Source organism: Pseudoxanthomonas sp. JC1303 (assembly GCF_058448525.1).
In genome coordinates this window covers 3,060,647-3,118,317 of sequence record NZ_CP185958.1, presented here as the reverse complement: position 1 = coordinate 3,118,317, position 57,671 = coordinate 3,060,647, and the positions used below count along the sequence as shown (strand labels likewise).

Genomic DNA, 57,671 nt, shown 5'->3' with positions numbered 1-57,671 from the left:
TGCGGCACATCCTCACGCTGCATCCGGACATCATCAAGATGGACATCAGCCTGACCCGGAGCATCGACAGCGACCCCTCGCGCAAGGCGCTGGCCGCGGCGATGATCGGCTTCGGCCACCAGACCGGGAGTCACGTCGTGGCCGAAGGCGTGGAAACCGCCCAGGAGCTGGCCGCCCTGGAAGTGCTGGGCGTGGACGAGGTCCAGGGCTATCACCTTTCCCAGCCACTATCGCGCGATGCGCTCTTCCAGGCCCTGCGAGCCAGCAAGTCGCTGAACTAGCGCGTTTCATCAAACTGCCACGCCCCTGCAATGCAGGGTGCACGACCGCAGCCCACGCTATGCCAAACGTGGGAGACGCTCATGCGCTACACCATCGTCACAGAGACCTATCCGCCCGAAATCAATGGCGTTGCATTGACCGTGCAGGGTCTGGAGGAAGGGCTGCGGCAGCGCGGCCACGCGGTGGCGCTGGTGCGCCCGCGACAGCCCGCCGATGAAGACGCACCGCCCTGCCCCGACACGCTACTGGTCCGCGGCGGCCGCCTGCCGCGCTATCCCGGGCTGCGCTTCGGCCTGCCCGCACCGCAGGCACTGCGGGCCCATTTCGCACGTCACGCGCCGGATGCCATCTACGTGGCCACGGAAGGCCCCCTGGGCTGGTCGGCCCTGCGCGCGGCGCGGCAGCTGGGGATTCCAGCGGCCACGGGTTTCCATACCCGTTTCGATCACTACATGGACGATTACGGAATGCCCTGGCTGCGGCCGACCGCCCTGCGCTGGATGCGCCGCTTCCACAATGGTGGCGATGCCACGCTGGTGCCGACGCTGGAACTGGGCCAGTGGCTGGAGGAACAGGGCTTCCATCACGTGCGCCGCCTGGCGCGTGCAGTGGACACCCGCCAGTTCCATCCCGACTTCCGCGATGAGGCGCTACGGACCCAGTGGAACGCCCATCCCGAAGCACCGGTGGTGCTCTCGGTCGGCCGGATCGCCGCGGAGAAGAACCTGGAACTGGCGGTGCGCAGCTTCCGTTCCCTGCAGCGCGATCGCCCGCAGGCGCGGATGGTGTGGGTCGGCGATGGCCCGGAGCGCGCGGCGCTGCAGGCCGCGCACCCGGATTTCATCTTCGCGGGCATGCAGCGCGGAGAGGCCCTGGCCCGGCACTACGCCAGCGCCGACCTGTTCGTGTTCCCCAGCCGCAGCGAGACCTTCGGCAACGTGACCCTGGAAGCGATGGCCAGCGGCCTGACCACAGTGGCCTTCGACTCGGGCGCGGCGCGCGAGCACCTGCGCAGCGGCCTGCACGGCGCGGCGGTGGGCGATGACGATGCCTTCGTGGCGGCTGTCTGCGCGCTGGGCGCACAGCCCGCACGCTGGAAAGCCATGGGCGCGGCCGCGCACCAGGCGGTCCAGGCCCTGCAACCGGCCCAGGTGGCCGCCGATTTCGATGTCCTGCTATCCCGTCTGGCGCGTCAACGGAGGCCCCATGCGCACGTCGTCCCCGCGTGAGTTGAACCTCCCCCGCGAAGCAGGCGTGTGCCTGTTCGCCAACCGTTTTGGCCGGCGCCAGGACGTGCGCCGCTTCTTCGCCCTCATCAGCCGCCTGGGCGATGGGGTGTTCTGGTATGTGCTGATGGGCGCGCTGATCGTGTTCGACGGCTGGCACGGCCTGGCTGCCGCCGCGCACCTGGCGGCCACCGGCGCGGTCGCGCTGCTGCTCTACAAGGGCCTGAAGCGCTGGACCCGGCGCCCACGGCCATTCGCCTCGGACGTGCGCATCCAGGCCTGGGTGGCGCCGCTGGACGAATTCTCCTTCCCGTCCGGGCATACGCTGCATGCGGTGGCCTTCACCCTGGTGGCGCTGGCGCACTATCCGGCGCTGGCGCCGCTGCTCGTGCCATTCACCGCCTGCGTGGCGACCTCGCGCGTGGTGCTGGGCCTGCACTTTCCCAGCGACGTGCTGGCTGCTTCCATCATCGGCACCTCGCTGGCGGCCCTGGCGATCTGGGCGGTGCCCGGCGTCAGCCTGCTGGGCTGAAACAAGCGCATCGTCGTAGAGAGGGGCTCGCTCCGCTGCGCTTGGTTCGGTCAGCGGGAAAGCCCTAGCGGAGCGAGCTCCGCTCTACAGAGCGTTGAAGACCTGCACTTTCTCAGCGACACGCTGGCTGCCTCGATCATCGGCACCTCGCTGGCCGCCCTGGCGATCTGGGCTGTGCCGGGCGTCAGCCTGCTGGGCTGAAACAAGCGCATCGCCGTAGAGCGGAGCTTGCTCCGCTGCGCTTGGTTCGTTTCGTGAGGAAAGCCCCAGCGGAGCAAGCTCCGCTCTACGGAGGCGTCAGTCCTCCAGCACGTCCTTGCGCGGGAGCTTGTCATCGCGCATGGCGGCCTGGTAGACGAAGGTCGCCACGATGGCCGCGGCTTGCTGCAGATCGGCGATGGAGGCGTGGTCGTACGTGTCCAGGTCGCTGTGATGCACCTGAGTGCCGTAGTCCAGCCGGTCCTGCACGAACTGGAAGCCCGGCAGGCCGACGCGGTCGAACGCGATGTGGTCGGTGCTGCCGGTGTTGCGGCTGGTGACGATGGTCGCGCCCACGTCGTTGAATGGCTTCAGCCAAGCCTCGAAGATCGGCATCACCGCCTGGTTCTCCTGCGCATAGACGCCACGGATCTTGCCCGAGCCGTTGTCCAGGTTGAAGTACGCCGAGAGCGTGTTCCACTCCTTGGTCTTCTGCAGCGCGCCGGTGGGCTCGCGGTAGTAGGCCGGCAGTTCCTTCTGCGCCGGATCGGTCGGCTCCGGGTAACGGGCGAAGTGGCGCGCCACGTAATCCATCGAACCGACCAGGCCCTGCTCCTCGCCACTCCACAGCGCCACGCGGATGGTGCGCTTGGGCCGAGCGCCGACCGCCTTGAGGATGCGCATGGCCTCCATCATCACCGCCACGCCGGCGCCATTGTCCGAAGCGCCCGTGCCGGCGTGCCAGGAATCCATGTGCGCGCCCAGCATCACCACCTCGTCGGCCTTGCCGCTGCCCTTGAGCTCGGCGATGGTGTTGTAGCCGGGGTCGTTGGCGTCGCTGGTGAAGCGCGCATCGGAGTTCACCCGCAGGCGCACGGTCTGCTTGCGGTCCAGGGCGCGCAACAGTGGGTTGTAGTGCTCGGCGGCGACCACCAGTTCGGGCACGCCGACCGACTCGCCGGCCTTGCGCGAACCGCCGCCACCGACGCGCAGGATGCCGTCGTCCCAACCGCTGATGCTCAATGCGGCGACAGCGCCCTCATCGATCAGGAACTGGTTGGTGGCCTTGGTCAGTTCGGTGCGTTCCAGATAGTCCTTCAGGCGCTTGTCGCGGGCGGCCGGGTCCTTGGGTGCGGGGATGGCGAAATCCAGCAGTTCGGTCAGGCCGGCTTCGTCGTAGCGCTTGGAGGCCGCCTCGGTATCCGGCTTGTAGTCGCGCGCCTGGCTCAGCAGCACGATCTTGCCGCGCAGCTTGCCCTTGTACTGGTCCAGGTCGCCCTTGGCCTTGATCTTGAGCGCGATGGCCTCGCCTTCGACCGGGCCGTTGGTGCCCGGCGTCCAGGCCTTGGGCACGGCATGCAGCGGTGCCGTGCGCGGGCTGAGCAGTTCGACGCTGGCGTTGGCAAACTCCCAGCCACGGCCGAAGTCGGCGAAGGCCTCGTCGTGGACGTTGCTCAATCCCCACTCGGTGAACTTCTGCTTGGTCCACGTATTGGCCTTGGCCATGTTGGGCGAGTTGGTCAGCCGCGGACCGATCTGCTCGGTCAGGTGCTCCAGCGTGTCGCCCACCTGCGAGCGATGAAAGGCCTCCTGCCGGATCTTGCCGACCATCGCCAGGTCGACCGCTTCCTCGGCCTGCGCCGATAGCGCCAGGCCCAATCCCATTACCAGCGCACCCCACTGCATCCGCGTCATGTCCTGCTTCCCCGTTGTGGTTGATCAACCGGACGAGTCTGCCAGTGCGGCGCGGGGATTGCCGCCGGCCATCGGTCATGGCCGGACATGACGCTTGCGTCAGGCCAACGGCACGACCCGCGCACGGCGCAGCGCGGGGGCGTCCTGCCCGTCCCAGTCGCGATCGTTGGCCACCTGGGCGCTGGCGCGGCTGGCCTCCAGTGCCTCGAAATCCAGCTCGCCGACGGCCCAGACCTGCTCGCCGCTCGTTTGCGCGACCACGCCATCGGCCGGCAAGCCGACGTCCATTGGCGCGAACAGCGCGGCCTCGCCGGTGTTCTCGTCCAGCGCCGGGCTCCAGCGCGCGATGCCGGCGGTCACCGACTGGGCGACGAACACGCGATTCTCCAGGGCGCGTGCCAAACAGCCGACCTTGACCCGGGTGGCGCCGGCCTGGGTATCGGTGCAGCTGGGCACCAGCAGCAGGCGCGCGCCGGCCTGCTGCTGGGCGCGCACCGGCAGCGGGAATTCGGCGTCGTAGCAGATCGCGATGCCGGCGCGGATGGCGTCGGCCTCGAACACCCGCACCTCCTCCCCGCCCTCGATCACCCGCGCGGCTTTCTCGAAGCCGGTCAGCTGCAGCTTGTCTTGCCAGCCACTGCGCCCATCCGGGGTGAACCAGTGCGCGCGGTTGCGATAACGCCCGTTGCCGGCGGCGGTGAGGAAGCTGCCGGCGATCACGTGCAGGCCCATGCGCTGGGCCAGGGTGGCGTACAGATGCAGGAAGTCCTCGGCGTGTTGCTGGGTCGCTTCCAGCGAGGCCAGCAGCTCGGCACTGACGGCGACCGGAAAGGTCGCGGCCAGTTCCAGCGAGAGGTACTCCGGCAGCACCGCGATGCGCGCGCCGGCATCGGCGGCCTGCTGCAGCAGATGCACCTGCTTTTCGGCGAAGGCGTCGAAGTCGCGCGGCTGGCCGATGGGATATTTGGCGACGGCGACTTTCATGCCTGCGGCTCCAGGGGTCGGGTCCAAAAGGTGAGCGTATGCGTGACCTCGCCGCGCGCCGGCTCGCGCCAGGGCAAGGTCACGGTCAGGCCGTCGCGGCGCGTGTAGCCGCGCTTGTGCCAGAAGGCATCGTTGTCGCGGTGTCCCGCTGGCCGGCGCGGATCGCCCCGGTCGCGGTCGACCGCGCAGAACGCGGTGGTGTCAAAGCCCCCCAGCGCGCGCGCATGCGCTTCGCGCGCATCGAAGAACGCATGTCCGATGCCGCGACCACGCCACTCCGGCAGCAGCACCGATTCGCCGAAATAGAACACCCGGGTCGCATCGAGGCCCTGTTCGGCCAGCGGCTTGGAGAACGCCTCGGTGTCGTCCAGCAGCGGCAGGCCGGTGGACACGCCCACCACGGCGTCACCGGCTTGCGCCAGCACGAACACGCTGCGCGGCGAACGCGCGTAGGCCGCCAGGTATTGGCGTTCGTAATCCAGGCTGCCTTCGTACAGGTACGGCCAGTGCGCGAACACGGCGATGCGCAGACGCGCCAGGTCATCCAGATGCGGGGCGATATCGGCACCGCGCACCAGGGTGATCCGGTGCGCGGCTGACGCGTGGTCGGGCGAGGTCATGGCGTCAATTTAGCGCACGCGGTCTTCTTGTCCCGCCACAGGTAAACCGCAACGCCGTCTTCCGGCGCGACGACCAGCCAGGCCGGCCCGTCGCGCTGCGCGCTCAGCCACAGCAGGCCGTATCGGGCACTGCGCAGCAGGCGCCAGGGACGCCAGGCCGACAGATGCACGCAACGCGGCGCAAGCGCTTGGCCCAGCAACACCGTGGGACGCTCCCGCAACGCCCGGACCGTGGCCTCGGCCAGCTGGAACACCACCGCGCCCTCGCAGCCATGCCGCAGCGGCAGCAACAGCGGCGTGAGCCCCTCTTCCACGCGCACGCCTGCCACCGACAGGATCGATGGCAGGCGACGCGCCGCATGGCGCACGGCGCGTCCCTGCAGCAGCATCAGCGCAACTCCGCCGACAGCGCGTACCAGTCCAGCTTGCGGGTGATGGCCATGATCGTGGCCAGAATGCCGAATAGCAGCAGCGAGCCCATCAGCAACGCGTTGTCCTCGGAGATCAGCAGCCCGTAGAGCGCGCCATACAGCGCGGTCAGCCCCAGGGCGAAGCCCGCCGCGCGCCACCAGCCGCGCAGCACGCCGGACAGGTAGACGAACTGCACCCCGATGCACGCCGCCGCCGAGACCAGGTACGCGATCCAGAAGGCGATGTGCTCGGACAGGCTGATCAGCAGCAGGAAGAACATCGCCAACGCCAGGCCAACCAGCAGGTATTGCATGGGGTGGATGGGCAGGCGCTTGATCAGCTCGAACAGGCCAAAGCCCACGAAGGTCAGCACCACGAACAGGATCCCGTACTTGCTGGCGCGGTCGGCCAGCGTGTAGACATCCACCGGGTCGACCAGCTCCACGCGCAGCGCATCCAGCGCCACGTCCTGCGCGCGCAGCCGCTGCAGCTGGGTCTGGGCCTGGCTGGCCAGCGAGGACACCGCCCACTGCGCGTCGAAGCCCGCACCGCCCACCTGCCGCCGCACCGGCAGGAAGTCGCCGGTAAAGGAAGGATGCGGCCAGGCCGAGGCGAGCTGCACGCGGGTGTCGTCGGCCACCGGCACCACGTCCAGTGCCTCCGTGCCGGCCAGGGAGAAGTCCACCAAGACCTCGCCTGCGGCGACATGCCCGTCCTCCACCACAGGCAGCGTGGCGCTGATGCCCGGCAGATGTGCGTTGAAGTCGCGGGTACCCGGCACCAGCGACAGCGCGGCGCCGTCGACGGTGAGCCTGGGGGTGCCCATCAGGCCGCGCACATCCTGCACGCCCAGCAGCAGATAAGGCGTGCCGTAACGGCGCGACACGCCGGCCGGCAGCGCCGGCAGTTCCTGCCCGAAGCGTGCCGCCAGCCGCGCCTCCCACACGTAGGTGGGCACGTCGAACAGCCCGACCCGCCGCGTCTGCGGACGCAGCTGGCCGTGCACGTTCAGCGATTGCGGAGCCTGCAACAGCACACCGGGCTCGTGCACGGTCCGCGTGCGGGCCACGCCCTTGTCGTCGGTGTAGGACTCCTCGTGGGTATCGGTGTACGGCACCGCGCGCAGCGGCCCGACCAGGCGCTGGGCCCCGGCGCTGCTGCGCGAGACCCGCTCCACCGCCTGGGCACGGTAGGCGGTGCGCTCGGCGATCTTGCTGCGGATCATCGTCAACGGGATCAGCAGCGCCAGGGTCAGCACACCGACCACGGCAAAGCGTAGGACGAGTTTGAGGGATTTCATGCGGGCCTCCGGCCAGGGTCGATGGCACGCAGCGTGCGCGCCCCCTGTGGATGGCGATTGAGCTCATCTTGAAGCCAATGTGAAGTGCGCCAGCCGGCCCTCACCTTCCCAGGCTGCCACCACCGCATCCGGCGCCAAACTGACATATTCGTCAGAATCCTTGGAGCAAATCGTTGGATTTCACCACCGTGCATTGGCTTGCGCAGGATTCACGCCTGCTGTTCTGCGCCCTGGTTGGCATCGCCTGCATCATCGTCCTGATCAGCGTGGCCAGGCTGCCCCCGTTCCTGTCGATCCTCATCGGCACCTTCGCCGCCGGGCTCGGGATCGGTCTGCCCGCCGAGAAGCTCGCCAAATCCTTCAGCACCGGGGCCGGGCACCTGCTGGGAGACGCCGGCCTGATCATCGCGCTGGGGGCCATGCTAGGCGCGATGCTGGCCGACACCGGCGCCGCCGACCGGATCGCTTCGACCCTGCTCAAGCTTGGCAAGGGCAAGGCGCTGCCCTGGGTCATGGCGCTGGTGGCGCTGGTGATCGGCCTACCGCTGTTCTTCGAAGTCGGCCTAGTGATGATGGTGCCGATCATCTTCGTCATGGCGCGCCGGTCCGAGCAGCCGCTATTGCGCATCGCCATCCCCGCGCTGGCCGGCATGACCACCTTGCATGCGTTGATGCCGCCGCATCCGGGCCCGCTGATCGCGGTCAGCACACTGCACGCGGACCTGGGCCTCACCATGCTGTTCGGCTTGGTGATCGCCATTCCCGCGGTGATCCTGGCAGGACCGCTCTACGGGATATGGCTCTCGCGCCGCATGGTGATCGCGGTGCCGGATCACATGGAAGCCCTCTACGCCTCGCGTCAGGCACCCGCCGCACAGCCGGGTTTCGGCGCGAGCCTGGGCATCATCCTGCTGCCGGTGGCACTGATGCTGGGTGCGACCGTGGCCAAGGTCGCCCTGCCGGAAGCCTCGCTGGCCTCGACCGGGCTGCGCTTCCTCGGCGAACCCATCGTCGCCCTCGCCCTTGCCGTGGTCACATCCATCGTGGTGCTTGGCTGGGGCGATGGACTGGGCCGCGAGCGGGTCAACAAGGTACTGCTCAAGAGCCTGCCGCCGATCGCCGCGCTGCTGCTGACCATCGGCGCCGGCGGCGGCCTCAAGCAGGTGCTGCTGGACGCCGGCATCAGTGACACCATCGCCAAGGTCGCCCAGGCGGCGCACCTGCCCTTCCTGCTGCTGGCGTGGCTGATCGCCGTCGCGCTTCGCCAGGCGACCGGTTCTGCGACGGTGGCCACGACCACCACCGCTGGCATCCTCGCCCCGCTGGTCGCGCACTTGCCGGCCACGCAGGGCGCGCTGATCGCGCTGTCCATTGGCGCCGGCTCGGTGTTCTTCTGCCACGTCAACGACGCCGGTTTCTGGATGGTGCGCGAATACTTCGACCTCAAGCTCAAGCAGACCGTGCTGGTGTGGTCGGTGCTGCAGACCATCGTGTCGCTGGTCGGCCTGGCCGGCACCGCGTTGCTGTGGCGGCTGTTCGCGTGATCGCAGGCGGTTTGCATCACACGCGCTAGGCTTGGCTGCATGACCGAATCGCTGACCGGCCTCGCCGACGATCCCCGCCGCCTGCGCCTGCGCCGCATGAAGCTGGCCGCCTTCGGCCTGCTGCTGCTGATGCTGGCCGGCTTCGCCCTGAGCCACGCGATGGGCCTGCGCGGCCCGTGGGCGTGGGTGGCCGCCTTCTGCGAGGCCGCCGCGGTGGGCGCGATGGCCGACTGGTTCGCCGTGGTGGCGCTGTTCCGCCGGCCATTGGGCCTGCCGATCCCGCACACGGCGATCATCCCGCGCGGCAAGGCGCGGCTGGCCGACAGTCTGGCGGTGTTCGTCCGTGACCACTTCCTGGCGCCCGAGGCGCTGCTGGACAAGCTGCGCGTGTTCGACCCGGCCACGCGCCTGGGCCAGTGGCTGTCCGAGCCGACGCAGTCGAAGATGCTGGCCGGCATGGCGCGCGGCTGGGCCCTGCAGGCCCTGGACCTGCTGGACGAAGCGGCCGTGCGAACGGCGATCCAGCGCTTCGTCATCGACCGGCTGCGGCGCTGGAACGCGGCCGGGACCGCCGGCGAGGTGCTGGGCATCCTCACCGCCGACGGCCGCCACCAGGAACTGCTGGACGAGGCCCTCAAGCGCATCGGCCGCTGGCTGGACGACCCGGCGCTCAAGGCGCGCGCCTCGGCGCTGATCGTGCGCTATGCGCGGCGCGAGTGGCCCAAGCTGATGGGCACGGTGGATCTGATCAAGCCGGTGGATGAAATCGGCGACGCGCTGGCCCAGCGCATCGCCACCGCCGCCCTGGACGAACTGCAGCAGGTCCTGTCCACCCCCGAGCATCCCCTGCGCCAGGATTACGAGGCCTGGTTGTCTGACTACGTCGTGCGCCTGCGCGAGGACCCGGACCTGACCGCGCGCGTGGAGCGGATCAAGCAGAACCTGATCGATCATCCGGCCGTGCAGGACTACGTGCGCGGCCTGTGGGACCAGGTGCATGCCGCCCTGCGCACCGATCTGGAGAACCCCGACTCGCGCCTGGCCGCCCACCTGGAACGCTCGCTGCAGGCCCTGGGCGAGGCCCTGGGCCGCGATCCATCGCTGCGTGACGCGCTCAACACCCACCTCACCACCGCCGCCGAAAGCCTCACCACCCGCCTGCGCAGCGGCGTCACCAGCCACATCGCCCAGACCATGAAAGGCTGGGACGAACGCCAGCTGGTCGACGTGCTGGAACTGGCCGTCGGCCGCGACCTGCAGTACATCCGCTTCAACGGCACCCTGGTGGGCGGGTTGATCGGGCTGCTCCTGCATGCGGTGGTGGTGTTCTGGGGCGTGTGAAGGGTTCCGGGAGGCCTCGCCGGCCCATGCCTTGTGGCACTGTCCCGGCGGGTCGGGTGGCGGCACGGTGGCGGTTCTCTTTTCGCCAACCGGAGCCGCGCGATGCGCCGACCCACCCGTTCGCTGCTTGCCCTGGCCCTGGCCGCCTGCAGCGTCAGTGCCTTTGCCGCCAATGACGCTGTGCCGAGCGGCCACCTGCCGGGCTGGGCCGTGCCGCAGGACTATGCGCTGGACCTGAAGATCGACCCGGCGCAGGACAGCTTCAGCGGCACCACCACCATCCACGTCAAGCTCACCCAGGCCAGCGACCATCTGTGGATCGACGGCAAGGAACTGAAGGTCTCCAAGGTGACCGTGGCCGGCGCCGACGGCAAGGCCGCCCCGGCCACCTACGTGGCCGCCGACGCCCAGAACGGCGTGGCCCGCATCGATTTCGGCAAGACCCTGCAGCCGCAGGTGCTGACCGTGACCATCGCCTACACCGCGCCGTTCAATGGCGAGCTGGAAGGTCTGTACAAGGTCACCTACGAGGGCAAGCCCTACGCGATGACGCAGATGGAACCGATCAGCGCGCGCTTCGCCTTCCCCGGCTTCGACGAGCCGGCGTTCAAGACGCCCTACGACATCAAGTTGACCATCCCCAGCGACCTGCAGGGCGTGGCCAACACCTCGCAGGTGAAGGAAACCCCCGCCGGCCAGGGCTGGAAGACGCTGACCTTCTCGCGCACGCTGCCGCTGCCGACCTATCTGGTCGCCTTCGCCGTGGGTCCGTGGGACATCGTCGACGGCCCGGGCATCACCGCCACGCCCGAGCGTAGCGGCACCCTGCCCCTGCGCGGCGTGGCGCCGGCCGGCAAGGGCCCGCGCATGAAGCTCGCGCTGGACTCCACCCCGGTGATCATCCACACGCTGGAGGACTACTACGGCTTCGGCTATCCGTGGGACAAGCTGGACCTGCTGGCCGCGCCGGACTTCTCCGCCGGTGCGATGGAGAACGCCGGCCTGGTGACCTTCCGCGACTTCCTGCTGTTGCTGGATGAGAACTCGGCCACCAGTTACAAACAGTCCTCCTTCAACGTGATCGCCCACGAGCTGGCCCACCAGTGGACCGGCGACACTGTGACCATGGCCTGGTGGAACGACCTGTGGCTCAACGAGTCCTTCGCCACCTGGATGCAGCAGAAGGTGACCATGAAGGTGCACCCGGAATACCGCGCCGACCTGGATCGCGTGCTGGGCGCGCAGGGCGCGATGTCCGGTGATGCGCTGGTGGCCACGCGCAAGATGCGCCAGGAGATCACCGGCAGCGGCGACATCGAGAACGCCTTCGACGGCATCACCTACCAGAAGGGTGCGGCGGTGCTGGGCATGTTCGAGAACTATGTCGGCGAGGACACCTTCAAGAAGGGCATGCGCCAGTACATCCAGGACCACAAGTTCGGCAACGCCACCGCCGACGACCTGGTCAGCGAGATCGCCCGCGCCGCCGACAAGGGCGCGGACTTCAAGGCCGCCTTCAACAGCTTCCTGGACCAGCCCGGCGTGCCCTACGTGCACACCGAGGTGACCGACACCGACGGCAAGGTCGTGCTCAAGCTCACCCAGAAGCGCTACCTGCCGCTGGGCAGCACCGGTGACGCTGCCAAGACCTGGGGCGTGCCGGTCTGCGTGCGCTACCAGACTCACCAAGGCAGCGACAAGGCCTGCACCCTGTTGTCCGCGGCCAGCGGCACCCTGGCCCTGCCCGGCGCCAAGAAGGGCGGCTGGGTGATGCCCAACGCGGGAGCCGCCGGTTACTACCGCATCGGCCTGGATGCCAAGGCGCTCAAGGCGCTGACCAGCGGCGTGGGCCAGCTCAGCGACACCGAGAAGCTGGCCTATGGCGACGGCGTCAACGCCGCCTTCAGCCTGGGCGAGATCAACCCCGCCCAGGTGCTGGCCGCACTCAAGCCGCTGGCCGGCGACAAGGTGGGCGAAGTGGCCGAAGCCCCCACCGACCGCCTGTCCTGGCTGTACGGCCGCCTGGCCAAGACCGACGCCCAGCGTGCGGCCCTGTCCAAGTGGGCACAGGATGCCTACCTGCCGCGCATGCAGCTGCTGGGCTACACCCGCAAGCCCGGTGAGGAGGGCAGCGATGCCCTGCTGCGCGCGCACTTGGCCAGCTTCCTGGCCCTGGACATGAAGGTCGCCCCGGTTCGCGACGCCCTGCTCGCCCAGGGTGATGCGGTGCTGGCCGGCGGCAAGACGCTGGACTTCGACAAGGCCAACCCGGACCTGCTGCCCACCGCGCTGGGCGTGAGCGTGCAGGCGCACGGTGCCCCGGCCGTCGACCAGCTGATGACCGCCCTGCCCGGCGTCATCGACCCGGCCCACCGCAACGCCATGCTGGCCGCGCTGAGCCAGATCGAAGACCCGGCCCTGGCCGCCAAGGTCCGCAGCTTCGGCCTGAGCAAGGACGTCAAGGTGGGCGAAATGCGCTATCTGCTGACCGCCGGCAAGCACGCCACTCTGGCTGATCGCGATGCACAGTGGAACTGGTTCACCGCCAACTACGACGCCATCCACGACCGCATCGGCGCCTTCGCCGGTGGCTCACTGCCGCGCGTGGCCGCTGTCGGTGCCTGCACCCCGGCCGAATCGGACCGCCTGCAGGCCTTCTTCGAGCCCCGCCTGAAGGACCTGCCCGGCGCCATCCGCGGCCTGCAACAGGCCCGCGAAAGCATCGGCCTGTGCAGCGCCCTGACCGCCAAGCAGGACCCGGCGACGCTGGTGAAGTGATCGGCTTGGTTTGAAGTCGATGTATTGGAGCGCCGCCGCGGGAAACCGCGGCGGCGTTTTTATTGGGTCAATGACGCCGGCTGAGACAAGCCGCAGGTCGACACATCTGCAGATGCGACGACCCTGGCGGCGCGTCCTCAGCGCTCCAGCTCGCCCGAATCACAATGAGGCGGGCATGAGGCGAGCACGTATTCAGAGTCCGTCATCGCTGCCCCTTGCCACGAGGCGCGCACGGATACCCGATCAAGATCGCTAGAACAGCACCAGTTGCGCCGAGGCAGGTGCGGCACCGAACAGCGGCAGTTGAGCGGACGCGGAGTCCTGGATGCGCCGACGGGGACTGCGAGACCGACGCGCTCCACTGCGTCTGCCATCCCGCACCATGGAAGCCTTCCGTACGCCTGAGCTCCCCATCGCTGCCGCCTTGTGCGGGTGCTGACCCGTTTTGGCCGACGCCGTGTCGGCGGCGACCCACAGGTGCAGTTGGTCGAGGCGGTTGGCCAATTTGTCCAAGCGTGTGGCGTCGTCAGCGCGGGCAGCGCCGATGCGTCGATCCAGGTGCGGGCGGCTGCGGATCATAGGGCGAGGGCCGATGTGCGACAAGGTCGCGCGGCAGTTGCACCAACCAATGGGGCCAATAAATTGACTTGGCTCCGATATCCCCGCAGGCACCAAAGCCCACAGCCTGTGTTACGGGCCTAGCGCCTTACAGAGCCACCAGAAAACTTTATCCTAGCCCTGAGGTACCGGGGCCGATAAAGCCAAACCTTTGACTCAGTTTCACCTCCAAAATTATTGAACTACAAAAAGAGTGAGAAGTGAACGCAACCATCCAATACTGCCACTCCCACGGAAGCCCCAAAACGCGGCTCGTGCCTTTTGGCTAAAGACCCTTAGAAATGTAATTACTAAACGAAAGCGGCGGGGCAACGTTAACGTCAGAGCAGTCAGACGTGCGCGTCATTGGCCACTGAATCACATAATACACTGACCGTGAAAGAGTCGGTATCGCACTGCCGATTTGCTGCGCAGAAGCAGCATCGTTATAAAATGCCTCACCAACCACGATACCCTGCCGAAAATTAATCGACTTCAACTTCACATCAATAGAGCGCAATTGGTTGTACTCATCGCCATAAAGGTGAAAGTCAAGCACGTAGGGCCCTCCGTCCGGATTGAGCTCGCGAAAAAATTCAATCCTGTCGGCGCTCCCCGTTGGAACGGAAAACCCGACCGTCCCTTCCTTCCCAAACACGAAGTTGTAGTTCGCCCACATCTTCTTTGCGTAATATTTCCACGCATAGGATGCCGTCACAGGCGGCGACAGTTCGTTCCCCAAGTCGATCAGAACCCTTAGTCCATTGATCTTCAAGAGCGGCATCAAGTTGTAAACAAGATTCCAGTTCTCCTGAAAATAACTTTCATCCGCAGAAGTCCAGGTGGACCCAGCCCATTTCGCAGGATCGTTGGCGGAGACTGGGTGAAGCGAAACGATCACCTCAACGAAGCCGGCGTCTCTTGCACTCGCCAGCAGTTCAGCAAGATTTTCACGCTGCTGTCTGGGCAAGTTTCCGCCCGTGGAAGAGATCACGGTACCCGTACTGGCATTGCGTCCGTGGAAGATCCCAATCCTCAGGCGCCTTTGACCAGCGAGCGCCATCGCTGCCAACTGAGAATCGACCGTATCCGTGACCTGGTGGAAATTCTTCAGCACGCCATATGGCTCTCTGCTGCAGCCCTGAAGGGCATACCAACTGTAGTTGGATCCACCTCTAAAAGGCTCCGCCGACGCTAAGGATGTACCAAGGAATGCAAATACGAACAGAAATCCAGAAAATCCTATCTTCAGAGAGGCCATCACTCCACTCACGACATAAAAATTAGAACCCAGACCCACCACCGAGTGACGGATAACTTCTACACGCCTGGGCCGGTCAAGCAAACAACAACGTAGCCCGCAAACTATTTTTTACAAGCACTGCGCTCAAATATTCCACAGCACTTAAAATATACTACATCACTACTAAGGAAGCATTAGGACCAACGCCAGCAACTCAATCGGGTGGACGTCGCAACGACCAGGCGAATTGCCGCCGATGCTGAGCAATCGCAGCGATCCGATCGCATGCAGGTTGGTGATCCACGCAAAGCCGCGCCGAGGACGAAAGTGCGCGAATCGTCGTAAGCCCGGCAAGATCCCCCGGGCATCGATGAGCTTGAAAGCCGCTGCTCGGGAGCGGGAGCCGTGGCTCATCGTGGACTCACCGGAACTCCAGGCGCCAAGCGCACGACAACTGATTAACCTCTACGCCAGACGTATGCAGATCAAGCTCGGCTTCCGCGACCTCAAGTCGCACCGCTACGGCCAAGGCCTCGAAGACAGCCTGACGCGGCAAGGTGCCTGCAGATCCTGCTGCTGGTGAGTACGCTCGCAAGCTCCGTCAGCTGGCTCGCCGGGTTAGGATGCGAGGCCACTGGCATCGCCCATTGGCCGTTACCCAATCGAACGACGCGCAAGCTCTACTCGACGCTGCGCGTCGGCCGCGAAGCACTGGTCAGACGATGGCCGCTGGAGCCAATATCCAACTGGCTGGACCGCCTGCGATCATTGCCAGCCGCGGTCACAGATCAGATGACGATAGCAGCAGAAAACGTGGGGAAACCTTAGAACCTGACCCCATTACCGCGTTGTGCTTCATGAGCGTGGATTAATTGCCCCTGACACATCTTCTTCTAATCCTCGACATTATTGTCAGCTACGCAAACCTTATTTCCGAGCGCCATGCTACGACCCGCTCCATATCCAGCCGAGGCCATATTTAGGGACCAATAGCAAACCTCCATGGCATCGGCCAGATGCTTCGATTGAATCAGGGATATTCCTGCAATTGCAATACCTAATACCTGATCCTTGCTTCGACTTGGCTCCGTGCACGTCAAGCACGCGGACGCAATGCCAAGGTCGCCTTCGTATCTCCAAGTAGGGGAAGATGAATTCACGCCGATTTGCTGGCGGTCGACCAGCCTCGACTGAAATGCCACTGCACCACCACCCTTTAACTTTATTATTAGCTTTGATGTGCGATCTTCCAAATCGGTCGTTGTTTTGATCTGGTAAGGCAGATACGGGGCTTGAGGAATTACTTCAACGCAGTAGCTGGCTGCACATGACTGTGGGCGACTGACAGGAGGCGGCCCTCCCGCAAGAGAGATCCTAGAAAAAGAAATAGCCATAACCGCCAAAAACACCACTGTAAACATACGATTGATCATTTCGCGTCATCCCTCAACAACCTTTCCAGATCCTCGGCACTACCGTTCCCATTGAATGCGTCGTTCATAAAGCTTGTCTCGAACGACTTTAGCATGTTTCCGCCGGTATTCGCCATGATTTGATCTGGGCCAAATCCGGCTTTATACCCGGTGCGCACCCGATTTCCATCTTGATCAGTGCCCTGCGTATAACCATCTGATTTCCTGCCATCGCCAAGGCCCGGCACAAAATGCAAAGAGTCGTGCAGCGTGGCCCCAGCAACGTCGCTGCGAGTCGAATTAATATGCGCAGCTGATCCGTTCGTGCCTTTAACGATTCCTTCGCCTTCAATTGTGTTTGGATTGGTCCCAGGCGAGACATCCATAATATTAGAGCGCGGAAATAAATTGTTCTTCATCGGCACCACTTCGAACCTAGTGCCATCTTCGGCAACCAGCGCGTTCGCCGCTTGTACTTGGGCTTTGATGAATTCGTCAGTCGCGCCAGATCCTTGGTAGTAGATCGGAATTACTACCGTATTCCCCCTTTGATAAGAGACACGACCATCAGGGTCGGTGAACCGATATGGGTTTGCGTTGGCGTACAAGTAACGGTTGAAGTTCGCTCCTGTGCGGCTATTCGCCGTCACCGGATCCACCGACAAGAATCTACCAGTCTGCGGATCGTAATAGCGCTGCTGCATATACGTCATCCCCGTCGCAGCATCCTGCACGTGCCCGGTATACCCCGGCCCGTCCTTCTCCGCGCGGTTGACCACCTTGCCGTAGGGCTCGTACTCGCTGGTCTCCACGATGGCGCGGGCCTGGTCGGTCACCGCCACCGGCGAGCCCAGCGCATCGGTGTGCTGGTACTTGACCGTGGCAACGCCTCCGCCAGTGCCGCGCTCGCGGATGGCCACCAAGCTGCCACCCAGGTAGACGTAGTCGCTGATGGTGTTGGTGCGTGCATCGCTGGCCATGACCAACTGGCCGCCGCTGTTGTAATGGCTGTGCTTGGCGACGCCATTGACGGTATCCAGCACGCGCCGGCCATGACCGTCATACAGGTAGGCGCCCTTTTCCCCGGACACGCTACGCAGCCGGTTGCCGAAGTCGAACGCGTACTTCACACCGTTCTTATTCTTCAGGTTGCCTGGATCGTCGTATTCCAGCCCCACGATGGTTGCGCCGCCAGGGCCATTGAGGATGTTGGCCAGGCGGTTCTGCGCGTTGTAGACATACCAGTAGTTGCGCGCACTGTTGCCGCCGGTCACCTGCTGGCTGATGAGGTTGTCCAGCGCGTCGTAGTCGTAGGCCGCCGTACCGAACATGGGTGAGGAAGCATAGACCAACCGGTCCAGGTTGTCGTAGGACATGGCCACGCTGCGGCGGCCGCCCGGACTGTGGTCGGTGATCGACTTGACGTTGCCATTGGCGTCGTAGGCGTAGCTCGAGTCCAGTGGCCGCACATCACCCAGCATGTCGGTCGAGGTTTCGGGCAGCTGCCTGCCGTTCTGCTGCATCGTGTGCACGATGCCGTTCCCATAGATGAACTGCTTGATTGCCCCGTTGGGGTAGTAGCTGACCGCGCTGGCGTAGCTGCCGGCCTTGGTTGGCTGGCCCAGCGCATTGGGCGCGTAGTCCACCGTCACCCCATCCCAGGTGTTGCTGGACAGGTTGCCGTTGGTATCGTAACTGTACGTGTAGTCCGAGGTGGTCCCGGCCGCCTCCAGCCGCTCCAGCGTCATCAGCCGACGGTGGTTGTAGATGTAGCTGTTGATGACGGTATCGCCACCGGCGCTGTTATTGGTCGCCACCGCTTCCAGCAGGCCATCGGGGGTGTAGCTGAACACCTGGTCGCCTTGTCCATCGGGGAAGAACACGGTGTCCACCTGGTTGCGCACCGTATAGGTGCGGACCACCTTGGCCGATACCGGCACCTGGTCGCGATCACAGCTGGTCGTGGACGGCAGCGACAGTCCGGTGGCACTCCAGATCACGTTGCCCGCCGCGTCGTAGTCCACCACCGTGGCGCCGGATTCCGGCTCGATGCTCTTGCACAGGCGCTGGTACTGGTCGTAGACGTAGGAGCGGGTGACCGAGGCTGGGGAGTCCGGCGCCCTCCTCACCGTGACGGTAACGGTGGCGGACGTCGCCTGCGCACCGCGACGATCGGTCGCCACGGCCCTTAGCTTGTAGGTCCCGGCGGCCAGCCCGCTCAGCGTGAACTGATAGGGCGCCGTCGTGTCGGAGCCCACGACCTGCTCATTGGACAGGAACTCAACCTTGGTGACCACGTCATCCGGATCACTGGCGTTAGCCGCCATCTGGATCGAGGCCGGCGCCTGAGGGCGCGGATCGCTGGTCGGCGCGGTCAGCGTGACGCTCGGCGCCTGGTTCTGGGGAATGGTGTAGGAACCAGAGTGTCCCAACAGATTATTGCCGCCACCGACTGGCGAGATGCCGTGGAGATAGATGGTCTTGCCGCTATAGGTACTCACCATCGCGTCCGTGATCGGGATCACGAACATGTAGGCGGTACCGCTGGCTTTACATGCGGCGGCCCGCACTGAGTCGGTCCCCTGATTCGCTGTGTACTCCCCAGCAAACACCCCGGATCCAGCAGGACCACCTAGATACAGATGAACCTTGATCGAAGGGTTCCAATACGTCGCACAGGCCCAGCCCCAGATCGATCCGTTTGGTGCGCCAATGTCGCCTATAACCTTGGAAGCATAGACCGTGACAGCGGGACTCGTCGTCGTCGCACCGCGCGTGTCCGTCGCGCGTACCGAAATGGTATGGGCCCCTTCGGAAACCGAGGACCATGTGGCTTGATAAGGCGTACTGCCGTCGGTCGCGAGTACATTGCCGTCCCCCAAGAACGACACCGACGCCACGCCGTCATCCGAATCGGAGGCATTGGCGGAGAGCGTAAATGCGCCATTCTCGGCGATGATGGAGCCGGCCGCAGGGGCCGTCAGTTGTGCGCTCGGTGCCGCGTTTACCGGAATTCGATATGTCCCCGAGTTGGAGATCGCCGAATTCGAGGCGCCCACCGGCGAAATACCGTGGATGTAGATGGTCTTGCCACCTTGTTGGGTGACCATCGCCGACGTGATCGGGATGCTGAAGCGATAGGCCGTGCCACTGGCTTGGCAGGCACTGGCCACACCCGACTCACTTGCTCTGTTGGCCTGGAATGCACCCAGACCGGTGCCACCACCCCCGGCGGGACCACCGACATAAAGGTGCACGTCAATGGAGGCGTTCAACCGTGTAGAACACGCCCAGCCGTTGATGTTTCCGCCGCTGATCCCCTCGATGTTGCCTTTGATGACGGACTCGAGGACTTGCACTGAGACGTTAGGGGACGACGCGCCGAACCAGGCTACGCCGTCTTGCACCATACGCCACTGGAAGTTGTAAGTTCCGGGCGTTCGAGGCGCGACCGCGTTCCAACTGAAAGTCACGCTTTGGTTGTAGGCCACCGAGCCAGGTAAGGCAATGCGATGCGTGCCCCATGTCGTATTGTCGCCAGGATTTTGCGAGCCGAGACTGAATGCCGAGGCTGAGGCCCAAGTGGTAAGACCCGTATTCTTATAGCTCAGCGCGACTGCGTAGGACTGCCCAACCACCATTGTCGTTGGCACGGATTGGGAAATAAAGCTACCGTTTCTAACGGGAGTGGGATCGGGCACAGGTGGGCAGACATTAGCGCTTCCGGCCGGTGACCCGTCAGGACATTGGCGTGCGGCAAAAGCCGCTTGCGCGTGCACGCACAAAAGAAAGCAGCCGACAGCAGCAAAGAGATTAAGGGAAGACTGCCGCCGATCTTTCATTTCAAATTTCATTCGACCCAGATCCTTCTACGGGTTTGGAAGCGTTAGTGACAAAGCCAGGCTCAGCTGCCGGACCCGCTCCGACCGATGCTGACGGGCTTTCCAAAGACATCGCGAAGGATGACGGTTCTCGCCCCGCCAGCAACGTCGATGACTGTCGGAGCGTCATAACTTGGTTGGTCGAAAGCCTGGAACGTCGTGGTTGTCACGTGCCCCATCGGGTCTTTCTGCACCACCCTGTTACCCGACAGATACTGATAGGTCGTCGGGAGAAGCTCATTTCCCGACGCCTGATCAGACGTCTGAAACGAGGATTTTTTCCGTCCCAAGCTATCGTAGTAGGTCCAGACACCAGTCAACAGGGAGGACGTCTCGCCGGGATAAGACTGAAATGTCACCTGCCCGCGGAAGTCGTACTCATATCGGGTGAAGCGCGTGGTCGCCGATTGGTTGGCGCCGGCCTCGTACTCCCGAATCAAGACGGGCCTGAAAAAAGCATCGAAATAAGTCTCATGGCGGGCACTACCAGTACTGACCACCTTTTTCCAATGGCCAGCAGCCAAGCCATACTCAGCGACGCCCATGGGTGCCATCGACGTCGTCGTGCGACTCCAGACCACCTCATCTCCCGTTGGATACACCACACTGGTCACCCTACCCATCGCATCGTGGCTGTAGGAAACCGTGTTGTTGGACTGATCCGTGACTGAGATGATCCAACCGTTGGGATCGAGCACCGCGGACTGCTTGCTACCGTCCGCAAATGTCAACAGTCGAGGGATACCCCGCTCCCAACTAGAGTAGATTGTCCTGTTCTTGTTTCCATCCTCGGACCACTGCAGATTCCCGTCAGGATAGTAACCAAAGGCCTGCACCGGAAGCCCAAACTTATAGACCTTAGTCAGTCGACCAAGGCTGTCATACTCGTTCCGGACAGAAGAGACGCCATTTAGTTTCACTTCCTTCGACTGACCGATCACCCAATGCGTCAGATCATCCTCGTAGGCATACGTTTCGGTCAGTGCGACCTGAGCCGATACAGAGGCCGAAGCGGTGGCCAACAAGAAAAATAAAGAATATGTGCTGCGAGCAATGCGAAACATCTCAGCTCTCCATGGCACGAATGCCCACTTACCCCCTCGAATCGGCGGGGGATACACGTCCAACCAGAATCCAAGTAAGCGATAGCAGCTAGGGGGCTGCCGCGTTGCTCTTTGTGACCGAGATGGGGCGCGCCATATTATCGAACGCGTTGACCGTCCACTTGAAAACGGTGCCATCCTGGGTGATTGTTTTTTGACGAAGCGGCATCATGCGTGTACCGAAAGTGGCCATGCTGCGCGGCGGAGCGACCTCGATGCCAGCGGCAAGTGGATAGGTGGCGCTCCCAGCAGGACCATAGCTTTGTTCAACAAGGCGATCCGGCCCCCGAATGCTCAACAATTGCCCTTCATTGACATTGTAGACATTGCCATACGTGTAACGCGTCTGTATGCCATCGGGATCTGTCACATCAACCCACTTGGTTGTGGGCGAGGACGCGCTGCAATTATTTTTCCCACTAGGATCCGTTGTCGCGTAACAGCCATTTGGTGAACTGTAGGCGTACGTCCAGGTCAGTGGCGTATCGACTCCTGGCCCGGAGATGCTTTTAGACGTGAGCGACCACAGATAATAGGTCGCAGGGTAGGACTCAGACGATTCTTGCCATGTGCTTGCACTGGGCGCATAAGACATATCGCACGCTGCTGTCGTCTTGGAGCGCCCATGAAGCGTCGGGACAGCATCAAAAGTGGCCACCGCGCCGCTGGGATGGCGCATGACCGCATGCATATGCTTTATCGTCGGATACCCTGGCGTGTAACAGTGAGAGTTCTTGCCAGGAATGCTCCCTTCATCGTAGGAATTAGCATAGAGCTCCATGCTGGGGAATTCCCAATAGGAATTGTCGGGGTAAACAATCCGGTTACCGGTATAATTCCAGACGCGATCACCTGCTCGTACTTGAGCAATCTGCCCGTTCGCATAAGAAATCGTCAGCGTGCGCCCGTCGCTACTGTAAATCCCGTTCAATTTCCGCGGATCAGTTTTGTCCCAGTCATAGGTCACAGTATTCCCGAATCGGTCCCGTACACTGCTGACCCACAGCACGTATTCGGCACGATTTAAAACCCACTGCAAACGGAATGTCCCGGAGTCGTTCTGCATGAAGACATATTTGAGCAAGGGGCGCGTTGGATAAGACACCATATGATCCAAGCGATAGGACACTCCATCAGCCGTCAAGACTTCAAATCCCTCGCCACCTCCGTCCTTCAGCGAGGTACAACTGATCACCGAGCCAGACTTGGTCCTGAGAGGATAAGACGTTCCATTTGTCGGCCGCGGCCAGCCGACACTCTCTCCAGCGTAGCTGTCTGCCCTCAATACCGCCTCATCTCCCAACCCAGGCAGATAGAGAGAAACACCAAACCAAAATTCCTCGGGGAAGAATAGCTTTTTGCCGGTCGTCGGATAACTGTAGCCCGTGCCATCTATGTACTCAGAGAACGGCCACCAGTAGTTGGAGCAACGCTTGCCTGGATCGTCGCCCTTGCTTGTCACCCATCCCCGATCCTCAGCAAAAACGCCATGGATGTTTGGAATTGCCAGGCGCCACATTCCCGAACGCGGGCCAGGACCATCAGGTCGGTCGCCCATCCGGACGGTGCGTTTTATCGCGACTTCCAATTGGTTGTTGCCCACCAGCGAGGCGTCTGTCTGGAGAAATTCCAGCGAGCCGGTATACATCCCAATGCTATCGCCAAACATGCTGTCAGGATCCAGCCTTGAGGGATCGGACTGGGCCGTCAATGCGCGCGAGTACTCATCCGGGACAGTCGGCGGTGTCTGGGCACCACACCGAAATGCAACGAGGAAAGTTGCGATCAGGACTCCCATCAACCCGCGCGTCAATGCGAACTTGCAACTCCAAGACATGCCACGACTCATCATTTTCCCTTTGCCGCCTTCCAAGCGGCAATCATGATTTAGATAGTCCCTGCCGTTGCGGCAAAGGGAGTACAGGCGGGCGACGCCCCTCAGGCATTGCCCGACCATCGAACGAGGAAGCTGAAAGAACACGCGCGACGCGCGCTTGTCTGAACAGCCGCCCTTTTTAAAAGCGAAAGAATCCCCGAGTCATCGTCGATGTGAAAGGTCGCGTCGGCGAACCTCAACACAACGAAGCTTCACACCTATCAGTGGTACGAACCACGGCTCCCATTCCGGGCTTCGAACTGGTGGGCGATTAGATGTCACTCAAAGCACACATGTCAATCCTGACATACATTCCTCTATCGAGCAGTCCGCGTGTTGCAGGGCCTGTTCGTTTCGATCGCCGGGCGCGAAGGCATCTGAAACGCCAACACCGCTGCCAATAGTTCTTGCATGGCAGAGGAAGTCCAAGTAGCCACACTGCGGTGCGACGAGGTCCCAACTACCATCCGGAGTTGTGCGGACGCGGAGTCCTGTGGCGCCGACGGGGACTGCGGAACCGCGTACTCCAACGCGATTCGCCTCGCACTGCGGAAGCCTTCTGGCCGCCAGAGATACACACCACTGCCGCCTTGCGTGGGTACAGACCCGACGTGGCCGACACCGTGCCAGCGGACGCCCACGGGTGCAGTTACTCGAGGCCGTTGGGTGGATGGTCCAACGAGCGAGTGCGTCGTCAGCGCGGGCAGCGCCGATGCGTCGGTCCAGATTCGAATGGCCGCGGATCATAGGGCGACGGCTCATATGCCATAAGTTGGCGCGGGGTTGCCGGGTTGCTGCACGAACAAGCGAACCCGACCAACTGCCAAGCCACCTTGCCTGTTGACACGCGCGTTTGCCGGTAGCAGTCTTCCCTGCAAGGAGCGTAGAAACTCCACACGTAGCGGTACCCACCTCCGTCAAACCGGTGGGTTTTTTGTGCCTCAATTTCTGGGGTGCAAACCGACGCGATGCCCGCGTCGGGAGGGCGGCTAATACAACACCCTTCGGGGAAATACGCCCGCCGGCTACGTGCGGTTTCTAACCTCCCGACTTCCCGTCGCCATCCTGGCGCGCGGGTACTTCATGGAACGAGGAGGCGAGCATGTCGACGCAAGATACGCACGATCAGGGAGCGACCGGCTATTTCCTACCGGAGGACAGCCAGCGACGGCTGAAGCAACTGCAGGCCGAGGTGGCCGACCTGGCCAGCCTGGCCCGGCCGCGCAAGAGAGTGAAGCCCGCAGCGGATGCAGAGGTTCGCCTGGGCAAGGTGGCGAGGCGCTTGAGACAGATGGAGCAACAGATGGCCCAGATCATGGAAACACTCGCGTGGCCAGCCAAACTTGGGAAGGAGGCGGTCGCGTCCGGGCTGGAGCGCGACGCGCACGAGGGGGAAAGCGAGGCATCGGCAGCAGGCGCCGAGACGCAAGCTCCAGCTGATCCGGCAGCCGACAAGCGCTACCTGTCAGGTATCACCCTGCGCCAGATCGACGAGATCAACCGGCTGCTGGAAAGCCTACGCGCCATCGGCAACGTGGTCTGCTGCGCCGATCATGCCGAGTATGCAGAAGCCACGCTGGCGGTGATGGGCGATGCCATCTACCGGGACGTGCGCGGGATCCATGACATCGTCGAGGAGATCTACACGTCGCAGCGCTTCAGTCCGAAGCGCACGCTGGGCAGCGTGCGCGAAGCGCTTCCCAGCTATCTGGTGCGACCGGCGCCTGTACCGGCTAGCACCGCATCGCGCCTCTCGCAACCGCATCCAACGTATCAGTAGCCAGGCAAGGTATGGGCCGAAGCGAGGGCGGTTGGTTGGCCCGGGGATGCCCGGGGCGACGTCGTCGGCCTGCTCCTCGCTTTGTCTCACTCAGCAGTTGGGTGGCCGGGATTACCATCACACGTCCCGGCTGACGGAACGAACGGTGACGCCTCAAGTTGCCGCCCCCATGACAACGGCGAATAATTCACCATGCTGCGGTGCGACATCCTGCGCGCACCCGCCTTTCCGGCGCTGCTGCCCTGCCCCGTCCCACTGACCGGGGTTGCGGCGGCGCCCAGGATCTTCTGCTGTGACTGCTACCCCACAGGCGCGGCCGGATATGTCGGCGACGCGTCCACCCCGCAAGACGCCGGACTACCGCGTCGTCTCCCTGATCATCGCCTGCGCCATCTTCATGGAGCAGCTCGATGCCACCGTGCTGGCCACGGCGCTGCCGGCGATGGCGCGGGACTTCGATGCTTCGGCGCCGGCGATGAGCATCGCCATGACCGCCTACCTGCTGGCGCTGGCGATCGGCATCCCGGCCAGTGGCGCGATGGCCGACCGCTACGGCGCACGGCGGGTGTTCAGTGCGTCGATCGTGGTGTTCGTGGCCGGCTCGGTGTTGTGTTCGCTGGCCACCACCCTGCCGATGATGGTCGGCGCGCGCCTGCTGCAGGGCGCTGGCGGCTCGATGATGGCGCCGCTGGGCCGGCTGATCCTGCTGCGCGTGGTGGAGCGGAAAAACCTGGTCTCGGCCATGTCCTGGACCCTGGTGCCGGCCTTCCTGGGCCCGCTGTTGGGTCCGCCGCTGGGTGGCCTGCTGGTGAGCTACTGGAGCTGGCACTGGATCTTCTACATCAACATCCCGATCGGGCTGCTGGGGTTCGTGCTGGTGCGCAAGCTGATCCCCTATATCGAAGCGGCCGACGACCCCAAGGCGTTCGACCTGCGCGGTTTCATCCTGTGCGGGCTGTGCCTGGGCTGCGGGCTGTTCGGCCTGGAGATGGTCAGCCAGCGCGACGGGCTGGGCCGGGCCATGGCGCTGATGGTCGTCAGCGTGCTGGCCGCCGCGGGGTATGTCTGGCACGCGCGTCGGCACGCCGCGCCGCTGCTGGATCTGAGCCTGATGAAGATCGTATCGTTCCGCCTGTCGGTGGTGGGCGGCTCGCTGATGCGCATCACCCAGGGCGCGCAGCCGTTCCTGCTGCCGCTGCTGTTCCAGCTCGCTTTTGGCTATAGCGCCGCGCATGCCGGCCGGCTGGTGCTGGCCACCGCGCTGGGGGCGCTGATCATGCGCATCCTCACGCCTTGGCTGCTGCGCCGCGTGGGCTACCGGCGCGGGCTGATCGGTAATGGCGTGCTGGCCAGCCTGGGCTATGCGGTCTGCGCGCTGTTCCGGCCGGGCTGGCCGGACTGGGTGATGTTCGTGCTGCTGGTGGGCTGCGGGGCGTTCATGTCCTTCCAGTTCGCTGCCTACAACACGGTGGCCTACGAGGCGGTGCCCACTCGCCGCATGAGCACCGCCTCCAGCCTCTACACCACGCTGCAGCAGCTGATGCTTTCGGTGGGCGTGTGCGTGGGCGCGTTGATCCTGAAGGTGGCCATTTCCATCGGCCACGACCCGCGCCCGCAGCTGGCGGATTTTTCCGCCGCCTTCATCGTGGTCACCCTGATCTCGCTCTCTTCGACCTGGTGGCACCTGAAGTTCGCACCGGATGTCGGGGCCGAACTGTCCGGCCACCGCACCAAGGCAGCGGCCTGAGTCAGGCCTGCGCCGGACGCTTCCACAGGGAAAGCGCCAGTGCCACGTTGACCAGCGCCACCACCGCCACGTAGTGCGCAGGCGCCAGCGCGCCCGCGCGTGCGGCGAGGTAGGCGATCAACGGCGGCGTCAGCGCACCGGCGATGGCGTAGGCCGCGTTATAGGCCAGGGCCAGCCCGGTGAAACGCACCCGCGCGGGAAACGCCGCCGCCATCACACCCGGCGCCACGCCGGACACGCCGGCGGTGAAGCCCGCCAGCGCATACAGCGGCAGGAAATGCTGTCCGCCGTGCGCCAGGTCGAGATAAAGCAGGTACACGCCGGCCATCAACGCCAGCGAGGACACCAACAGCGCCGGCGCCCGCCCGATCCAGTCCGACAGCATGCCGGTCCACAGGCAGCCGGCGATCAGGCAGACCGAGGCCACCACGCTGCCCTCGCTCGCTCGCGCGGCGGAAATCCCGAAGGACGACTGCACCAGCGTGGGCGTCATCAGGATCACCACCACGATGGCCGCTGTCAGCGCCCAGGTAGCGCCCATCGACACCAGCACGCCACCGCGATGGTCATGCAGCACCTCGCGGATCGGCAGGCGCGCCAGCGCCTTGCGCTCGCGCATGCGGGCGAACACCGGCGTCTCGTCCAGCCAGCGTCGCAGCCACACCGACACCAGGCCGAACACGCCACCGAGCAGGAAGGGCAGGCGCCAGGCATACCCCAGCACCTGCGCCGGGGTGAACCACAGCGCCATCGCCGAGGCCGCCAGCGCGCCCAGCACCAGGCCCAGGCTCAGGCCGGCCGAAAGCGTGCCGATGGCAAAGCCCACCTTGCCCGGCGGCGCGTGCTCGGCCACGAAGACCCAGGCGCCCGGCATCTCCCCCCCGATGGCCAGGCCCTGCACCAGCCGCATCAGCAACAACAACAGTGGCGCGGCGATGCCGATCTGCGCGTAGGTGGGCAGCAGGCCGATGCACAGCGTGGGCACGGCCATCAGGAACACGCTGAAGGCGAACAGCCGCTTGCGCCCGATCCGGTCCCCGTAATGCGCCATCAGCACCCCGCCGATGGGCCTGACGAGATAACCGGCGGCGAAGATGGCGAAGGTCTGCAGCTGCGCCAGCCAGGCCGGCATGTCGGACGGAAAGAACAGCGTGCCCAAGGTCTTGGCAAAAAACACGAAGACCACGAAATCGTAGAACTCCAGCGCCCCACCCAGCGCCGACAGGATCAGGACCTTGGCATCGTTGCGGAGCGGGACGGTGGAGGTGGACATGACGGGCAGGTTCGGGCCAAAGGCGGCACACGATACCGGGCCGGCGGCCCGGATGTGCGGCGGCCGCCAGGCGGCGGGCGCGGGACTAGGCGGCGGCTTCGACGGCCGGGCGCTTCCACAGATAGCAAGCCAGGGCCACGTTGACCAGGGCCACGCCTGCCACGTAGTGCGCCGGGGCCAGCGGCCCGACCTGGCGCGAGAGGAAGGCCACCAGCGGCGGCGTGGCCGCGCCGGCAATCGCGTAGGCCAGGTTGTAGGACAGCGCCAGCCCGGTATAGCGCACCGTGGCCGGGAAGGAGGCGCTCATCACCGCCGGGGTCACCCCCGCCACGCCAGAGGTGAAACCGGCCAGCGCGTACAGCGGCAGGAAGTGGCGCCCGCCATTGGCCAGATCGAAATACAGAAGATAGACGGCCACCAGCAGCGACAGCGAGGCCACCAGCAGCGCCGGGGCGCGGCCGATGCGGTCGCTCAGCACACCGGTCCACACGCAGCCGATGACCAGGCAGACCGCCGCCAGCACGTTGCCCTCGCTGGCCAGCGCCGGGGCGATGCCGAAGGAGGACTGGATCAGCGTGGGCGTCATCAGGATCACCACCACGATGCCCGCGGTCAGGATCCAGGTCACGCACATCGAGACCAGTACACCGCCACGGTAGTGGCGCAGGACTTCCCTGATCGGCAGTTGCGCCTGCGCGCGACGCGCACGGATCTGTGCGAAGACCGGCGTTTCATCCAGCCAGCGCCGCAGCCACACCGAGATGAAACCGAACACCCCGCCGATCAGGAACGGAATGCGCCAGGCGTGCCCGGCCAGCTCAGCCGGGGTGAAGAAGTGCGCCATCGCCGAGGCCATCAGCGAGCCCATCAGCGTGCCGACGTTGATGCCGGCCGAGAGGCTGGCCACGGCGAAGCCGACCTTCTTCGGCGGCGCATGCTCGGCCACGAACACCCAGGCGCCCGGCATTTCGCCACCGATCGCCAGGCCCTGCATCAGGCGCAGGAACAGCAGCAGCAGCGGCGCCAGCACGCCGACCTGGGCGTAGGTGGGCAGCAGGCCGATGCACAGCGTCGGCAGCGCCATCAGGAACACGCTGAAGGCGAACAGCCGCTTGCGCCCGATGCGGTCGCCGAAGTGCGCCATCACCACCCCACCAATCGGCCGCACCAGATAGCCGGCGGCGAAGATGCCGAAGGTCTGCAGCTGTGCCAACCAGGCCGGGATGTCGGCCGGGAAGAACAGCCCGGCCAGGGTCTTGGCGAAAAACACGAAGACCACGAAATCGTAAAACTCCAGCGCGCCGCCCAGGGCCGACAGGGTCAGGACCTTGGCATCGTTGCGGAGCGGGACGGTGGCGGTGGACATGGCACAGGGCGTCGATCGGAGGCGGCCGGACACCTTAGCGGTCGGGGCCGTCCCATGGACAGGCGCAGTGATGCGCCAGCCGGATGGTGTTTTCCGCCGTCCGTGGCGCACGCGCGTGCAGTGCAGTGCAGTGCGGTGCGCGTTCCACTTTATACCAGGCCCATGTTGGCCCACAGTCGGCTGGCGGCGCCGATCTGTAGCGCCGAGCTTGCTCGGCGGGGGGCGTTATCGAAGAAGGCCCCGAACACGTTTGCGCGGCCAGAGGCGCTTCCGGTAAAGCCTCAGCCGAGCAAGCTCGGCTCTACAGATCCGGGCCTCGGCCGAGCAAGCTCGGCGCTGCGGGAGGCTGCTGGCGCTGTCGCCTGGCTGCGTCGCGCACCGTGCCCGATCTCAATTCATCGCAGAAGCGCCACACACGTCCGTCAACGTGTCCCTGGATCGTCAGCGGCATGGGGTTCCCCAGCAACGCCATGGCAGCCCTGAAAGCGCCGATCTGTAGCGCCGAGCTTGCTCGGCGGGGGGCGTTATCGAAGAAGGCCCCGAACACGTTTTCGCGGCCAGAGGCGCTTCCGGTAAAGCCTCAGCCGAGCAAGCTCGGCTCTACAGATCCGGGCCTCGGCCGAGCAAGCTCGGCGCTGCGGGAGGCTGCTGGCGCTGTCGCCTGGCTGCGTCGCGCACCGTGCCCGATCTCAATTCATCGCAGAAGCGCCACACAAGTCCGTCAACGTGTCCTTGGATCATCAGCGGCGTGGGGTTCCCCAGCAACGCCATGGCAGCCCTGAAAGCGCCGATCTGTAGCGCCGAGCTTGCTCGGCGGGGGCGTTAGCGAAGAAGGCCCCGCCACGTTTGCGCGGCCAGAGGCGCTTCCGGCAAAGCCTCAGCCGAGCAAGCTCGGCTCTACAGATCTGGCCTCAGCCGAGCAAGCTCGGCGCTACAGATTGACCTCGGTCGAGCAAGCTCGGCGCTACAGATTGACCTGGGTCGAGCGAGTTCGGCGTTATGTGGTGGGGAACGCCGCTATCGCCACCATGGCGGTTCCCACACACGCGCTCAGGCGCGCGTGAGGCGCCAGGCGCGGTGGATGCGGGCGTTGCGCTCGAAATCCGGGCCGATGGTGCTGGGGCTGATCTCCTCGCACACCGCGAACTCGGCCACGGCGGACTCGTCCAGCTTGAAGCGGCGGAAGTTGTTGGAGAAGTACAGCACCCCGCCCTGCGCCAGCCGCGCGATGCAGGCGCGCAGGAGGCGCACGTGATCGCGCTGTACGTCGAAGTCCTCGGCGCGCGCGGAGTTGGAGAAAGTCGGCGGGTCGCAGAAGATCAGCTCGTACTGGCCGCGGTCGGCTTCCAGCCAGGCCAGCACGTCGGCCTGCACCAGTTGATGCTTGGCGCCGCCGATGCCGTTCTCCTGCAGGTTCTCCGCGCACCACTGCAGATAGGTGCCGGACAGGTCCACGCTGGTGGTGCTGGCCGCGCCAGCCACGGCCGCTTCCACGCTGGCCACGCCGGTGTAGCTGAAGAGGTTGAGGAAGCGCCGCCCGCGTGCCTGGGCGGCCATCTGTCCGCGCAGGGGGCGATGGTCCAGGAACAGCCCGGTGTCCAGGTAGTCGAACAGGTTCACCCGCAGGCGCGCGCCATGTTCGTGGACCACGACGAACTCGCCCTGCTGTGCCATGCGCCCGTACTTGCTGCCGCCCTTGCCGCGCGCGCGCGACTTCACCGCGACCTGCTCGTGTGGCACGGCGAAGACCTGGCGCACCGCGGCCAGCAATTCGTTGAAGCGGCGCAGGGTGTCGGCCTCGGGGATGCTGGCCGGCGCGGCGTATTCCTGCACGTGCAGGAACAGCCGGCGCGCGCCCTCGGCCTCCTGGTAGAGGTCCACGGCGGCGGCGTACTCGGGCAGGTCGGCGTCATAGACGCGGTAGCAGCTCACGTCCTCGCGCTGGCGCCAGGATTTGAACTTCTTGAGGTTCTTGCGCAGGCGATTGGCCACCATCTGCGCGCCTTCGTTGAGCTCGGCCGGCGCGTCGGGGACCACGCGCTGCGGCGGCGCGATGGGATCGACGAAGATCAGCGCGCACTCGATCGCGCCGTTGAACAGCTGGTACTTCTTCTGCGCGCGCAGGCCAGTGGCCATGGCCAGCTCGGCGCTGCCGCACAGCAGGCTGGCGCGCCAGTCCGGCACTGCGCCGCGCAGGCCATCGCCCAGCGCGCGGTACAGCGCGGCATCGGCGGCCAGGCGTTCGTCGTAGGGCGGGTTGCAGACCACCACGCCGCGCCGGATCGGCGGTGCGGGCAGCTGGGCCACATCGCAGACCTGGAGCACGATGGCCTCCTCGACCCCGGCCTCGCGCGCACTGGCGCGGGCCGCGTCGATGGCGCGCGGGTCGATGTCGCTGCCGAAGGCGACCTGGCCGAGCTTGGCGCGGCCGGCGGCCTCGCGCGTGCGCGCCTCGTCCAGCAGTGCGTTCCACTGCGCCGTATCGAAGCCCAGCCAGCGCGAGGGCGGCAGGCTACCGTGGCGCTGCAGGCCGGGGGCGACATCGGCCGCCATCAGTACCCCTTCGATCAGCAGCGTGCCACTGCCGCACATGGGGTCCAGCAGGCCACCGCCACCGGCGTAGGACTGCAACCAGCCAGCGCGCAGCAGCACCGCGGCGGCGAGGTTTTCCTTCAGCGGCGCCTCGTTGCGCACCTGGCGCCAGCCGCGCCGATGCAGCGGGCCGCCGCCCAGGTCGATGGACACCGTGGCCCGCCCCTTGCGCAGCGAGAAGTTGATGCGCACGTCCGGCTCGTCCACGTCGACCGACGGCCGCTCCAGGCCTTCGGCACGCAGGTGGTCGACCACCGCATCCTTGATCCGTTGCGCGGCAAAGCGCGCGTGCGTGATCGCCTCGCCGGACACGTGCGCGTCCACCGCCAGGGTGTGCTCGCTGCGCAGATGCTGCGTCCACGGCAGCGCGAACACGCCGTCGTACATCGCATCCTGGTCGGGACAATCGAACTCCCCGATCGGCCACAGCACGCGACTGGCCAGGCGCGACCACAGCACCGCGCGCTGCGCATCGTGCAGCGTGCCTTCGGCATTGACGCCGGAGACGGTGGCGGTTGCCTTGGACGCGCCCAGCGCGACCAGCTCGTCGACCAGCAGGTACTCCAGCCCCTTGGCGCAGGAAACGTAGAACTTCACTTCAACCTCGAATGGAAATCGGCACGCATGCCGCAAGGGCGGTCACAGCCCGGCCAACAGCGCGGCGAACGCCTGTGCGGCCGCGTCCACGTGAGCGGCCAGGCGATGGTCGTCATCGACCATCAGCAGGCGCGCACGACGCGCCTGCGCCCAGTCGATGACGTGCTTGGCCGGGATCAGTTCGTCGTCCCAGCCGTGGATGATCGAGACCGGCACCTGCGCGGCATCCAGCGCCGGCATGGGGCCCAGGATGGTCGGCGGCGCCATCAGGAACAGCGCATGCACCGGCACAAGCAACGACACCTGCGCAGAGATGTAAGACCCCAGGCTGGAGCCGACCAGCACCAGCGGCCCCTTTTTGGCCGCGGCCGCGGCCAGCGTGCGCAGGCGCACCAGGCGCGCACCGACATCGCCCAGCTCGCTGATGTCGCTGCGGCTGTCCAGGTCGGTGTAATCGGGGCGTTCGTGGCTCCAGCCGGCCGCCTCGGCGACCTGTGCCAGCGCGGTGACCTTGGTCGCCTCGGGCCCGCTTTCGAACCCGTGCGAGAGGATGACGTGGCCGCGGATCACAGCGGCACCACCGCATCGCCGACGGCGAAGGTGCCGCCTTCGACGATCCGGGCGCACAGGCCGCCGTGGCCGCGCATGGCGTTGTAGCCGCCGGGCCCGAGCGCGTCCTCCATGCGCGAGCACGGGTCGCAGGGCTCGGTGCCTTCCAGCACCACCCCGCCGATGCGGAAGCGGCGCTCCTTCAACGCAATCAGCGGAATGCCCGAGACCAGCACGTTGCGGCGCAGGGTGGCGACCTCCACCGCGTCCAGTCCGGCCAGGGCGGCGATCACCGGCAGGTGCTCGGCCTGGATCAGGGTCAGCCCGCGCTTGCCGCTGCCGCCCTTGTAGCGGTCGCCGGTCACGCCAGCGCCGGCGACGGCCTGGACGCGCTCGGCGGCGATCATGGGCACATCGCGCGCCGGACGCACACCGATCCAGTCCACCACGCCGGCACGCGGCAAGGTGGCCATCAGCTTGGCCAGAGGGGAATCGGGGTTAAAAGGCATGGCAGGACAGGGGCGACAGCGCGCGGCCGGGGGTGCGCAGTCTAACGCGCCGCGCCCGGCCACCCGGGACGTGTAGCATCCCGGGCATGCCGCACGCCGCACTGATTCCGCTCGATCCACTGCCCTACGCGGGCCTGCTCGAGGCCCGCCCGCTGGACCAGATCGACCTGGTCGTCATCCACTGCACCGAGCTGCCCGACCTGGCCACCGCGCGTCAGTACGGTGAGCAGGTGCGCTACGCCTCGGGTACCGGCAACAGCGGCCACTGGTACATCGACCGCAACGGCGCGACCCAGTGCTGGATCCCGCCCGAGCGGGTCGCCCACCAAGTGCGCGGCTGGAACCCGCGCTCGGTCGGGATCGAACTGGTCAACACCGGGCGCTGGCCGCACTGGTTGCATGTCAGCCACCAGGCCATGGACGAGCCCTACCCGTCGGTCCAGATCACGGCCCTGGTCGCCCTGCTGACACAGCTGCGCCAGACACTGCCGGCCCTGCGCTTCATCGCCGGGCACGAGGACCTGGATACCACGCAGGTGCCGGCCGAGGACGACCCGTCAGTCCGCGTGCCGCGCAAACGCGATCCCGGCCCGCTGTTCCCATGGGACGCCGTCCTGGCGCAGGTGCCGCTGGAGCGCCTGGTGCCCTGACGGCCAGCCTGCGCAGCGCCGGGTCTCAGGCTTCCCAGTGCTCCGCTTCGACGGCTGGCAGCAGGCCACGCAAGGCGTCGCCACCGGGCTGGGAAAGCAGCTTCTCGGCATCGCCGCGGGCCATGTCCAGGGTCAGGCGCCAGCCGGATTCGTCATGGTCCTCGGCGCGGATCGCCGACAGGTCGTGCAGGCGTGCGCGCAGGCGGCCGGCCGAATGCGGCAGGCTCACCTCGCCGCGGATGCGCTGCAGACCCAGGCGCTGGGCCAGCGCGGCCTCCAGCAGCTCCAGCCCGACGCCATCGCGCGCGGAGATCCACACCCGCTCGCGAGCCAGGCCGACGGTACCCGGTTCGGTTTCCTCGTCCAGGTCGCCTTCGGGCGCATCGTGGCGCGGCTGGGCGTCGTCGATCCGGTCGATCTTGTTGAACACCAGCAGCTGGGGAATGTCTCCTGCGCCGATCTCGCCCAGCACCAGATCCACCTGGGCCATGCGCTCCTCGCGCAACGGGTCGGCCGCATCGACCACGTGCAGCAGCAGGTCGGCTTCGCGCGCCTCGGACAGGGTCGAGCGGAAGGCCGCGACCAGCTCGTGCGGCAGGTCGCGCACAAAGCCCACCGTATCGGCCAGGACGACGCCACCGCCGGGCAGGTTCACCCGGCGCACGGTCGGGTCCAGGGTGGCGAACAACTGGTCCGCAGCGTAAGCCTGCGCGCCGGTGATGGCATTGAACAGCGTCGACTTGCCGGCATTGGTGTAACCCACCAGGGCCACGCGCGGCAGCTCGCTGCGCACGCGCGCACGGCGCATCTGGGTGTGCTGCACCTCGACCTTCTCCAGCCGCTTCTGCAGCTGATCCACGCGCTTCTGCAGCAGGCGGCGGTCGGTTTCCAGCTGGGTTTCACCCGGGCCGCGCAGACCGATGGAACCACCGCGCTGGCGCTCCAGGTGGGTCCAGCCACGCACTAGGCGTGTGGCGATGTGCTTGAGCTGGGCCAGCTCGACCTGGAGCTTGCCTTCGTGGCTGCGCGCGCGCTGGGCGAAGATGTCCAGGATCAACCCGGTGCGATCCAGCACCCGCCGCTCCAGCGCCTTTTCCAGGTTGCGCTCCTGGCCTGGCGTCAGGGAATGGTTGACCAGGATCAGGTCGGCGCCGCTGGCGTCGGCCGCGGCCTTGACCTCCTCCAGCTTGCCGCTGCCGATGAAGGTCGAAGGACTGGGCTTGTCGGCGCGCGCGGTGATCATCGCGGCGATGGTGGCACCCGCCGAGCGCGCCAGCTCGGTGAACTCCTCGGCGGCATCCTCATCGGTGGTCACTGCGGCGGATCCACCACGCACCGGCTGGATCAGCAGCGCGTGTTCGCCACGGCGGGAACGTTCAAACAACTCGGTCGGCATCGGCTACGCAACTGGGAAACAGACACCACAGGATGGTGACGCCCACGCCCGGGTTCAACCGCTGGCCGTGGCCAGCAGCCGGTTGTCCGACCAATGGACGCCGGAGCTGCCGGCGCCGGGAATCAGGCCTCGTCGGCCTCGTCGGACGGCAACTCACCGCCCTCGCCCCCTGGCTGCACATAGCCGCCCCCCGGTCCCACGCGCACGTTGCGCGCCGGCACCACGGTGGAGATCGCGTGCTTGTAGACCATCTGGCTGACCGTGTTGCGCAGCAGGACCACGAACTGGTCGAACGACTCGATGGTGCCCTGCAGCTTGATGCCGTTGACCAGATAGACCGAGACCGGCACCCGCTCGCGCCGCAGCGCGTTCAGGAAAGGATCCTGCAGGGATTGCCCCTTGGACATGCGTAAAACTCCCGCCCATTCTGCGATGGGACTGTTCTTGTAATGGGCCGGCAGTGGCGACTGCTCCCCGAACCACGACCGGTCAACCGATATTACACAAGGCGAACGGATTGACCAGCGACCGCGTCGCGGAATCGAAAACAGCTTTGCTCAACGACCCAGGAACAGGGCCAGCGCATCCTCCAGGCCGGCGCGCTGGGTCGCCGGATCGAACCAGCGCAGGTCCGGCCGGCCGCGCAACCAGGTGAACTGGCGCTTGGCCAGTTGCCGGGTTGCGGCGATCGCGCGCTCGCGGAACTGGTCAGCATCGCCCTGCCCCTCCAGGAACTCCCACGCCTGCCGGTAACCCACCGCGCGCACCGCCGGCAGATCCAGCGGCGCAGCAACGGCCTGCATGGCCGGCAACGCGCGCAGGGCACGAACCTCCTCGAGGAAGCCCTGCTCAAGCATGGTCTCGAAACGCTGCGCGATGCGGGCATGCAGCACCACACGCTCGGCCGGGGCCAGGGCCAGGCGCAGCAGGCGGACCGGCAGACGAGGGCCACGCCGACCCTCGGCCTGCCAGGTGCTGATCGGCGTGCCGGTCAGGCGGAACACCTCCAGCGCACGCTGGATCCGCTGCGGATCGGTCGGCTTGATCTTCGCGGCCGCGCGCGGATCGACCTGTGCCAGTTCGGCATGCAGCGCGGGCCAGCCGCGCATCGCCGCATCGGCGCTGATGGCCGCGCGCAGGGCGGCATCGGCCTGGGGCATTTCGGCCAACCCTTCGATTAGGGCCTGGAAATACAAACCGGTGCCACCGGCAAGAATCGGAATCCGCCCACGCGACACGATGCCCGCGATCGCGGTGCGCGCGTCGGCCGCGAACTCAGCGGCCGAATAGGTCTGCCAGGGATCGCGCACATCGATCAGGTGGTGCGGCACCCGCGCCTGTTCGACGGCACTGGGCTTGGCCGCGCCGATGTCCAGGCCGCGATAGACCAGCGCCGAATCGATGCTGACGATCTCCCCGCCCAGCCGCTGCGCCCATTCCAGCGCCAGTGCGGACTTGCCCGAGGCGGTCGGCCCCAGCAGGGCAATGGCAGGCGGCAACAGCAGGTTCGACATGCGCGACAGTGTGCGGGCCGATGCCGGTTCGGTCCATCGCAAGCGGAGCGGCGATGGTCGCGATGCGACTCTGACTTGTCGCGCCGAGCTTGCTCGGCGGGGGCTTCGGTGGGAAGGCCTGTTCGGCTGGGGTGTTCACGGGAACACCCCAGCCGAGCAAGCTCGGCTCTACGGGCTTCCCGTCACCCGTGGGAGCCGCCATGGCGGCGATGAGGCTCGCCCGATAACGGCTAAATCGTGCCCGCGACCGCTGGTGTTTGGCGTTCCTGACAAGCCCCCGACCGCCGCCGTGGCGGCTCCTTCCAAGCGCGGCGATCTCAGAAGCTGTCGCCCGGCACCCGCACCCAGCCTTCCATCAGGATGCGCGCGCTGCGACTCATGATCGCCTTGGTCACGGTCCACTGACCGTTGACCTGCCGGGCCTCGGCGCCAACGCGCAGCATGCCGGACGGATGGCCGAAGCGCACCGCCTCGCGCGCGCCGCTGCCAGCGGCCAGGTTCACCAGCGTGCCGGGAATCGCCGCGGCCGTGCCGATGGCTACGGCTGCGGTGCCCATCATCGCGTGGTGCAGCTTGCCCATGGACATGGCGCGCACGCGCAGGTCGATGTCGTCGGCGCTCACGACCTTGCCGCTGGAAGCGGTATAGCCCTCGGCCGGCGCAACGAACGCCACCTTGGGCGTGTGCTGGCGCTTGGCCGCCTCGCCGACGTCCTGGATCAGCCCCATGCGGACCGCACCATGGGCGCGGATGCGCTCGAACTTGGCCAGCGCGGCGGCATCCTCATTGATCGCGCCCTGCAGCTCGCTGCCGGTGTAGCCCAGGTCGGCGGCGTTGAGGAAGATCGTCGGGATGCCGGCATTGATCATCGTCGCCTGGAAGCTGCCCACGCCCGGCACCTCCAGCGTGTCCACGACGTTGCCGGTGGGGAACATCGCCCCGCCGTCCTCGCCTTCGTCGGCCGGATCCAGAAACTCCAGCTGCACCTCCGCGGCCGGGAAGGTGACCCCGTCCAGCTCGAAATCGCCGGTCTCCTGCACCTGGCCCGCCGTGATCGGCACATGCGCCACGATGGTCTTGCCGATGTTGGCCTGCCAGATGCGGACGCTGCACACACCGTCATGCGGCACCTTGTCCGCATCGACCAGTCCGGCGGCGATGGCAAACGGCCCGACCGCCGCAGACAGGTTGCCGCAGTTGCCGGACCAGTCCACGAAGGCCGTGTCGATGGCGACCTGGCCGAACAGATAATCGACGTCGTGCCCCTCGCGCGTGCTTGTGGAGACGATCACCGCCTTGCTGGTGCTGGAGCTGGCACCCCCCATGCCATCGATCTGCTTGGCGTAGGGATCCGGGCTGCCGATCACCCGCTGCAGCAACGCATCGCGCGCCGGGCCGGGCACCTGGGCGCGCTCGGGCAGGTCCTGCAGGCGAAAGAACACGCCCTTGGAGGTGCCACCGCGCATGTAGGTGGCCGGGATCCTGGTCTGAGGGGCGTAAGGCATGGAGAGGTCCTTGGTGCGGAGGCAGGAACGCGCCGGGATCACGCCCGGCCAGACGAGGCGCTGGGGCGCAAGGGCCAGCGCCCCAGCATGCGGTAGCGGTACGGGTCGCCGCCTCCCACCACCAGCTCGAAGCTGTCGATGGTCCACTGGATCGGCCGCAGCGGACGCACCTCGAGCCGCTGCGCATGGTGGCCAAAGCGGTAGCTCAGGGTCACGTGCGGCACCGGGTCGGCGCCACTCTCCAGGCCTTGCTCGCCCATCGCGCGCCTGAGCCCTGCAAACAAGCACGCCAGGGGCGCCGACGGTTGCGAGCAACGCAGGTCCACGTTGGCGCTGTCACGGGCGTTGGGCGCGATCCGCCACTGGTCCAGGGCCAGGGTGAAGCCTTCGGCCTCGACCTGACCCCCGGCGCGCAGCAGCTTGGCCCGGGCCTCCGGCGTATCGATGAAACGATCGGACAGCGTCTGGTGCCAATTGACCAGCGGAAACAGGGCCAGCCCGACCCGCGCCTGGATGCCGTGCTCGCGCGTGGCGGTGTCGAAGGCCTCGCGCATCCTCGCGTCCGGACGCGCAATGAACAGCAGCCGATGCCCGCCCAGCCCGGGCGACCAGGCCATCTCCGGGCGCGGCCGGCGCGCCGGATCCAGAGCCATCGTGTCGTAGGTGAGCAGCATCGTTCAGGCGGCCTTGGTCGCTTCCAGGAAGTCCTGCGCGAAGCGCTGCAGCACACCGCCGGCTTCGTAGATCGAGACCTCCTCGTCCGAATCCAGGCGACAGGTCACCGGCACCTCGACCACCTCGCCGGTCTTGCGATGGATCACCAGCGTCAGCGTGGCGCGCGGACTGCGCGCGCCGACCACTTCATAGGTTTCGGTGCCGTCCAGCTGCAGGGTGCGTCGGTCGGTGCCGGACAGGAATTCGAGCGGCAGCACGCCCATGCCGATCAGGTTGGTGCGATGGATGCGCTCGAAGCCCTCGGCCACGATCGCCTCCACGCCGGCCAGGCGCACGCCCTTGGCCGCCCAGTCGCGCGAGCTGCCCTGCCCGTAGTCGGCACCGGCGATGATGATCAGCGGCTGGCGGCGCTGCATGTAGGTTTCGATCGCCTCCCACATGCGCACCACCTCTCCCTCCGGCTCGATGCGCGCCAGCGAGCCCTGCGTCTCCACCCCGTCGATCACCGCCATCTCGTTGAGCAGCTTGGGATTGGCGAAGGTGGCCCGCTGCGCGGTGAGGTGGTCGCCGCGATGGGTGGCGTAGGAATTGAAGTCCTCCTCCGGCACGCCCATGTGGGTGAGGTATTCGCCGGCCGCGCTGCTGGCCAGGATCGCGTTGGACGGCGAGAGATGATCGGTGGTGATGTTGTCGCCCAGCAGCGCCAGCGGACGCATCCCGCGCAGCGTGCGCTCGCCGGCCAACGCGCCTTCCCAGTACGGCGGACGCCGGATGTAGGTGCTCTGCGCGCGCCAGTCGTACAGCGGGCTGATCTTCTCGCCGTGCTCCACGCGCACGTCGAACATCGGCCCGTAAACCTTGCGGAACTGCTCGGGTTTGACGCTGGCCTTGACCACCGCATCGACCTCCGCATCGCTGGGCCACAGGTCCTTCAAGGTGATCGGCGTGCCGTCCGCGTCGACGCCCAGCACGTCCTTCTCGATATCGAAGCGCACGGTGCCGGCAATCGCATAGGCGATCACCAGCGCCGGCGAGGCCAGGAACGCCTGCTTGGCATACGGGTGGATGCGCCCGTCGAAGTTGCGGTTGCCGCTGAGCACGGCAGTGGCATACAGGTCGCGATCGATGATTTCCTGCTGGATCTTGGGGTCCAGCGCGCCGCTCATGCCGTTGCAGGTGGTGCAGGCGAATCCGACGATGCCAAAGCCCAGCTGCTCCAGCTCCGGCAGCAGGCCGGACTCCTCCAGATACAGCTGCACCGCTTTGGAGCCCGGTGCCAGCGAGGTCTTCACCCAGGGCTTGCGCCCCAGCCCGCGCGCATTGGCGTTGCGCGCCAGCAGGCCGGCGGCAATGACGTTGCGCGGATTGGAGGTGTTGGTACAGCTGGTGATCGCCGCGATCACCACGGCGCCATCAGGCATCAGGCCCTGGGCCTCCTCCTGGCGCGCCTTGTCCAGGTCCACGGCGATGCCGCGCTCGGCCAGCAGCCGCGTGGGCAGGCGCCGGTGCGGGTTGGACGGCCCGGCCAGGGTGCGATCCACGCTGGACAGGTCGAACTGCAAGGTCCGCTCGTACTGCGCGGTGACCAGGTCATCGGCCCAGAACCCGGCGGTCTTGGCGTAGGTTTCCACCAGCTGCACCTGCGCTTCCTCGCGGCCGGTCAGGCGCAGGTAGTCCAGGGTCTGCTGGTCGATGTGGAACAGCGCGGCGGTCGCGCCGTATTCCGGGCACATGTTGGAGATGGTCGCGCGGTCGCCGATGCTCAACGTGGCCGCGCCCGGCCCGCAGAATTCGAGGTAGGCGCCGACCACCTTTTCCTTGCGCAGGAACTCGGTCAGCGCCAGCACGATGTCGGTACAGGTGATGCCCTCGCCCGGCTTGCCGGTCAGCTGCACGCCGACGATGTCCGGCAGGCGCATCCACGAGGCGCGGCCCAGCATGACGTTCTCCGCTTCCAGGCCGCCCACACCCACGGCGATCACGCCCAGCGCATCCACATGCGGGGTGTGGCTGTCGGTGCCCACGCAGGTATCGGGGAAGGCCACGCCGTCGCGCACGTAGATGACCGGAGACATCTTCTCCAGATTGATCTGATGCATGATCCCGTTGCCCGGCGGGATGACTTCCACGTTGTGGAAGGCCTTGGCCGTCCAGTCGATGAAGTCGAAGCGATCGGCATTGCGGCGGTCTTCGATCACGCGGTTCTTGGCGAAGGCCTGGGGATCGGTGCCACCGCATTCCACCGCCAGCGAGTGGTCCACGATCAGTTGCACCGGCACCACCGGATTGACCTGGGCAGGGTCGCCGCCCTGTTCGGCGATGGCATCGCGCAGGCCGGCCAGGTCCACCAGCGCGGTCTGGCCCAGGATGTCGTGGCAGACCACGCGCGCGGGGAACCACGGAAAGTCCAGGTCGCGTCGACGCTCGATCAGCTGGTCCAGGTAATCGCCAAGGCGCGTGGGATCTGCACAGCGCACCAGGTTTTCGGCGTGGACCCGCGCCGTATAGGGCAGCCCGGCCCAGGCGCCGGCCCTGCGCGCCTCGACCGCGGCGCGGGCATCGACATAGTCCAGCGCAGTGCCGGGAAGCGGGATGCGATAAGCAGTGTTCATGGCGGGATCCTGAAATCAGATCTTGCGTTGGGCCGGCCGGGGAGACGACGAAGCGCGCGACGCCCGTCCGCGACCGGGCGCCAAATCTGGCACCGGCCGATGCATTGATCAATCTTGAGTGAACCAATCAACCTGTCGTGACACGGCCTCGGCGGCAGGAATTCAAACGCTTGTTCGGTTGGCTTGGTTATGATGGCGCCCCTTTCGCCATGCCCAAAGCCGGAGCACAGCCGATGACCCCGGAAGCCCTCCTTGCCCAGTACGGTCCCCGCGAATCCATGGAATACGACGTGGTCGTGGTGGGCGCAGGCCCCGGTGGCCTGGCCACGGCGATCCGGCTCAAACAGCTGGCCGCACAGGCTGGCAACGAGGTCTCGGTGTGCGTGCTGGAGAAGGGCTCCGAGCCCGGCGCCCACATCCTCTCCGGCGCGATCATGGACCCGCGCGCGCTGACCGAGCTGATCCCGGACTGGCAGGAACAGGGCGCCCCGCTCAAGCAGGCGGTGACCCGCGACGAATTCCTGTTCCTGGACGAGTCCAGCGCCAAGGCCACGCCGGACTTCTTACTGCCGGACTGTTTCAAGAACCACGGCAACTACATCATCAGCCTGGGCGCACTGGTGCGCTGGCTGGCCCAGCAGGCCGAGGCGCTGGGCGTGGAGATCTTCCCAGGCTTCGCCGCCGCCGAGCTCCTCTACACCGAGGCTGGCGCGGTCAAGGGCGTGGCCACCGGCAATATGGGGCTGGGCAAGGATGGCGCGCCGACGGCCGACTTCCAGCTCGGCATGGAGTTGCACGCCAAGTACACGATCTTCGCCGAGGGCTCGCGCGGCCAGCTGGGGCGCCAGCTGATGGACAGGTTCTCGCTAGACGCTGGCAAGGACCCGCAGGCCTATGGCATCGGCATCAAGGAGCTATGGCAGGTCGATCCGAGCCGCCACGAGCCCGGCCTGGTGGTCCACACCGCCGGCTGGCCGCTCACCGATGACACCTATGGCGGCTCGTTCCTGTACCACGCCGAGGACGGCAAGGTCGCCATCGGCCTGGTGGTGGGCCTGGACTACAAGAACCCGTGGCTGAGTCCATTCGAGGAGTTCCAGCGCTTCAAGACCCATCCGGCGATCCGCAAATACCTGGAAGGCGGCAAGCGCATCGGCTACGGCGCCCGCTCGATCACCGCCGGCGGCCTGCTGTCGCTGCCCAAGCTGGTGTTCCCCGGCGGCGCCCTGGTCGGCTGCGAAGCCGGCACGCTCAACGCCAGCCGCATCAAGGGCAGCCACGCGGCGATCAAGACCGGCATGCTGGCGGCCGAGGCTGCCTTCGCGGCCCTGGGCGAAGGCCGCAGTGCCGATGAGCTGAACGCCTACCCAGCTGCGTTCGAGGCCAGTTGGCTGCACGACGAGCTCAAGCAGGCCAAGAACTTCAAGCAGTGGTTCAAGAAGGGCCGTACCACCGCGACCCTGATGACCGGCATCGAACAGTGGCTGCTGCCCAAGCTGGGCGTGCGCACCCCGCCCTGGACGCTCCACCGCACCCAACCCGACTACGCCTGCCTGCTGCCGGCCGACCGCCAGCCACGCATCACCTATCTCAAGCCGGACGGCACGCTGACCTTCGACCGGCTCAGCTCGGTGTTCCTGTCCAGCACCAACCACGACGAGCACCAGCCCGCCCACCTGACCCTGAAGGATCCTTCCGTGCCAGTGGACGTCAATCTGGCCACCTACGCGGGGCCGGAGGCGCGCTATTGCCCGGCCGGGGTCTACGAATTCGTCGACGCCGACGGAGGCGGCCAACGGCTGCAGATCAACGCGCAGAACTGCGTGCACTGCAAGACCTGCGACATCAAGGACCCTACCCAGAACATCGTCTGGGTCGCCCCGCAGGGCGGCGGTGGACCGAACTATTCGGGCATGTAGCGACCCGTTACCTCTCACCGTGCGCGCCACCTCGGCGCGCCGCCGTCGCCATGCACCCGGTTCCCGCCGCGCGCACCGATCGACATGGCCATTCCCACAAAACTCTGACAGCGGCCGGCTCCCATGGAGCCCGCCTGACGCTAGCTCCTCCGAGCGTCAGCACCGCGACCAGACCCTGCCCGGTGGAAAAGCCGGATAATGCGCATTATGCAGACCCCAGCCCTTTCCGTCGTCGTGCCGGTCTTTAACGAGCGCGACAATACTGCCCCGCTCGTCCGCGAGATCGTCGCCGCCCTGCGTGGCGTGGTCCCCTTCGAGATCGTCTATGTGGACGACCACTCCCGCGACGATACCGTTGCCACACTCCAGGCCCTCAAGTCCGAAGTGCCGGAATTGCGCATCCTCCAGCACGTCATCCAGAGCGGCCAGAGCACGGCCATCCGCACCGGCGTCAAAGCCGCGCGCGGTGCCTGGATTGCGACCCTGGACGGAGACGGCCAGAACGACCCGGCAGACCTGCCCAAGCTGCTGGCCGCACGCGACGCTGGGGACCCGGCGGTCAAGCTCTACGCCGGCTGGCGCGTGGACCGCAAGGACAGCGGCAGCAAGCGCTGGGCGTCCAAATACGCCAACGCCATCCGCGTGCGCATGCTCCACGACGACACCCCCGACACCGGCTGCGGCACCAAGCTCTTCGAGCGCGCCGCTTTCCTGGACCTGCCCTACTTCGACCACATGCACCGCTACCTGCCCGCACTGATGCAGCGCGCCGGTTGGAAGACGATCAGCGTTCCGGTCAACCATCGCCCGCGCGGCGGCGGCGTGTCCAAGTACAACAACCTGCAGCGCGCCCTGGTCGGCATCCGCGATTTGCGCGGCGTCGCCTGGCTGATCACGCGCAGCAAGCGCACCGCGGTGCGGGAACTCTAGCCCGGTTTGCTAGCCCGCGATTGACGGCAGGCGCGTCGCGCACCTCGCAATACCCCTCAATGCACGCGCGATGCGCACGCACCAAACTGAGCCGACATGGACATCCCCTTCCTGGACCAACCCATCACCTGGCTGTTCTGGACCGGCCTGCACATCACCGGCTGGAAGCTCATCGGCTACACCGGTGCCCTGATGTTCGGCGGTCGCTGGCTGGTCCAGTTCGTCGCCTCCAAGCGCGCCGGCAAACCCGTCATCCCGCGCTTGTTCTGGTACATGAGCGTCCTGGGCAGCCTCATGACCCTGAGCTACTTCGTGTTCTCGGCCAAGCAGGACTCGGTGGGCGTGCTACAGAACCTATTCCCCGCCTTCACCGCCAGCTACAGCCTGTACCTGGACATCAAGCACCGCGGCTGGAAGCGGGATCGGGCGGGGCACTAGTCCTGCTAGAACGCTGAAGGCCGGCACAAGGGCCGGCCCTCGAAACGTATCGCCGCGCCTGGCGGCTTACGGCGGCGCGAACTGCTGGGTGCCGTAGACCGCATTGACGGCCTCCTTCTGCCCCAGATGCTCGGTGGCGCACGCCTGCAGGTAGATCATGCGAGCAGCCGAAGTTGCGGGCGCATCAAATCCGGAATAGTCGTAGATCGCGATTGCGAAGTAGGACTGGATCGGCTCGACGCACGCAGGGCCGCCATCACCGCCCTCCATCTTGCCAGCCAGGCACAGCACCGTGGCACAAGGATCACCGGCCTTTGCGGGCGCAGGCGCCAGCAAGGCCCCCATCACCACCAGACCAGCCGCTACCAAACCGTTATGCGGGGAAAGCCATTTCATAGAACCTCCTTTCACTGAATCAGATGACGCAAGTTCCTGTTGCGTTCCGTACCCGGGCGCCACCGCCTAGTAAGGGCCTTCGCAACCAGCGAGACAACTGCACTTGACGCACGCGCCGATGCGACGCACCTCGTAAATAGCTACAAGGCATGCCAGAACAAATTCATGACCGGCCGTGCTCCTTATCGAACGATTACGACTAGAAACTACGAAAGATAGGATCCGAACAGGCTGAGTACACAACATGGCACTCGGCCCCCTTGTTATCGTTGCTGCATTTTGGCCTCCCCAATTTTGCAGCAACCTCGACGGACTCCGCGCTTTGTATCGTATCAGTCACCGAATTGGAGACGGCCTGAAGAATGGCGACACATTGGTTGTAGTACGTGAAGGAAGGACGGCATGACTGCCCGCCACCCCGGACGCACTGTGCGATGGCTTCGTCTTCGGCAGCCGCCTTGGTAAGCATCCCGACCGAGACTCCGCCCTCGCCGTTGCTTCCGTTGGCCACCGCGCCCCAAGTTTTTATCCACTGCCCGCGGGGACGTGGCGGCGGCGGAGGAAGTTGGGACTGGCTTGCGCCATTGCCATAGCCCGGATCACCTGGCAACGGCCCATTTCCTCCCGGCCGCTGCTGCGCCGCCAGACCGCCAGCGGCGATCGCAAGCAACAACCCGTATGCGACTTTATGGCGCAGCAACATGGCACCTCCAGATGGCAGCCCCAACCTGCCCCTTGTGACCGTCAAGTCCTATCAATCTTGTTCGCAGCACCGTGTGCACCACGCCCTTCAACAGCGCGCGTCGTCGGCAGCCCCGCTGTGTAACGGCTGGAATCCACTTTAGATGACTGGGGGTGTGAATCTCTTGGAGACTCGTTGTAAGCATAAGAATTTCCGCCGTATCCGGAGCCATATCCGCCGCCACCACCATTAGCCGGATGCCCCCCCGGGGCACCGCCTTGTTGGGCTAAATGGCCACCGATGGTGGAGTAAGCCGCAAACTGACCCAACGTACCCTGAAAGAACATCGCCGCCATAGGGGGCGTGGTCAGGATCAGGGTTGTGAGGATCAGCCCCATGCCGCCCTGCTGCATGGCCTGGCTGCTGATACCGTCGGTGAAGTTGGACCCCACCAGGGTCCCGGCGAGGGTCGTCGCCCAGAAGGCCTCGGCAACCGCGGTGACCATCTTCAGGGCGATGCTCGTCATCACCGCAAGCACGGCCATCGAGAACATCGTGCCAAGCCCATAAAAGAGCCATCGCTGGAACAGCGATTTAGTGGCCTCGAAGAGTAGGCACAGTACGAAGATCGGACCGAATCCAACGAAAAGCGCGATCGCGATCTCATACAACAGCAACATCGTACCGGCCACAAGCGCAGGCCCGCCTGTTCCAAGCGTGGTGAACAGCATCGCCCTGCCCTTCTGCGAATCAAGTGTCGGATCACCGGCCACGTCGATCGCATCGATGGCGGTCAGCGCCACCGACATCCACCCCATGTTTTCATCGATCTGGTCTGCGGCGGACTCATGCTCACCGGTGACCATCCGGGTGATGTCGTTGGGCAGGTCCTGGCTCAGGAATGTCTGCATATTCGTCCCGAACATGGCCATCGAAGTGGCCACGCTCACGATCAGGGTCGCCTTCGAGGCATTGATCACGAGCGCCATCATTGAATCGGTCGTGCGTCCTGTCGCGATACGGAATCCCTGGACCAGCACCCAGATCGTCAGCAGTAGCAGCGCCACCGCGCCGGCCCATGCCATGGTCCGCGAGAGCAACTGGTCACCGTAGATGGTGATCTGCTTGTGCAGGTAGTCAAGGATCAGCTTGAAGAAAACGAAATCGCTGACCGATGCCAGCGGCGTCACGCCCCCATCAAATCCAGATACCAGCGCATTGAACGAACTTTCCAACCTACTCATGACCTGGTCCCACTCCGTAGCGTCGCTGCAGTCGCGCCTGCACCCTGGCGATCACTCGCCGGCCCCCTGAATTTCCAGCACTCGTCCCTGAGCACATCGGACATCCTCTACTCGTTAACCTTCAAGGCGCCAGCAAGCGCTGTGGTCTGGACCAGCGTCCCTACCACGCCTTTGTCGCCCTTGAACGCCATCTGCGCCAGGCCGCGCTGTCTGGCCTCCAGTGCGGTGATATAGGCGTTGTACTGATTCATCCGCGCCTCGAACGCGCGAAACTGCGCCTGGGTCTGGGCATCAACAACGGCAATATCATTGGCCTTCTGATCCTGATTGCCCTGCGTGTCGCCGATCACGGTCTGCACGTTAGTCATGATCTTGGTGTATTGATCCGTCATTTTGGGCATCGTGTCGTTGATCAACGCCACGGCCTCGTTGTATTTCATGTTCTCCATCATCACCATCTTGGAGCACAGCTCACGCTGCTGGCCCACGATGTCCTTGCTGTTGGTCAGGTTCAGCTGCTGACTCAAAGCTCCGAGAATGCTGGCCACGCTCAATCCACTCGCCGAGGGGTGGCAGCGCTGCTCCACGCCATCGTCCGGATCGATTGCGGCAAGCGGGCCATCCAGCAGAGAGACCGGGAATTTCAAATCAGCGGCGTTGAGCAGACTCTGCATTGCAGCGATCTGCTGCTGATAATGGGAAAACGTCTCGTTCCACTGCTTGAGGCGCTCGGCCCACCGCGCCGCTGTTTCACCGTACTCGCTAAGCTGCCCGGAGAGCGCGCCCTTGCTCACCGTGGTATTGCCAGGATCGGTCACAACTACCTGTGCCCCTGCTGGACGCGCGAGGGACAACAGCGGCACCAGCAACAATGCAATATACGATCTGACTCGGCGCATGGGTTTTTTACTTGTCGAGGCTGAAGAATTCATGCCAAAAATCCTCATTATTTCCTTGAACTAGAATGAGCCTACGGGGATGCCCCGAGCATCCAGCAGCATGTCCATCACTCGTGAATTTCATTCAGGACACCATTCTGGTGCCGGAACCCATCCTGGCGTCCGACGGCCTGGACCCTCCCTTTCCCGACCCCTTGCGGTTCTCGTAGAACACGTCCAGCCACTGCTCAGGCGTGAGGCTATCCTGCGGAACCTCATAAAAGGCGGCCCGGTCTTCCAGCACCTGGTGCATGATCTCAATATTGTCGGTCGAGGCCGAGATCACCGACAGCGCATCATCCAGACCGCGCAGGTTGAGCTGGCACACCACCGAGCCGTGACCCTGTTTGACCAGGAAGCAACGTGATCGCTCATCCAGGCTGACGACCACCTGATACTCCGCCTCGGTCAGCTTGAGGCCTTCCATGTAGTCCTCGCGACTGGCACTCGGATTCGGTAACAAGATCAGGGTCGCAGTCTGCTCGATCAGCGCCGCGGAAATATCGCTGCTCAGCGCATCCTCTGGACTCTGCGTGGCGAAAATTCCCAAGCCGTTCTGCTTACGGATCGTCTTTTGCTTGTTCTTCGCGAACTCCTTCAGTCCGCCGGCGCCATCGAGGATTTTCCAGAACTCGTCCATGACGTAGATCAGTGGGCGGCCGTCGATCAGTTCCTCCAGACGATGCAGGAGATAGTTGATGACCGGCGCCCTGACCTCGGGGTTGTCGATGATGTCGGTGTAGTCGAAGCCAATGATGTTGGCCTTCTGCAGATTGATTGTGTCTTCGGGGTTGTCGAAGACCCAGCCGAGCGAGTTGCCGGCCGTCCACTTGCGAATCCGCGCGTACAGCCCGTCATCGCCCATATTGGGCAGACTCTTCTGGAAATTGGTCATGCTGCGCAGACGCGGCGGCGTATCGAGCATGTTCTCCACGGCACGGAAGATGTCCTCCTCTTCGCGCGCGGTGTAGCTGCGCTTGCCCGCCAGGACCTTGATCAAGTCGGCCAGAAACTGGACGTTAGCCTCATTGCGCTCGCACTGAAACGGGTTGAAGCCCGTAGGTCTGCCATTCTCAAGGGCCAAGTAATTTCCACCACAGGCGCGCACGAAGATTTCCGCACCACGATCCTTGTCGAAGAAGAAGATCGTCGGCGAGGGCTCGAACTTCTGCACCTGGCTGAGCAAGAAGTTGATCAGCGCGGTCTTGCCGGTACCGGATTTACCGATCACCATCGTGTTGGCGATCGCTTTCTCGCCCAGCGAATTCTCGGCCGGATGGGTGGCGTGGAAGTTGAAGTAGTAGGGCTGCCCGTTGGTGGTCTGCATCGTGGTGACGCATTCACCCCAGGGATTGTTCTCACGCTTGCCGGTGGCAAAGTTGTGCAGCGGCGACAGGCCCAGGAAATTGAGCGAGCTGACGTTCGCCTGACGGGTGCGGAACTTCCAGTTGGCCGGAAGCTGGGAATAGAATGAGGCCGTGATCGCGAGATCCTCCTTGGCCGACACAAAGCCCGCATTGGAGAGCTCCGCACGCGCCGTCGCGATGTGTTGCTGCAACTGCGCTTGACTGTCAGCGTACAGGGCGATGATGAAATGGTATTCACCAAGCACGAAGTTGCCAGATGAGAGCTGATCCATCGCATAGTCCAGTTCGACGATCTGGCTGACCGCCTTGTCGCCCGATGAAATCATCATGCCCTTTGTGCGATCCAGTATCCGCAGCGCATCCTGGCGCCCCATCGGGCTGAAGGAATGGGTGATGACGTATTCGAAGTCGAGGTATTTCAGCCCGTTCAAGACGCCCGGGTAGGTACCATCCGGGTACTCCTTGATGTTCAGGATTGCCCCGTAATGACTGGCGCCATTGGGCGTTGTGAGCAGGAAGTCACCGGTCTTCGAAGAAAATGCATGCCGGCTCACCGGCAGGTATTCGTTGGCCGGAGCCGAAAGCACGGGCACGGGCTCGTTGACCCGATTGAGCAGATAGCCCAGGAACTCCAGTGACTCGGAGAACACTACGCCATTGGCCGCCTCATACATGCCGAGCCGGTATGGCGAATAGTCCTTGAGCACAGCCTCCACATTGCCGGCCAGCTCTAGGACCTTGGCAACGGCCTGGTCTTGCATGACCTGCAGCCGCGAGGTATCGGAGGTCTTCTCGACGAACGCCTTGCCGCCCACGACCGGACGGTAAATCAGGGTCAGATACAGCTCGTTCTGCATGATCTTCTGGGCCGAGAGCTGCCCGTAATACGCATCGGACATTTCCTGGTTGAAGCGATGCTTAAACTTGCTGTGGGTATTGACCCGGCCACGCCTGCGGACATCATGCACCCAGAACGCCACATTGACGAAGTCCGGTGCCCGCAGGGTCTGTAGCATCCGGTTGAACGTGTTGTGCTTGTGCTCAAGCTCCCACTCCTCACGACCAACGAACGGCAGCCCTTCCAGGTGCCAAATCAGCATGTAATCCCCACCCACGGTCTTGATCACGGACGGCGCCACGTGACTGGAGTAAGGGATGAATTCAGAAACGGGAGAATCGGGGCTGAACATATGACACTCGGTTCGAACAGGGTTCCGGCGTAGCGGAGCGGCTTCCAAGGAACGACCTACTTTTCGGCGGGCTTCTTTCGATAGGGATTAGGCGAGAAAACCCAAAGACCACCGTTTTCCCGGACATTCCGCACGCGCAGACGGAACTGCAGGCGAAGCCCGAGCAGCCGGAAGATCATTTCGTCACGCCGCGCCATCTGTCGCATGACAAAAATCACAACCGGCAGAGCCAGCAGGAACAGAAGATTCCCGCTATACATCGCGAAAAGCAGCGTGCCGCCAGCCCCGATGAAGAACGGGACATACGGCACGCCCATGAACATCGCAGGTCGCGTGCATCCGCGAAACATGACGTTCTTTTTCAAGTCAGCTCCTATGCGAAATAGGCATTGGACAGAGTGGTGAGCATGGTGGTCGTCGTATCGCACTGGTCAGCCGCATTGTCGGGCATGATCATGGCGGCAATCTGGCCAGCCGCGCCGATCAACAGACCGCCAATCAGGATCGGTGCCACATCGCCGATGCGCTTGTGCGCGAACGCGATTTGGTAACCGGCGAAGATCACGGCAATCGTTACGACCGCAATCGATGCCACGGTCAGCAGCCCGCGGAAATTACTCAGGAAGCCGCAAACCTTGTCCTCCGTCGCGTCGTACTCCTGGGCAAACGCCGGAACGGTCAGTAGGGCCACGAAGAACATCGCCGCCATCAGGTTCTTGACCGCAAGGGTCGCGTTATGGGCCAGCATCGAATCCGATTTCATTTTCACGTTCAACTCTCCTTTTTCCTCGGGTGTCGGGGGATTTCCCCCGAGTATTTGATCCAACTTCAAAACAGACGCTAAAACACAAACGCCTTATCTTCGCTACCGCCATCCGACTCCGCTGCAGGCGCTGCAGCAACCTCCGGATTGAAACCAGCATGGTTCGCACTTGGACCTGCGGAAGGCGTCGCGTTCAACATCACCGGCTCTATCCCCGGATCAGGCTGCCGTGCAGGAACATCCTGCCTGCCGCGTGCTGCCAATATCGAGCCAGCTGAGGCCACCAGCGCGTCAGCTACCGCAACACCACGACCGCGCCGCTCCCTTCGCTCCTGCTCTGCATCAACGGTGCCCGCCGCGGCACGAGTCGTCTGTGGCGCGAGCGGGATGGCATCGGAGCGCTGTCTGGCAACCGCCTGCTGGGCGGCCATCGAAGAATAGATCTTCTGCACGTAGCCGTGCTCGAAACCGGTCGTAAAGTTTCCAGAGTAGTAGCAGCTGAATGCGCTACCCCAGTCCCCCTTCGCGCGAACCTGGCACTCGGACAGGATCTTCGAGCCGACCTGCAGGTTGGTGCAGCCGTCGAAGGCCTGCGCATAGGAGTTGATTCCGTACTTGCGCAGGTTGTATCGGTTGACCTGGGACAGGCCAACAGAGAAGTTATAGCCCCGGCTTTCCAGCATTTCCGCCGTTGACACGGCCTCAGCAAGGGTCTGAGGCTGCCGCACCAGACGTCCGCCAACCACACCAATTGCATACGGATTGGCGGACGACTCGACCTGCACCACGTGGCGCATGACGTCCATAGGAACCGATAGATTTTGGCACTGCATCATGTCCGTGAGCAGGACCATGTGCATCTCCCTTGCATGACAGGTCGAAACAGAACAGCAATAGGACGTTCAGATTCGGCACGGCCTCATTCACTAAGACCATGGTCGAAATCATCGGCCAGCGGCAAACGCCTTGTCAATTCGCGCCCATCCACCGCCGAAACAGAACGCCAAAGCAACCGAGATCGCGTGACAGACCTCTAATTTCTTTCGTCAAAAACCCGGTTGGGCGCAAAATCAATCCCGGTAATAAAGCGCCCCCCGGCATGTGCCTTGATGTGCACCACGATGTCGATCGTCATCATCAGCAGGCGCTTGATCACGCTGAACTCCAGGCCCGACCCTTCTGAGGACGCCTTCACCATCAGGGCCAACTGGTCCCACGTCTGGCTAATATTGCCTGCATGACAGCTTGTGATCGAACCGGGATGGCCTGAAGCGCAGTTGCGAATAAAGTAGAAGGATTCATCGCCGCGCAGTTCGGCCAGGATGATGCGATCAGGCTTCATACGCAGGCAGGCCTCCATGCAACTCTTTGCGGTGACATTGCTGGTGCTCTGCCCCCCCTTGGAGTACAGCAGGTGCACAACGTTGGGCTGATCAATGAACAGCTCGCGCGCATCCTCGATCGTGACCAGCCGCTCTTCGTGCGGTATATGGTTTACCAGCGCCTTCATGAAGGTCGTCTTGCCGCTGCCAGTAGCGCCTGCCACGACAACGTTCTTCTTGTACAAAACCGCCTTGCGGAAGAACTCGGCGTAATTGCGCTGCTTCCGCAGCTCCAGCAGTTCGTGGTCGTGCGGCGTGAGCTCGCCAGCACTCTCCAGGATCTGAGCAAAGAAACCCTCCCTGTCGTACTGATCGAGCGTGCGCGACTGGTGGGAGGGCAGACGGATGGTGATGGACACCTTCCCAGGGTCGCACGCTGGCGGAATGACGAACTGTGCGCGCTGCCCTGTGGGAAAGGTCAGCGACACCACCGGATCTGCGTCGGTGATGCGCTGACCGGTATTACTTTCGTTGACCACCGCCGTACAGAACTGGCGCGCGCGCTCGAAGGTCAGGTCAGGAAGCTCGACCCGGCGCCAGCCGCCGTGCCCCTCCAAGTAGAGTTCGCCGGGACGGTTCACACAGATCTCGGTAACTTCGTTGGAGTTCATGTACTGACGAATGCCCAGCACGTCGTACTGATAGCTCAGAAAGTCATCCGAGATATCCGCAATGGGGCCGTCGTCGATACCGATCAACATAAATTATCAGGATTGCCTTTGTATCCGCAGGAAGCAGGGACTACTGCAGGACGGCAGAAAAGTCGACGTCACGAGCGACATAGACATTCAGCACTGTGCCTTGGTTGATCGTGACCGTCGGTGGCCGGTTCATTGCCTCATCGGCCGCGCGGTTGGCCAGACGCTCCATGGTCCGGGCCGTCGCACTTTCATAGGGCTCGGACACGATCGTGCCGCTGGCGGTCACGGTGTTCGTTTGGGGGCCGTTCTCGGCAGCCGCGTACTTGAAGGCATCGGCTAGCAGGCTGATCATCAACGATGACGCGATGCGGCTGGCCCAGTGCGCGTTGTAGTCACCCGGATGGCCGGCGCCCCCGAGGTTGTCGACACCGGGACTCGACATGGTCACATCCAGACCTGTCGGCGTCGTGATCCGGTCCCATACCACCGCGACCCGGGGACCATTGACCGCACCACCATAGGTTCCGGAAAGCTTCGAACCCTTCGGCAGCAGCAGGCGTTTGCCATTGACCGAATACACCGGCTCGGTCAGTACGCAGGAAGTGAACCCGGGAACGTCAGTCACGATGTGCGTCTCAAGCACGCACCTGAGATATGCGCCACGCAGCAGCAACGTATCGGGCTTGCGCAGATAGGATGCCAGCGTCGTCGGCGCCTGTTGCAGCTCCGCAGGCTCACCATTGGCGCCCATGCCCCTGTTCTGCAGCTGCTGCTGGGCCTGATTCATTTGGTCGCGACGCGCATAGGCGGCCGCGATCGCAGGATCCCCGCCATCGCTTCCGGCGCTGCCCCCTACCACCCCGCCAGCGGCACTGATCCGGCGGTCCATCAGGCTGGGCCCGCGCGGACGGTCATCCTGGCGCGCCATCGGCACGGGAGGAGGCAGCGGCGCCATTGGCTGCTCCAGGGGAACGGGGGGCGCGGCAGCGGTCTGCTCATCGCCAGGCAGCGGCGGCGCCGGAATCTTGCTGGGCGCATCTGGAACGAACGGCTTCTCTTCGCGAGGCGCCTTGGCCTGCGGCGCATCGTCGGCGCGCATTTTGGTCAGTAGCATCAAGCCCATCAGAACCACGAGCACGACGATGGCAGCCAGGAAGATCAACGCCTTGCGATTGACGCGCTGCGACTCCTCATCACGCAACTGGGGTGCTGCTGCATCGAGATCAGCGCTGCCGTCGTCTACACGTCCGTAATAGGGATTGTGACCAGCACTCCCGTGTTCGCTTTCCGGAGTTCCACTCCCTGGCTGATTGTTCTGGCTCATTTCTGCTGATTCCTTCGCAGCCCAACAACGTTGTCCCCGTGACGCAAGACCAGATAGGGATATGTTCCATGCACCACGATGGTGTTCTGCTCGACTGTCGTGTTGACGATGAAGTCTTCCCCGTGCTCCTTCTGGCGGCCGTATATGGTGGGAAAGTTTCCAGTAGGGAAGCTGACGCCGCTGTTGAGCTTGACGTAGGTGAATTGCCCGTCGTCATAGACATTCGTCGGAATCAGCCACTGCGCCTTGGATCGAGTCGCGTACGAGTAGTCATAGTAATAGCGACGATTCTTCTCGATGCTGGTATCGAGCTGAGCCGGCACCGACGGTGCACCAGGCGCAGACTCGGTCGACTGTTGCGCGTCCTGCGCTTTGGAAAACTCGGTATCAGCCGGGTAATTGAAAGTCACCTTGTACTGGACGCCTGCGGCCTTCGCCTGAGCCAGCGAGCGCCAGTCCGTCGCCACAACTTTCAGCTCAAAGATATAGGAGTGGGTTTCCGTGCGCACCATCATGTTGGTGTCCACGTCCACGTTCTTTGGCTTCAGATAGAACACGTTGCCACGACGCGTCAGTTCCCAGCCACTTGAAAATCCGGTGCTGTAGTCAAGGATTTTCTCATTGGGATCGAGCTCGATCTGAGTCGTGATGCCCAGGCCTGCACGGATCTGGTAAATCCCGTCATCGACATACTGATACCTGTCAATAACTGGCTGCGCATCCACCGCGAGGGCCTGATGACAGGGGAGTGCGAGCAGCCCCAGCAATAACACTGCACCGGCTTTGAACTTAATCACTTCGCTTCTCCATAAGCTGGAGCAGGCAGACGCTCAACCGGCTGACTACCCGCATCAGTCCCTGACGACACTTCCGCGGCCGGCGCTGCCGCATCGGGATTAACACGGCGTGCAGCGCCACTGGTCAGCGCATCGGGCTCTGTCGTTACGGCGGTTGCCGACGGAGGTGAAGCCACGAAGTCGTTGTCGACCTTGTAGCTCATGACCTGGAACCCAAGCGGGTTGACGATCCTCTGGTCATCATCGAGCTTCAAATTGTTGTTGTATTTGAACGTCAGAGTCGCCAGCTTGTTGTCCAAAAAGCTAAGCGCGCCGGTACTCTTGTCAAGAATCGATCGCTGGAACCGAACGGTGGCCATGCCGGTGGCCCCCCCCCTGCCCGACCCATTCATCGTCGTACTCAACAGCTGCACACGAACCGCCTTCAGCTTGCCATAGAGGTTGACGGGACTTTCTGGGTTCTTAAGCGCATATTCCTGGCGGAACTGCAGACCAACATCTGGACTGGCCATGAGATAGGCGGCTTGCCAGTCACCGTAGCGTCCATTGAGCGTACTCCAGTCGTAGGACTCCCTGGCCAGCACGAAGCGCTGGACGTTCGCACGAGAGATCGCTTCCCCGCCCGTGATCGCCTTATCTAGGACACTGGGCACCAGCCGACTTGTCTGCACATTTCCCGAGTATGGATCAACCAGCACAAGGAAAGGCGTCTTCTCCTTAAGAGGAAGGAGCGCAAAGTATCCGAAGGCAAGCAATAGGGCCAATAAGGAAGCCCCTGTCGCCACCTGCCAGGCACGCCGCTCGCTTCGCTTTGCCATGTCGGCGATTGTGAGCTCGTAGCTCACCGCCTTCTGGATCGCCGCATTGACCTTGGGCGTTTCTTGTTTCTTTCTGAACATCATTCGTGGCGCCGTGCTTTTTGCGAGAAACGATCATGGGGGCGATGCCTTACGTCACCGCTTGATGAGAGTGCGCTTTACGACGTTGACTCTGGCGCGGATGATGCCGATACGATGATCCGGCTACCCGTGACCGTCACTATGATCCCGTGCGGCTTATATGCGCTCGTCAACTGCGCTGCGGCATCACGGACATCTGTGGTGTCGATCTTTCCAACAGGACTGAAGAGCGTGAAATCCGAGCCGAACCGGTAATCCAAAGTCATGCCACTGTCTTTCGCCCAGCGGGTCAGCATCGTCTTAAGCGTGCCGTCCATTGGCGATGCCTGAAACACATAGGCATTTGCCAGCGGCACCTCGATGGGCGCCTCAGCATATGCGTTGAGCGGCCGCCACTTCCCACGGTAATCAGGCGCAGGCGTGGTCCCGCAGCCGGCAAGCACGATGCTGATCAAAGCCAGCGGAAATGAAATTCTGATGGCGTTCCGACGACTCACCCGCGTGTACTCCTGTTCCAGGCCGGATATTTCAAAGACATGAAAGCCCGGCCTGCATTCAGGTCAGGCACAACGAATGACTGCGAGCGAGCGCACAGGCGGTGCGCTTGAACAAGAACGGGAAGTGGACGTGCGCGACGAAGGTGCGGATGCACGGTGGCCGGCATTGCGCCGCGCCATAACGAAGAATTCCCCAACATCCTTGCAGCCTCCTTGCCTTCAGCTCACCGGCGCATCTTGCCGACGGGCTCGTCCCTGGATAGGACCGCGATCCAGGCGCCCCCTGTTGAGTAAAGCTAACGTGCGCCTGGCGAAGCGGTCAAGCGTTCAGCGTGCACTTATCTCGGCACGACACTGCTTAATTCGACCCATTTTGAGATGAAAGTCACACTAAACAGAGATGGGCGTGACCTGCACCTTCTCTTTCAGGCGCGCGGTGAAGTGGCGATCCTTGTAGTACTTGATCTTCTCGCACT

47 protein-coding genes and 1 pseudogene (2 of these 48 running past the window's edge) are annotated in these 57,671 nt (G+C 64.5%); 13 read left to right on the top strand and 35 right to left on the bottom strand.

Features of this window, described 5'->3' with window-relative positions; translation table 11 throughout:
• The 3 genes from ACORQU_RS13920 to ACORQU_RS13910 form a co-directional block, all read left to right on the top strand.
• Positions 1-281, top strand: partial view of a sensor domain-containing phosphodiesterase gene (locus ACORQU_RS13920; protein WP_491641709.1) — the 3' portion only. It extends 973 nt beyond the left edge of the window; 281 of the gene's 1,254 nt are visible here — the last part of the coding sequence; its start codon lies beyond the left edge, outside the window; the stop codon is at positions 279-281.
• An 81-nt stretch (positions 282-362) separates the two neighbouring features.
• A complete protein-coding gene (locus ACORQU_RS13915) occupies positions 363-1,511 on the top strand; it encodes a glycosyltransferase family 4 protein (RefSeq protein ID WP_491641708.1) in 1,149 nt (382 codons plus the stop codon).
• Positions 1,489-2,040 (top strand): phosphatase PAP2 family protein, encoded by a 552-nt coding sequence (locus tag ACORQU_RS13910; protein WP_271646666.1) that lies wholly within the window; start codon positions 1,489-1,491, stop codon positions 2,038-2,040. Before ACORQU_RS13915 ends, ACORQU_RS13910 begins: the two co-directional genes overlap by 23 nt.
• A gap of 297 nt (positions 2,041-2,337) precedes the next feature.
• On the opposite strand, the gene ACORQU_RS13905 is transcribed toward ACORQU_RS13910, so the two are convergent.
• The 5 genes from ACORQU_RS13905 to creD all read right to left on the bottom strand — a co-directional run bounded on the left by ACORQU_RS13905 (position 2,338) and on the right by creD (position 7,248).
• Positions 2,338-3,924 carry a M20/M25/M40 family metallo-hydrolase gene (locus ACORQU_RS13905; RefSeq protein ID WP_491645134.1) on the bottom strand — a complete coding sequence of 529 codons (1,587 nt, stop codon included), beginning with the start codon at positions 3,922-3,924 and terminating at the stop codon, positions 2,338-2,340.
• A gap of 108 nt (positions 3,925-4,032) precedes the next feature.
• Positions 4,033-4,917 carry a carbon-nitrogen hydrolase family protein gene (locus ACORQU_RS13900; RefSeq protein ID WP_491641707.1) on the bottom strand — a complete coding sequence of 295 codons (885 nt, stop codon included), beginning with the start codon at positions 4,915-4,917 and terminating at the stop codon, positions 4,033-4,035.
• Positions 4,914-5,537, bottom strand: coding sequence for a GNAT family N-acetyltransferase (locus tag ACORQU_RS13895; RefSeq protein ID WP_491641706.1), 624 nt, complete (start codon positions 5,535-5,537; stop codon positions 4,914-4,916). The genes ACORQU_RS13900 and ACORQU_RS13895 overlap by 4 nt, the downstream gene beginning before the upstream one ends.
• Positions 5,534-5,926 carry a hypothetical protein gene (locus ACORQU_RS13890; RefSeq protein ID WP_491641704.1) on the bottom strand — a complete coding sequence of 131 codons (393 nt, stop codon included), beginning with the start codon at positions 5,924-5,926 and terminating at the stop codon, positions 5,534-5,536. The genes ACORQU_RS13895 and ACORQU_RS13890 overlap by 4 nt, the downstream gene beginning before the upstream one ends.
• Positions 5,926-7,248: a cell envelope integrity protein CreD gene (creD, locus tag ACORQU_RS13885; RefSeq protein ID WP_491641702.1), complete on the bottom strand. Its 1,323-nt coding sequence runs from the start codon at positions 7,246-7,248 to the stop codon at positions 5,926-5,928. Before creD ends, ACORQU_RS13890 begins: the two co-directional genes overlap by 1 nt.
• 173 nt (positions 7,249-7,421) lie before the next feature.
• On the opposite strand from creD, the gene ACORQU_RS13880 reads away from it, so the two are divergent.
• The 3 genes from ACORQU_RS13880 to ACORQU_RS13870 all read left to right on the top strand — a co-directional run bounded on the left by ACORQU_RS13880 (position 7,422) and on the right by ACORQU_RS13870 (position 12,911).
• On the top strand, positions 7,422-8,792 hold the full coding sequence (locus ACORQU_RS13880) for a GntT/GntP/DsdX family permease (RefSeq protein WP_491641701.1): 1,371 nt from the start codon (positions 7,422-7,424) through the stop codon (positions 8,790-8,792).
• A gap of 39 nt (positions 8,793-8,831) precedes the next feature.
• Positions 8,832-10,133 (top strand): DUF445 domain-containing protein, encoded by a 1,302-nt coding sequence (locus tag ACORQU_RS13875; RefSeq protein WP_491641700.1) that lies wholly within the window; start codon positions 8,832-8,834, stop codon positions 10,131-10,133.
• 102 nt (positions 10,134-10,235) lie between these two features.
• Positions 10,236-12,911 (top strand): M1 family metallopeptidase, encoded by a 2,676-nt coding sequence (locus tag ACORQU_RS13870; protein ID WP_491641699.1) that lies wholly within the window; start codon positions 10,236-10,238, stop codon positions 12,909-12,911.
• A gap of 883 nt (positions 12,912-13,794) precedes the next feature.
• Here ACORQU_RS13870 and ACORQU_RS13865 read toward each other — a convergent pair.
• Positions 13,795-14,769 (bottom strand): hypothetical protein, encoded by a 975-nt coding sequence (locus ACORQU_RS13865; protein ID WP_491641697.1) that lies wholly within the window; start codon positions 14,767-14,769, stop codon positions 13,795-13,797.
• A 211-nt stretch (positions 14,770-14,980) separates the two neighbouring features.
• On the opposite strand from ACORQU_RS13865, the pseudogene ACORQU_RS13860 reads away from it, so the two are divergent.
• Positions 14,981-15,579: pseudogene (locus ACORQU_RS13860) on the top strand (transposase family protein); the annotation flags it as partial.
• A 65-nt stretch (positions 15,580-15,644) separates the two neighbouring features.
• Here the strand turns inward: ACORQU_RS13860 and ACORQU_RS13855 are convergent.
• The 4 genes from ACORQU_RS13855 to ACORQU_RS13840 all read right to left on the bottom strand — a co-directional run bounded on the left by ACORQU_RS13855 (position 15,645) and on the right by ACORQU_RS13840 (position 23,020).
• Positions 15,645-16,184 (bottom strand): hypothetical protein, encoded by a 540-nt coding sequence (locus ACORQU_RS13855; protein ID WP_491641696.1) that lies wholly within the window; start codon positions 16,182-16,184, stop codon positions 15,645-15,647.
• Complete coding sequence (locus ACORQU_RS13850) at positions 16,181-20,017, bottom strand: RHS repeat domain-containing protein (RefSeq protein ID WP_491641695.1); 3,837 nt, start codon at positions 20,015-20,017, stop codon at positions 16,181-16,183. The genes ACORQU_RS13855 and ACORQU_RS13850 overlap by 4 nt, the downstream gene beginning before the upstream one ends.
• Positions 20,018-20,067: 50 nt before the next feature.
• Positions 20,068-21,108 (bottom strand): RHS repeat domain-containing protein, encoded by a 1,041-nt coding sequence (locus ACORQU_RS13845; RefSeq protein ID WP_491641694.1) that lies wholly within the window; start codon positions 21,106-21,108, stop codon positions 20,068-20,070.
• Between the two features lie 88 nt (positions 21,109-21,196).
• Positions 21,197-23,020 (bottom strand): wall associated protein, encoded by a 1,824-nt coding sequence (locus ACORQU_RS13840; RefSeq protein WP_491641693.1) that lies wholly within the window; start codon positions 23,018-23,020, stop codon positions 21,197-21,199.
• 1,105 nt (positions 23,021-24,125) lie between these two features.
• Here ACORQU_RS13840 and ACORQU_RS13835 point away from each other — a divergent pair.
• The gene (locus ACORQU_RS13835; protein WP_491641691.1) at positions 24,126-24,803 is read left to right on the top strand and encodes an XAC0095 family protein; all 678 of its coding nucleotides are present in this window, start codon (positions 24,126-24,128) and stop codon (positions 24,801-24,803) included.
• A 292-nt stretch (positions 24,804-25,095) separates the two neighbouring features.
• On the top strand, positions 25,096-26,550 hold the full coding sequence (locus ACORQU_RS13830; RefSeq protein WP_491641690.1) for an MFS transporter: 1,455 nt from the start codon (positions 25,096-25,098) through the stop codon (positions 26,548-26,550).
• Between the two features lies 1 nt (position 26,551).
• On the opposite strand, the gene ACORQU_RS13825 is transcribed toward ACORQU_RS13830, so the two are convergent.
• The 5 genes from ACORQU_RS13825 to ACORQU_RS13805 form a co-directional block, all read right to left on the bottom strand.
• Positions 26,552-27,823: an MFS transporter gene (locus ACORQU_RS13825; RefSeq protein ID WP_491641689.1), complete on the bottom strand. Its 1,272-nt coding sequence runs from the start codon at positions 27,821-27,823 to the stop codon at positions 26,552-26,554.
• A gap of 85 nt (positions 27,824-27,908) precedes the next feature.
• On the bottom strand, positions 27,909-29,189 hold the full coding sequence (locus ACORQU_RS13820) for an MFS transporter (protein WP_491641688.1): 1,281 nt from the start codon (positions 29,187-29,189) through the stop codon (positions 27,909-27,911).
• Between the two features lie 1,050 nt (positions 29,190-30,239).
• Positions 30,240-32,378, bottom strand: a complete 2,139-nt coding sequence (rlmKL, locus tag ACORQU_RS13815; RefSeq protein ID WP_491641687.1) for a bifunctional 23S rRNA (guanine(2069)-N(7))-methyltransferase RlmK/23S rRNA (guanine(2445)-N(2))-methyltransferase RlmL — start codon at positions 32,376-32,378, stop codon at positions 30,240-30,242.
• A 42-nt stretch (positions 32,379-32,420) separates the two neighbouring features.
• Positions 32,421-32,948: a YqiA/YcfP family alpha/beta fold hydrolase gene (locus ACORQU_RS13810; protein ID WP_271646686.1), complete on the bottom strand. Its 528-nt coding sequence runs from the start codon at positions 32,946-32,948 to the stop codon at positions 32,421-32,423.
• Positions 32,945-33,436 carry an MOSC domain-containing protein gene (locus tag ACORQU_RS13805; RefSeq protein WP_491641686.1) on the bottom strand — a complete coding sequence of 164 codons (492 nt, stop codon included), beginning with the start codon at positions 33,434-33,436 and terminating at the stop codon, positions 32,945-32,947. Before ACORQU_RS13805 ends, ACORQU_RS13810 begins: the two co-directional genes overlap by 4 nt.
• Before the next feature lie 86 nt (positions 33,437-33,522).
• On the opposite strand from ACORQU_RS13805, the gene ACORQU_RS13800 reads away from it, so the two are divergent.
• Positions 33,523-34,086 (top strand): N-acetylmuramoyl-L-alanine amidase, encoded by a 564-nt coding sequence (locus tag ACORQU_RS13800; protein WP_491641685.1) that lies wholly within the window; start codon positions 33,523-33,525, stop codon positions 34,084-34,086.
• A gap of 25 nt (positions 34,087-34,111) precedes the next feature.
• Here ACORQU_RS13800 and hflX read toward each other — a convergent pair whose 3' ends face one another.
• From hflX to acnD, 6 genes are all read right to left on the bottom strand, one after another.
• Positions 34,112-35,470, bottom strand: coding sequence for a ribosome rescue GTPase HflX (hflX, locus tag ACORQU_RS13795; protein ID WP_491641684.1), 1,359 nt, complete (start codon positions 35,468-35,470; stop codon positions 34,112-34,114).
• A 134-nt stretch (positions 35,471-35,604) separates the two neighbouring features.
• Positions 35,605-35,889 (bottom strand): RNA chaperone Hfq, encoded by a 285-nt coding sequence (hfq, locus tag ACORQU_RS13790; protein ID WP_491641682.1) that lies wholly within the window; start codon positions 35,887-35,889, stop codon positions 35,605-35,607.
• 150 nt (positions 35,890-36,039) lie between these two features.
• Positions 36,040-36,996: a tRNA (adenosine(37)-N6)-dimethylallyltransferase MiaA gene (miaA, locus tag ACORQU_RS13785; RefSeq protein ID WP_491641680.1), complete on the bottom strand. Its 957-nt coding sequence runs from the start codon at positions 36,994-36,996 to the stop codon at positions 36,040-36,042.
• Positions 36,997-37,313: 317 nt separating this feature from the next.
• The gene (prpF, locus tag ACORQU_RS13780) at positions 37,314-38,501 is read right to left on the bottom strand and encodes a 2-methylaconitate cis-trans isomerase PrpF (protein ID WP_491641679.1); all 1,188 of its coding nucleotides are present in this window, start codon (positions 38,499-38,501) and stop codon (positions 37,314-37,316) included.
• A gap of 38 nt (positions 38,502-38,539) precedes the next feature.
• Positions 38,540-39,175, bottom strand: a complete 636-nt coding sequence (locus ACORQU_RS13775) for a 2'-5' RNA ligase family protein (RefSeq protein WP_491641678.1) — start codon at positions 39,173-39,175, stop codon at positions 38,540-38,542.
• A gap of 3 nt (positions 39,176-39,178) precedes the next feature.
• The gene (acnD, locus tag ACORQU_RS13770; protein ID WP_491641677.1) at positions 39,179-41,788 is read right to left on the bottom strand and encodes a Fe/S-dependent 2-methylisocitrate dehydratase AcnD; all 2,610 of its coding nucleotides are present in this window, start codon (positions 41,786-41,788) and stop codon (positions 39,179-39,181) included.
• A gap of 233 nt (positions 41,789-42,021) precedes the next feature.
• Between acnD and ACORQU_RS13765 the strand changes: the two genes are divergently transcribed.
• The 3 genes from ACORQU_RS13765 to ACORQU_RS13755 all read left to right on the top strand — a co-directional run bounded on the left by ACORQU_RS13765 (position 42,022) and on the right by ACORQU_RS13755 (position 45,075).
• A complete protein-coding gene (locus ACORQU_RS13765) occupies positions 42,022-43,707 on the top strand; it encodes an electron transfer flavoprotein-ubiquinone oxidoreductase (RefSeq protein WP_491641675.1) in 1,686 nt (561 codons plus the stop codon).
• 207 nt (positions 43,708-43,914) lie between these two features.
• Entirely contained in the window at positions 43,915-44,637 is a 723-nt protein-coding gene (locus ACORQU_RS13760; RefSeq protein ID WP_491641674.1) for a glycosyltransferase family 2 protein, read from the top strand.
• 96 nt (positions 44,638-44,733) lie between these two features.
• Entirely contained in the window at positions 44,734-45,075 is a 342-nt protein-coding gene (locus tag ACORQU_RS13755) for a lipid-A-disaccharide synthase N-terminal domain-containing protein (RefSeq protein ID WP_491641673.1), read from the top strand.
• Positions 45,076-45,141: 66 nt separating this feature from the next.
• On the opposite strand, the gene ACORQU_RS13750 is transcribed toward ACORQU_RS13755, so the two are convergent.
• From ACORQU_RS13750 to ACORQU_RS13685, 14 genes are all read right to left on the bottom strand, one after another.
• Positions 45,142-45,471 (bottom strand): hypothetical protein, encoded by a 330-nt coding sequence (locus tag ACORQU_RS13750; RefSeq protein ID WP_491641672.1) that lies wholly within the window; start codon positions 45,469-45,471, stop codon positions 45,142-45,144.
• Positions 45,472-45,670: 199 nt separating this feature from the next.
• Positions 45,671-46,174, bottom strand: coding sequence for a DUF4189 domain-containing protein (locus ACORQU_RS13745; protein WP_491641671.1), 504 nt, complete (start codon positions 46,172-46,174; stop codon positions 45,671-45,673).
• Between the two features lie 41 nt (positions 46,175-46,215).
• On the bottom strand, positions 46,216-47,397 hold the full coding sequence (locus tag ACORQU_RS13740; RefSeq protein ID WP_491641670.1) for a TrbL/VirB6 family protein: 1,182 nt from the start codon (positions 47,395-47,397) through the stop codon (positions 46,216-46,218).
• A 107-nt stretch (positions 47,398-47,504) separates the two neighbouring features.
• Entirely contained in the window at positions 47,505-48,329 is an 825-nt protein-coding gene (locus tag ACORQU_RS13735; RefSeq protein ID WP_491641669.1) for a hypothetical protein, read from the bottom strand.
• 91 nt (positions 48,330-48,420) lie between these two features.
• Entirely contained in the window at positions 48,421-50,892 is a 2,472-nt protein-coding gene (locus ACORQU_RS13730) for a VirB4 family type IV secretion/conjugal transfer ATPase (protein ID WP_491641668.1), read from the bottom strand.
• Between the two features lie 56 nt (positions 50,893-50,948).
• The gene (locus tag ACORQU_RS13725; protein WP_491641666.1) at positions 50,949-51,257 is read right to left on the bottom strand and encodes a VirB3 family type IV secretion system protein; all 309 of its coding nucleotides are present in this window, start codon (positions 51,255-51,257) and stop codon (positions 50,949-50,951) included.
• An 8-nt stretch (positions 51,258-51,265) separates the two neighbouring features.
• Entirely contained in the window at positions 51,266-51,655 is a 390-nt protein-coding gene (locus tag ACORQU_RS13720) for a TrbC/VirB2 family protein (protein ID WP_491645133.1), read from the bottom strand.
• A gap of 77 nt (positions 51,656-51,732) precedes the next feature.
• Positions 51,733-52,509, bottom strand: coding sequence for a lytic transglycosylase domain-containing protein (locus ACORQU_RS13715; RefSeq protein ID WP_491641665.1), 777 nt, complete (start codon positions 52,507-52,509; stop codon positions 51,733-51,735).
• 179 nt (positions 52,510-52,688) lie between these two features.
• Complete coding sequence (gene virB11, locus ACORQU_RS13710; protein WP_491641663.1) at positions 52,689-53,738, bottom strand: P-type DNA transfer ATPase VirB11; 1,050 nt, start codon at positions 53,736-53,738, stop codon at positions 52,689-52,691.
• Between the two features lie 40 nt (positions 53,739-53,778).
• Positions 53,779-55,002 (bottom strand): TrbI/VirB10 family protein, encoded by a 1,224-nt coding sequence (locus tag ACORQU_RS13705; RefSeq protein ID WP_491641662.1) that lies wholly within the window; start codon positions 55,000-55,002, stop codon positions 53,779-53,781.
• Positions 54,999-55,799 carry a TrbG/VirB9 family P-type conjugative transfer protein gene (locus ACORQU_RS13700; RefSeq protein WP_491641661.1) on the bottom strand — a complete coding sequence of 267 codons (801 nt, stop codon included), beginning with the start codon at positions 55,797-55,799 and terminating at the stop codon, positions 54,999-55,001. The genes ACORQU_RS13705 and ACORQU_RS13700 overlap by 4 nt, the downstream gene beginning before the upstream one ends.
• Entirely contained in the window at positions 55,796-56,701 is a 906-nt protein-coding gene (locus tag ACORQU_RS13695; protein ID WP_491641659.1) for a VirB8 family type IV secretion system protein, read from the bottom strand. The genes ACORQU_RS13700 and ACORQU_RS13695 overlap by 4 nt, the downstream gene beginning before the upstream one ends.
• A gap of 74 nt (positions 56,702-56,775) precedes the next feature.
• On the bottom strand, positions 56,776-57,195 hold the full coding sequence (locus ACORQU_RS13690) for a hypothetical protein (RefSeq protein ID WP_491641658.1): 420 nt from the start codon (positions 57,193-57,195) through the stop codon (positions 56,776-56,778).
• 390 nt (positions 57,196-57,585) lie between these two features.
• A protein-coding gene (locus ACORQU_RS13685) for a type IV secretory system conjugative DNA transfer family protein (RefSeq protein WP_491645131.1) crosses the window boundary here: on the bottom strand, positions 57,586-57,671 show its 3' end. It continues 1,552 nt past the right edge of the window; 86 of the gene's 1,638 nt are visible here — the last part of the coding sequence; its start codon lies off the right edge, out of view; the stop codon is at positions 57,586-57,588.

What these genes read in the sequence shown, in the direction of transcription:
- ACORQU_RS13915 (WP_491641708.1), top strand. Translation starts at nt 363, where the DNA reads ATGCGCTACACCATCGTCACAGAGACCTATCCGCCCGAAATCAATGGC.
- ACORQU_RS13910 (WP_271646666.1), top strand. Translation starts at nt 1,489, where the DNA reads ATGCGCACGTCGTCCCCGCGTGAGTTGAACCTCCCCCGCGAAGCAGGC.
- ACORQU_RS13905 (WP_491645134.1), bottom strand. Translation starts at nt 3,924, where the DNA reads ATGCAGTGGGGTGCGCTGGTAATGGGATTGGGCCTGGCGCTATCGGCG.
- ACORQU_RS13900 (WP_491641707.1), bottom strand. Translation starts at nt 4,917, where the DNA reads ATGAAAGTCGCCGTCGCCAAATATCCCATCGGCCAGCCGCGCGACTTC.
- ACORQU_RS13895 (WP_491641706.1), bottom strand. Translation starts at nt 5,537, where the DNA reads ATGACCTCGCCCGACCACGCGTCAGCCGCGCACCGGATCACCCTGGTG.
- ACORQU_RS13890 (WP_491641704.1), bottom strand. Translation starts at nt 5,926, where the DNA reads ATGCTGCTGCAGGGACGCGCCGTGCGCCATGCGGCGCGTCGCCTGCCA.
- creD (WP_491641702.1), bottom strand. Translation starts at nt 7,248, where the DNA reads ATGAAATCCCTCAAACTCGTCCTACGCTTTGCCGTGGTCGGTGTGCTG.
- ACORQU_RS13875 (WP_491641700.1), top strand. Translation starts at nt 8,832, where the DNA reads ATGACCGAATCGCTGACCGGCCTCGCCGACGATCCCCGCCGCCTGCGC.
- ACORQU_RS13870 (WP_491641699.1), top strand. Translation starts at nt 10,236, where the DNA reads ATGCGCCGACCCACCCGTTCGCTGCTTGCCCTGGCCCTGGCCGCCTGC.
- ACORQU_RS13865 (WP_491641697.1), bottom strand. Translation starts at nt 14,769, where the DNA reads ATGGCCTCTCTGAAGATAGGATTTTCTGGATTTCTGTTCGTATTTGCA.
- ACORQU_RS13855 (WP_491641696.1), bottom strand. Translation starts at nt 16,184, where the DNA reads ATGATCAATCGTATGTTTACAGTGGTGTTTTTGGCGGTTATGGCTATT.
- ACORQU_RS13850 (WP_491641695.1), bottom strand. Translation starts at nt 20,017, where the DNA reads ATGAAATTTGAAATGAAAGATCGGCGGCAGTCTTCCCTTAATCTCTTT.
- ACORQU_RS13845 (WP_491641694.1), bottom strand. Translation starts at nt 21,108, where the DNA reads ATGTTTCGCATTGCTCGCAGCACATATTCTTTATTTTTCTTGTTGGCC.
- ACORQU_RS13835 (WP_491641691.1), top strand. Translation starts at nt 24,126, where the DNA reads ATGTCGACGCAAGATACGCACGATCAGGGAGCGACCGGCTATTTCCTA.
- ACORQU_RS13825 (WP_491641689.1), bottom strand. Translation starts at nt 27,823, where the DNA reads ATGTCCACCTCCACCGTCCCGCTCCGCAACGATGCCAAGGTCCTGATC.
- ACORQU_RS13820 (WP_491641688.1), bottom strand. Translation starts at nt 29,189, where the DNA reads ATGTCCACCGCCACCGTCCCGCTCCGCAACGATGCCAAGGTCCTGACC.
- ACORQU_RS13805 (WP_491641686.1), bottom strand. Translation starts at nt 33,436, where the DNA reads ATGCCTTTTAACCCCGATTCCCCTCTGGCCAAGCTGATGGCCACCTTG.
- ACORQU_RS13800 (WP_491641685.1), top strand. Translation starts at nt 33,523, where the DNA reads ATGCCGCACGCCGCACTGATTCCGCTCGATCCACTGCCCTACGCGGGC.
- hfq (WP_491641682.1), bottom strand. Translation starts at nt 35,889, where the DNA reads ATGTCCAAGGGGCAATCCCTGCAGGATCCTTTCCTGAACGCGCTGCGG.
- miaA (WP_491641680.1), bottom strand. Translation starts at nt 36,996, where the DNA reads ATGTCGAACCTGCTGTTGCCGCCTGCCATTGCCCTGCTGGGGCCGACC.
- prpF (WP_491641679.1), bottom strand. Translation starts at nt 38,501, where the DNA reads ATGCCTTACGCCCCTCAGACCAGGATCCCGGCCACCTACATGCGCGGT.
- ACORQU_RS13775 (WP_491641678.1), bottom strand. Translation starts at nt 39,175, where the DNA reads ATGCTGCTCACCTACGACACGATGGCTCTGGATCCGGCGCGCCGGCCG.
- acnD (WP_491641677.1), bottom strand. Translation starts at nt 41,788, where the DNA reads ATGAACACTGCTTATCGCATCCCGCTTCCCGGCACTGCGCTGGACTAT.
- ACORQU_RS13765 (WP_491641675.1), top strand. Translation starts at nt 42,022, where the DNA reads ATGACCCCGGAAGCCCTCCTTGCCCAGTACGGTCCCCGCGAATCCATG.
- ACORQU_RS13760 (WP_491641674.1), top strand. Translation starts at nt 43,915, where the DNA reads ATGCAGACCCCAGCCCTTTCCGTCGTCGTGCCGGTCTTTAACGAGCGC.
- ACORQU_RS13755 (WP_491641673.1), top strand. Translation starts at nt 44,734, where the DNA reads ATGGACATCCCCTTCCTGGACCAACCCATCACCTGGCTGTTCTGGACC.
- ACORQU_RS13750 (WP_491641672.1), bottom strand. Translation starts at nt 45,471, where the DNA reads ATGAAATGGCTTTCCCCGCATAACGGTTTGGTAGCGGCTGGTCTGGTG.
- ACORQU_RS13745 (WP_491641671.1), bottom strand. Translation starts at nt 46,174, where the DNA reads ATGTTGCTGCGCCATAAAGTCGCATACGGGTTGTTGCTTGCGATCGCC.
- ACORQU_RS13740 (WP_491641670.1), bottom strand. Translation starts at nt 47,397, where the DNA reads ATGAGTAGGTTGGAAAGTTCGTTCAATGCGCTGGTATCTGGATTTGAT.
- ACORQU_RS13735 (WP_491641669.1), bottom strand. Translation starts at nt 48,329, where the DNA reads ATGAATTCTTCAGCCTCGACAAGTAAAAAACCCATGCGCCGAGTCAGA.
- ACORQU_RS13730 (WP_491641668.1), bottom strand. Translation starts at nt 50,892, where the DNA reads ATGTTCAGCCCCGATTCTCCCGTTTCTGAATTCATCCCTTACTCCAGT.
- ACORQU_RS13720 (WP_491645133.1), bottom strand. Translation starts at nt 51,655, where the DNA reads ATGAAATCGGATTCGATGCTGGCCCATAACGCGACCCTTGCGGTCAAG.
- ACORQU_RS13715 (WP_491641665.1), bottom strand. Translation starts at nt 52,509, where the DNA reads ATGGTCCTGCTCACGGACATGATGCAGTGCCAAAATCTATCGGTTCCT.
- virB11 (WP_491641663.1), bottom strand. Translation starts at nt 53,738, where the DNA reads ATGTTGATCGGTATCGACGACGGCCCCATTGCGGATATCTCGGATGAC.
- ACORQU_RS13705 (WP_491641662.1), bottom strand. Translation starts at nt 55,002, where the DNA reads ATGAGCCAGAACAATCAGCCAGGGAGTGGAACTCCGGAAAGCGAACAC.
- ACORQU_RS13695 (WP_491641659.1), bottom strand. Translation starts at nt 56,701, where the DNA reads ATGATGTTCAGAAAGAAACAAGAAACGCCCAAGGTCAATGCGGCGATC.